We start from the raw sequence: 57,671 nt of genomic DNA, 5'->3' as shown, positions 1-57,671 counted from the left end.
GGCGAGGAGCGCGCCCCACTGTGCGGCGAGTGCGGCGGGGAATTCCTCGGGCCGGTACCAGCCGCGCAGGACGAGACAGCCGTCGGCGTCCGGGGCGGCGTGGAGCGTGAGAGCGTGTGGGGCGCAGAGCGGCGGGGCGTAGAGGAGGAGACCCTCTGCGGCGGGGGCGGCGTCGAGCTGCAGACGGACGCGGATGCTGTCACCGTCCGTGTCCGTGTCCGTGTCCGTGTGCGCGGCCGCGAGGAAAGCCGTGACCTGGGCGTCCTCGTCCAGGGCGGAGACGGGTACGGCGAAGGCGCCCGAGGGGGAGCTGACGTCCAGGACCGGATCCCGGTCGCCCAGCGTCCGCGCGAGTACGAGGGCGAGCGCTGCCGTCAGCAGCCGGGCCGGGTCGGGTCCGGTCGCCTCCCGTCCGGTTCCCCGCGGGGCCGGCAGCGTCATCGGGGCGAGCGCGACGAGGCCGTCGGCATCGGCCCGTACCGCCCCCTTGGGGACGAAGCCGTGTTCCTCGCCCCCGGAGTACGGGGGCATGCCCCGCAGGACCGTTCCGGCTGTCCGGTCGAGCTCCCGGCGCCCGACGTGGTCGGCGCGGGCGGCCACGACCAGGTCCCGTACCCCGTCCGCGTACTCCAGCACGGTCAACCGGAGCGGGGAGGCGGCGGAGGGGCTGATCCCGGTGCGGGTCTCGCGCTGTCGGCGCCGCGCGGCGAGCGGGCCGTCGGACGGTCCCGGGACCGGCTCGGCCCATACCCGCGGGGGCTCCTCGGCCGCCGGTCCGGCCGTGGCACCGTCCGCCGCGGACTCGCGCAGCCGGGCACGGCAGTCCGCCACGGTCAGGCCGGCGGGCAGCCGGTGCACCACCGCATGGCAGGGCGGCGTGGAGGACTCGGGGAGGGGGACCGGGGCTACGGACACAGGGTGACTCCAGACGGCACGGGTGGTTCGGGTGCCGGATGCCTCCGGCGGTGCGGGCGGGGCGGTGGTGCGGGGGCCTGGGGCAGTGGTCCGGCGACGGCTCGGGGTCAGCGGATGCTGTAGCCGCCGTCGACCGTGATGACGCTGCCCGTGGCGTGCCGCGCCTCGTCGGAGGCAAGCCATAGCGCGGCTGCGGCCACGCTCTCCGCCTCCACCAGCGCGTTCGTGGGCTGCTGGGTGAGGAACGCGTCCTCCTGCTCGGAGGGAGTGATGCCCAGGCTGCGCCCGATCTCGGCGAGCATCACGCCCTCGTTCGGCCCACCGTCCCGGATGGAGCCGGGACACACCGCGTTGACCCGGACCCGGTAGGGCGCGTAGTCGAGCGCGGCGGCCTTGGTCAGTCCGACCAGACCGTGCTTGGAGGCCACGTACCCCGCGAAGTTGCGGTAGCCGACGAGCCCGGCCGTGGAGGCGATGTTCACGATGCTGCCGCCGCGGTTGCGGACCATGGCCGCACCCACCGCCTTGGTCAGCCGCCAGGGCGCGGTGAGGTTGACCGCCAGCATCACGGCCCAGTCCTCTTCCGTGACCTCGTGGACGATCCGGCCCGACGGGCCGACGATCCCTGCGTTGTTGACGAGGACGTCGATGTCGCCGAACCGCCCGGTGGTCTCGGCCACCACCCGGTCCACGTCGGCCGGTTCGCGGACGTCCGCGGTCAGGACGAGGACGGAGGCGCCCGCCGCGCGGCAGAGCGCCGCCGTGTGGTCGAGCTGGCTGGGCGAGGCGAGCGGGTACGGCACCCCGGGGATGTCGGCCGCGATGTCGACCAGGGCCAGATCGGCCCCCTCGGCCGCGAAGGCCGTGGCACAGGCCCGGCCGACACCCCGGGCCGCGCCGGTCACGAGGACCTTCCTGCCCTCCAGGCGCCCGCTCATGCCGAAGGTTCCGGGGCGTCCGGCAGCCCGGCGATCAGGTCGAGCAGCGGTCGCCAGGCGTCGACCAGGTACATGTGCCCGCCCTCGATCTCCGTCATCCGGAACCGGCCCGTGGTGATCTCCCGCCACGCACCGGCCTGTTCGGCGGAGACCATCTCGTCGTCGGCGCCGCGCACCGCGACGACGGGAACGGACAGCGGTGGGGTGCTTTCGTCGTGCACATGGCCCTCGTGCATCGCCACGTCCGCCCGCAGCGGCGGCAGCAGCAGCTCGCGCAACTCGGGTTCGTCCAGAGCCGGATGGCGGTAGCCGGCGATCTGCTGGACGCCCTCGACGAACTCGTCGTCGGGCAGCCCGGTGATCCGGCCGCCGCGTGCCACGCCCGGGCGGGTGGAGCCGCTGGCGACGAGGGTCAGACCGAGGCCGGGCTCCCGCTCCAGCATGGTCCGGGCCGCCTCGTACGCGAGCACCGCGCCGAAGCTGTGGCCGAAGAGCACGACCCGCTCCGATCCGGCGACGGTGGCGAGGAGTTCGGGGACGATGACCTTGAGCAGGGCGTCCATGTCGGTGTGCTCGGGCTCGCCGAAGCGCTTCTCCCGGCCCGGGATCTCCACCGGCTCGATCCGGAGGTCCGTCCCGTGCGCGGTCCACGGCCTGAAGAAGCTCGGCCCCGCGCCGGCGGGCGGGAAGCACAGGATGGTGGTGCTCGGCATGTCTCTCCAGTTCCGGGCGGGGTTCGGGGCGGTGGTTCCGGGCGCTGGTTCCGGGGCAGTGCTTCCCGGACGGTGATTCCCGGTGGTGGTTCGGGCGGTCGGGCCGGCCTGTCGGCCCTCTGCCGGCATTCCTGCATGATCCGCCGGTCCGGCGGCCCCCTGAAGTCGGGAGACTCCCCGACTGGTACCACCCCTGTCCGGGCGGGCGAGGGATTCCCCCGACTCCTGGCACCGAGGGCCTTTTGCCACGATCGAGGACCCCGCGCCCTCCCTTCCCCTCCCCGCCCGACCCCAAGGAGACCCCCATGGCACGCCGACGCGGCATGCTGACCCCGGCCGAACTCAAGGCCCGCGTGGCCGCGGGCGAGATCGACACCGTCGTCCTGGCCTTCACCGACATGCAGGGCCGACTCCAGGGGAAGCGGTTCTCCGCCGAGTTCTTCCTCGACGACGTGCTCGCCCACGGGGCCGAGGGCTGCGACTACCTGCTCGCCGTCGATGTCGAGATGCGGACCGTCGAGGGCTACGCGAACTCCTCCTGGGAGCAGGGGTACGGGGACTTCCGGCTGCTGCCCGACCTCTCCACCCTGCGGCTGATCCCCTGGCAGCCCGGCACCGCCCTCGCGCTCGCCGATCTCGCCCTGCCCGACGGCCCGCCCGTCGCCGTCTCGCCCCGCCAGATCCTGAAGGCGCAGACCGACCGTCTCGCCGTGCGGGGGCTGCGGGCGATGGTCGGCACCGAGCTGGAGTTCGTGCTGTACCAGGACTCGTACGACGAGGCGTGGCAGCGCGGGTACCGGGGGCTGCGCCCGGCCACCGGCTACAACGTCGACTACTCCGTCCTCGGCACGTCCAGGACCGAGCCGCTGCTGCGCCGCGTCCGTACCGAGATGGCCGGGGCGGGCATGTACGTGGAGGCGTCCAAGGGCGAGTGCAACCTCGGCCAGCACGAGGTGACCTTCCGGTACGCCGACGCCCTGACCACCTGTGACAACCACACGCTCTACAAGACGGGCGCCAAGGAGATCGCCGCGCAGGAGGGGCACAGCATCACCTTCATGGCCAAGCCCGACGAGCGCGAGGGCAACTCGTGCCACATCCATATCTCGCTGCGCGGCGAGGACGGCGAACCCGTGTTCGCGGGTGACCGACCGTACGGGCTTTCGCGGATCGGCGAGATGTTCCTCGCGGGGCAGCTCGCCGCCGTTCGCGACCTCACCCTCCTCTTCGCGCCCACCGTCAACGCCTACAAGCGCTACCAGCCCGGCAGTTTCGCCCCCACCGCCGTGACCTGGGGCGTCGACAACCGGACCTGTGCCCTGCGGCTCGCCGGGCACGGCTCCTCGCTGCGGATCGAGCACCGTGTCCCGGGCGGCGACGTCAATCCGTACCTCGCCGTCGCTGGGCTCATCGCGGCAGGGCTTGACGGGATCGACCGCGGGCTCTCCCTGGACGAGCCCTTCCAGGGCAACGCCTACGCGTCCGACGCGCCCCGGGTGCCGGGCGCGCTGCGGGAGGCGCTCGCCCTGTGGGAGTCGGCGGAGCTGCCCGTGGCGGCTTTCGGCGAGCCGGTGGTGCGGCACTACGCACACATGGCCCGGACCGAGGTGGCCGCCTTCGACGCCGCCGTGACCGACTGGGAGCTGCGCCGAGGCTTCGAGCGGTTGTGAGCGCCCGGGGCCCGGCGCCGTCATCGGCGGACCACCCCTGGGACGCGGGCGTCAGATCGTGAACGCCCGTGCCGCCAGGGTGAGCGCCGACCAGTCGGCCGACCAGCTGACGGTGGCGGGCTTCTCGCCCAGCGCGGCGGCCGGCAGCCCCGGGGTCTCCGCGACCAGACGGAGCCTCAGCGGGGCGGTGCCCCGAACCGTGAGGGTGACCTCGACGCCGTCCGCCGGAGGGGCGACCTGGATCAGGCCCCACTTCCACGGGCCCGTGGCGGTCGGTCGGTTGGTGCCGCCCGGCACATGTACGCCCTCCACCCGGGCCTCGGTCACCGTCGTGCCCGTGGTGTCCGCGTACAGCATCAGACGTGAGGCGGCGCCGTCCTCGGTGCCGAGCCGCAGGCGTACGGTACGGGTGTCACCCGCGCGTTCCGTCGACAGGACCCGTGCCGTGGGCCGGGACACGCGCGCGGCCGGGGCGGTGCCGGTCCTCCACTCGGGCCGGACCAGGTTCGGGAAACCGTCCTCGAGGTGCGCGTGGTGCTCGTCGACCAGCCGGTCGGCCCAGGGGTGGGTGCCCAGGCCCGTGCTCGCCCAGAGGGCCCGGCCGGTGTCCGCGTCCAGTACGTAGAGCAGGCTCACCTGACTGGGGCGGCGGGCGTCGACGCCGTCCGCCGCGAGGCCGCCCACGATGAGCACGACGCCGAGGAGCAGCCCCGCGCAGGGCATGAGGAGACGCCGGCGCCGAGGGGCCCCGCCGGTTCGCGTCGGCTGTCCGTCCGTCCGTCCTTCCGCGGCCGGCGGCTCCTTCGAAAGCCGTCGCCCGCCGGGCAGCAGCGGTGCGGCCGGGAGCAGTGCGAGGACCACGACGACCAGCGGGACCGAGGCGAGCGCGAGGCCCACGGCGGAGAACAGCAGCGCGGCGACCGGCAGCATCAGCGCCGCCGCCGGGATGAGCGGCAGCGCGCACAGCGCGGGCGCCCCCGGGCTGTCCCCGGGCAGCCGCAGCGCCGCCGCCACCCCCGCCAGGCCCGTCAGGGCGGGCCACACGAAGAGGTACGAAGCGCCGGGCACGGCGACGGCGGTGACCAGGGCGAGCAGCGTGAACCAGACGAGCACCCCGAGCGCCGTCTCCACCGCCCCGCGGGCGCGGCGCCGGCCCCGCAGGGCCCACAGCGGCACCAGACAGGCGGCGAACAGGGCGAGACCAGCGGCGGCGGGCCCGCCCCGGTACGGGGCGCCCAGGCTGAAGCCCGCGTAGTGTGGCCGGACCAGGAGCATCGCCTCCCAGGCGGCGTAGCCGGTGCCCGCCGCGAGCAGCAGCGGCCCCGGCACGCCAGCCGTGACCGCCGCCACGGTCCGGAGCCGTACGGTGCCGCGGCGCCGGGCGAACGCGAGCAGGGCGGTCAGCCCGGCGGCGGCGAGCAGCGCGAGCGGCAGCACGAGCGCGGCCGGATAGCGGACGAGGAGGCCCGGCAGGGTGAACCAGGTGGCGTCGGAGCTCTCGCGGACCTGTCGCAGGTCGGCCGCCGCGAGCTTTCTCGTGGCGGCGAGGACGACCGACCCCATGTCCTGGAGGCTGCCCCGGTCCGCGCGGTCGGCCGAGTCCAGCGGGGTGTGGTAGGAGGCGGAGCCGTCCAGGACCGCGAAGTTGAGACCGGTGGCGCCGGCGTCGCGGAGCACGGTGAAGTCGCTGTCCTGCGGCAGGATCTCGTAGACGGCGGTGGCGAGTGAGGTCGCCACGGGGACGCGGTCCGTCAGGGCGGGCAGCAGCGCGCCCGCGTGCTTGCCCGTCTCGAACATCGCCACCGGGCCCGAGGTGCCCCGGGCCTCTAGGTTGAGGACGACGGTCCCGGCCGGGTCGCCGAGTCCGCCGCCCGCGGCGGTGAAGCCGCGGGCGCCCATGAGGCCGGGCTCCTCCGCGTCGGTGAGGAGGAAGCCGATGTCGTTGCGGGGGGCCCTTCCCGTGGTGAGGGCCCGCGCCACCTCGACGATCGTGGCGACGCCGATGCCGTCATCGGACGCGCCGGGGCTGACCTCGGCGGAGTCGTAGTGGGCCACGATCAGGACCCGGCCGGTCGGCGCGGTGCCCGGCAGGGAGGCGTACACGTTCTCCACGCGGGCCACCATGGCGGCCCCGTTGCCGGTGTCGGCGGAGACCGTGGACCGGACCTCCGGGCGCAGTCCCAGCGCGCTCAGCTCCGCGACGAGGTGGTCCCGTACCCGGTCGTGCTCCGTGCTGCCGACGGGGTGCGGGGCGGCGGAGATCTCCTCGACGGTGGCGGCGGCCCGCCCGGCGGAGAACGCCCCCGCGGGGGCGTCGGCCGGGGCGGGAGCGGGCACGGTGAGGACCCCGGCGAGGCCGGCCACGGCGACGAGCACGGCGAGGCCGGCGACGAGGAAGGACGCCCACCGGGCCCGCCACGGGGGCCGCCGTCGTACCGGGCCCGGCGCTGTCCGGCCCGCCCCGCCGCCGCCCGGTCCACCGGACTCCGGCTCGGCCGTGGCGGACGGGGAGGGCTCGGTGTGGTCGGGGGTCATGCTTTTCTCCCGTTCTGCCGTGTCGCGGCGGGCTTCTTTCGGGCGGCACCGGTGGGGGGCCCGGTCCCGGTCGCGAAGCGGCCCCGTAGGGCGACCACCGCGGCCACGGTCAGGGCGGCTCCGGAAAGCAGGAACGGGGCACGCAGCCCGAAGGCGCCGGCGACGACGCCGCCGACGAATCCGCCGACCGGGGAGAGACCGTTCACGATGAGCCGGTACGCGCCGTTGACCCGGCCGAACAGCAGCGGCGGGATGACCTCCTGGCGTACCGAGGTGGTGACCACCGTCGCCAACGACACACTCGCGCCGACCAGGGGCAGTCCGCCGCCCGCCAGCAGGGGGTGGGAGGCGAGACCGGCGATCAGGAAGGGGACCGGACACAGCCCGAAGGCCAGCTTGAGCGTGCCGCCACGGCCGAGTGCCGCGACACACCGGGGCGCGAGCAGCACCCCCGCGAGACCGCCCGCGCCGATGACCACGAGCGCCGTCCCGTACGCCCCGGGCGTGATGTGCAGGATCTTCACCGCGTACAGCACGGCGATGCCCATGACCGCGACGATGCAGAAGTTCAGCACGCCGACCAGCAAGCACATCGTGCGCAGGGTGCGGTGGCGCCACAGCCAGCGCGCGCCCTCGGCCGCGCCCCGCCACACCTCGCCGGGCCGGGCCGCCTCCGGTCGCTCCCGGGCGGAGGCGTGGGCGGGCCGTACGGTCATCACGAGCACGGCGGCGAGCGCGAAGGTGACGGCGTCGACGGCGAAGGGAAGCGCCGCCGTCAGCACGAACAGGGCAGTGCCGAGCGGGGCGCCGAGAAACTCGGTGGCGACGAGCTGGCCGCCCATGATCCGGCTGTTGGCGGTCTCCAGCGGGGCCGTGCCGGTCACCTCGGGGACGGCGGCCTGCGCCAGGTTCTCGGCGAGCGTCTCGATCGAGCTGAGGACGAAGGACACGCCCACCAGGACCGGGATGGAGGCGTGTCCGGTGAGCAGCAGCCCGACGAGGAGAGCCATCACCGCCGCCCGTGCCACGTCGCACAGCCACATCGTGCGCCACAGTGGCAGCAGATCGGAGAGGGCCCCCGAGAAAGGCCCGACGAGGACCCAGGGCACACGGGCGGCGACGGTGACGAGGGCGACCTCCAGCGGATCGTCTGTGAGGGTCGCCGCGAGGACAGCGAGCGCGGCCAGCCGGGAGCCGTCGCCGAGCCCCGAGACGAAGGTCGCCGCCCACAGGCGGCGGAAGCCGGGTGCGAATCGTCCGGAAGTCATCTCAGTCCCGCAACTGGGCGGTGACCTCGCCGGAGGACATCCGCTGGACCTGGAGCACGAGTTCGGCGACGCGGTCGGTGTCGACCCCCGCCTCGATGCCCTGGGCGCGCACCATCCGCGCGAGCGCGGCGATCGTGGGCGCCTGGATGAAGAAGTGCAGGGGCAACTCGACGCGGAACAGCTCGCGGACCTGGGAGACCACGAGCGTGGCCATCAGGGAGTGTCCGCCGAGGTCGAAGAAGTCGTCCTCGACACCGAGTTCGGCCTGCCCGAGAGTCTGCGCCCAGATGCCGGCGAGCACCGTCTCCAGCGGGCCGCTCGGCGAGACCCGGTCGGCCCGGCGTGAGGCAGCCTCGGCGGGGGCGGGGAGCCTGAGCAGATCGGTCTTGCCGTTGGCGTTGCGCGGGAGGTCGTCCAGGACCGTGAAAGAGGACGGCAGCATCGGCGTCGGCAGCCGGCCGGCGAGGTGGCGGCGCAGCGCCTCGGGCGCCGGGGCGTCCGCCGTACCGGGGACGAGGGTGAGGTAGGCGGCGAGTACGTGTCCGCCCTCGGGGCGCGGCCGGGCCGCGACGGCGGCTTGGTCGACGGCAGGGTGGGCGCGGAGCGCGGTCTCGACCTCGCCCGGTTCGACCCGATAGCCGCGGATCTTGACCTGACGGTCGATCCGGCCCAGGTAGTCGAGGGCGCCGTCACTCCGCCAGCGGGCGAGGTCGCCGGTGCGGTAGAGCCGCTCGCCGGCGCGGAACGGGTGCGGCACGTGGCTGGCGGCTGTCCGGCCGGGCATCCCGAGGTAGCCGCGGCTGATCTGGACGCCACCGATCAGGAGTTCGCCGGGGACGCCGGGTGGCTGGAGACGGCCGCGTTCGTCCAGGACGTACAGCTCCGCGCCGGTGACGGGGGCGCCGATCGGCACCGGGCCGGTCACGGGGAGCGTGACCCGCTGCACGGCGACGTCGAGGCTGGCCTCGGTCGGCCCGTAGCAGTTGTACAGTTCGACCCCGGGAACCAGTGTGAGGATTCTCGTGGCCAGGTCCGGGGGAAGTTCCTCGCCGCCGGACAGCAGGACGCGCAGGTCGGCGGCGGCCTCGGCGAAGCCGGGCCGGGCGAGCACGGGGTGCAGCAGCGAGGGGACGAAGTCGCAGGCGGTGACCCGGTGGCGGGCCAGGACATCGTGCACATAGGCCGGTTCGGTGTTGCGGCCCGGCAGGGCGAGCACGACCCGGGCCCCGGAGAACAGGGGGACGAGCAGCTCCCACAGGGCGGGGTCGGAGTTGATGGTGCTCTTGTGCAGGACGGTGTCGTCGGGGGTGAAGGCGAGCGCGTCGCACATGCCGCGCAACCGGTTGCCGAGGCCGTGGTGGGTGAGGACGACGCCCTTGGGGCGGCCCGTGGAGCCGGAGGTGTAGAGCATGTACGCGGCGCCCATGGGTGCGATCGGCACCTCGGGCCGGGTCGCGGGCTCGGCGTCCAGGGCGGTGCCGAGCGCGTTCAGGGCGACGACGTCGGGGCCGCCGTTGCCGGGCAGGGCGTGGAAACGCCCGGCACGTTCGGTATCGGTGAGGACGAACCGGGGCCGGCAGTCGTCGACCAGGCCCGCGAGCCGGTCCTCGGGGTGGTCGGGGTCGAGCGGGACACACACGCCGCCGGCCTTGAGGACGCCGAGGATCGCGGTGACCAGCTCCGTTCCCCGGTCCAGGTAGATGCCGATCCGGTCCTCCGTGGCGAGGCCGCTACGCCGCAGCCAGTGGGCGAGTCGGTTGGCGCGGGCGTCCAGCTCCGCGTAGCCGAGAGTCTCGCAGGCGGCGGGGTCGGCGCCCGCGGCGTCCACCACCAGGGCGGTGCGGTCCGGGGCCTCGTCGACGCGGTCGCTGAACCAGTCGGCGAGTGGCCGGCCCGGGTACGGGGCGGTGGCGCGGCCGCTGGTGCGGTGGAGCAGCTCTTCGCGGGTGGCGTCGGTCATCACGGGGACCGCGTGCAGGGGAAGCCCGGCGGGGGCCTCGGCGACGGTGTCGAGCACCTGGCGGACGGCCCCGGCGATCCGCTCGGCGGTGGACCGCTCGAACAGGTCGGTCGAGTAGATCAGCCAGCCCTCCAGGCCGCCGCCGTCGACGGGGGTGAACTCCAGGCTCAGATCGAGATCGGTGCCGGAGCGAGGCTGCTCGGGGACGACGACCTCCACTCCGGGCAGCCGCAGCGGTCCGAGTGGCACGTTCGTCAGCGTGAGCAGGGCGTTGACCAGGTTCGAGCGGCCGCCCTTCCGGTCGCCGTCGAGTTCCTGGACGACCTGCTCGAAGGGCAGGTCCTGGTGGGCGAAGCCCTCGAGGCACACGTCGCGGACCCGGCGCACCAGCTCCCGGAAGGTGCCGGCCCCGGCGAGGTCCACCCGCAGGGCGAGTGTGTTCACGAAGAAGCCGAACATGGTCTCGGTCTCCGGCAGTCCGCGACCGGCGACCGGGGTGCCGACGACGACGTCGTCCTCGCCGGACCATCGGTGCAGCACGTACGCGTACGCGGCGAGCAGCACCATGAAGAGCGTGGCCTGTTCCTCGCGGCCGACCCGGGTCAGCGCGGCTTCCAGCGGTGCGGGCAGGGGCAGCGGAACCGAGGAGCCGTCGAAGGTCCGCTGCGCCGGGGGGACCCGGTCGCCCGGGACACTCAGCACGGGCGCGCCCCGGAGCGCCTTGCGCCAGTACGCGCGCTGGGGCGCGGGCCCGTCACCGGCGAGCCACTCCCGCTGCCAGGCGGCGAAGTCCGCGTACTGCGCGCCGGGTCCGGACGGCAGCGCCGCGCCGGTTCCGTCCGTGACCAGGGCCGTGTAGGCGGCGGCGAGGTCTTTCACGAGCACACCGAGGGACCAGCCGTCGGCGACGATGTGGTGCAGGACGAGCCCGAGGGTCCAGGCCCCATCCGGAGTCTCGCCGGGGGTGCCCTCCGTCCGCCACAGCGCGGCCCGCAGCAGCAGGTCCTTCGCCAGGCCGAAGCGGGGCCGGACCAGCTCCTCCATGAGCCGGGGGAGTTCGTCCTCCCGTGCCGTCCCCGTCAGGAGCTCGATCGCGGCCCCGTCGGCGGGCCGGACGACCTGTGCGACCATGCCGAGGGCCGGGTCGGCCTCGAAGCCGGTGCGCAGCGCCTCATGGCGGCGCACCACCGCCCGCAGCGCCTCGGCCAGGGCCGTCTCGTCGAGCCGGCCGCGCAGCCGGACGACGACCGGCATGATGTAGGCCCGGGCGTCCGGGTCGAGTTCGTGGAGGAAGTAGATGCGTTCCTGGCCGGGGGAGGCCGGGAAGCGTCCGGCGCCGTCGGTGCGGGGCAGTATCGGAAGGGCGGTCTCGCCCCGCTGTTCCCGGCGCTGCGCGAGGTGGCGGGCGAGTTTCGCCCGCTGGGCAGGCGTCATGTCGTCGAGGACACGCCGCAGTTCGTCCCGGCGATTCATGGAGCCTCCGTCATCGGTCGTGGGTGGCGCAGTCGGGCGGAAGGCCCGGGGGGTGCCGAGGCCGGTGGGCTGTGCCGGGCTTGCGGGGCCGGTGGGGCGCCGGTCAGGCGGGCAGGCGGTCGAAGTCGACGATCAGCACGTCCCGGTACGCCGGCAGAGCGGGGTCGACGGCCCGCAGCGCGGTGACGTCGTGCAGCAGCCGCCGGTCGTCCACGAGTAGCTGGTCGCCGGGGCGGGAGAGCGTCGAGCGCAACAGCAACTCGTCGTCGTCGCTGTACAGAGAGCTCTCGCCGCCTTCCACGTTGTTCCGGCGCACGAGCAGCGAGGTCACGAAGGTGGAGCCGTCCCGGTGCCGGCCCTGCGGGGCGGGCTTGCCGACCTGGGCGGCACTGGTGACGATGCGGAAGGGGTGCAGCTTCACGTCCCAGGCGCCGATGCCCTCGGCGGCGGAGAAGATCTCGCCGAGCATCCGCACGACACCGTCGGTGATGGGGTTGGCGAGGAAGCCGTCGGTCAGCGGCTCGAAGTGCCGGTCGATCCCGCCGTTGAGCGGGTTGACCGCCGACTCCTGGCGGTAGGGGCCGTGCGCCAGCCGGGTCAGCCCGTCGGCATCGAGCCGGAAGTGCCCGTAGCGCCGGTTGCGGTAGGTGCCGCCGTCTTTCATGTACGTGTCGAGGACGAGGTCGTCCCAGTGGTCCGCGTATGCCGCCCATTCGGCGTCGCCGACGCCCAGCAGCCGCGACACGGTGTCCGCGCTCTGCAGGTGCCAGCCCTGCCCCGCCAGCTCCGCCGACGCGGTGGCCGCCGACGGATCGGGCGCTGCGGTCTTCTCCGACATGGTGTGCATATCCCCTCGCTGAGATGTGAGGCCGGCCCTCCGGACACCTGATGCTGACCAAGGGGGCCAGGGGGCGGTGAGTCGGGAGAACTCCCGATAGCTGCGGCCCGGTGGGCCCTGACACGATGACGCGGGCCCGCGGGCGGCGCTTTTCGGGACCGGCGGTGACCGGGACCGGCATCAGGACCGGCGGTGACCAGGACCGGCAGTGAGCCGGAACCGGCCGGTCACCGGCGGCGGCCGCGTACGCGTGGCCGTGCATCCCGCGTACACCGCTCTCCCCAGGAGGACTGACCGATGGCTGACGAACCGTGGGCGGGGCCCGCGTCACTGGGGCAGCACAGTCTGTGGCTGCGGAGCCGGCTGGCCCGTGAGGACTCGGCCCAGCACGTCACTGCGGTCTTCCGGCTCACCGGCGCGCTCGACGTGCCCGCCCTGACCGGGGCCCTCGACGCGGTCGTCGACCGGCACGAGTCCCTGCGGACCGTCTTCGAGCTGAGGGGCGACACCCTGACACAGGTCGTGCTGCCCCGGCTGACCCTCGACGTTCCCGTGCGTGAACTCGCCGTGGAGGCTATACCGGACGCCGTCCACGAACTGCTCCACCGTCCGTTCGACCTCGCCGAGGGGCCGCTGCTCCGCTTCCACCTGCTGCGCCTCGCGCCCCAGGAGCACCTCGCGGTCCTCGCTGTCCACCACATCGTCACCGACGCCACCTCCTCGGCCGTCCTCCTGGAGGAACTCACCTTCGGCTACGCGGCCAGGGTCGCCGGAGTCGAGCCGGAGTACGACGAACTCCCCATCCAGTACGCCGACTTCGCCGTCTGGCAGCGCGACCGGCTCAGCGGCGACCACCTGGAGTCCCTGACCGGCTACTGGGCAAAGCGGCTCGCGGGCGTGGTCCCGCTGCCGTTCACGCCCGCGACGGGACAAGTCCCGGACGGCGGACCTCGGGGCGCCGCACACCACTTCACGCTGCCTGCCGTCACTGCCCGCGCTCTGGAGAAGCTGGCGTACCATCGAGGAGCGACCGCCTTCATGGTGCTCCTCGCGGGGTACCAGGCGCTGCTCTCCCGCTGGTTCCGGCAGGACGACATCACCGTCGTCTCTCCCACCGAGGGCCGTGACCGGCCCGAACTGGAAAGGCTCGTCGGCTACTTCGTCAATCCGTTGCTGCTGCGCACCGACCTGTCCGGCGCCCCCGGCTTCTCCGCGCTCCTCGACCGGGTCCGGGCGGGCTGCCTGGACGACTTCGACCGGCGGGAGTTGCCGTTCGAGCGGGCCGTGGAGGAGCTGCGGCGGCACGGCGGGGCGGGCGCCGAACGCCTCGCGTCCGGCGCGATGTTCGTGCTCCAGTCGCCCCGTCCGGCGAGCTGGCGGGTCGCGGGGCTCACCATGGAGCTGCTGCCGTCGCCGGTGACGACCGCGAAGGCCGGTCTGGTGCTCGACGTCCGGCCGGTGGGCGGCGGGTACGAGGCGGTCCTGGAGTACGACACCGCGCTGTTCGGCCAGGCCGCCGCCGAGCGTTTCGCCCGCCACCTCGGCGAGCTGTACGCCCGGGCGGCGCGGCTGCCGGAGCTGCCGTTGCCGGAGCTGCTGGCGGCCGTCGCACCGGAGGACGAGCTTCCCGCGTTCCCCGAGACCCCGGTCCTCCCCGAGGCGGGCGCCGCCCCGCCGGAGGACGAGCTTCCCGCGCCGTTCGTCCCGCCCCGCACCCCGATCGAGCGGGAGGTGGCCCGGATCTGGGCCGAGCTGCTCGACGGGAGCGAGGAGGTCGGTGTCCACGACAACTTCTTCGACCTGGGCGGTCAGTCCCTCACCGCGGTCCGGCTCGCGGCGCGGCTGCGGGACGCCTTCCCCGTGGAGATCTCGGTACGGGACGATCTGTACCGCGACTTCACGGTGGCCGCCGTCTCCGCCACCGTCTACCGGCGGCTCGCCGGCCCCGGCACCCCCGAGGAGCCGCCGGGCACCGCCCCGTCCCCCGGACGTGTCCGCCACGAGGAGAACCTCCTCGCCGGGATGGCCGGAGCCGCAGAGACCGCCGGGGCCGCAGAGGCCGCCGGGGCCTCCTCCGCGCCGGAAGGAGGGGAGCTGCGGTTCCGGGCCTCCCTCGCGCAGGAGGGCCTGTGGGACTCGCTCTCCCCCGAGCGGACCGCCCCCCTGCTCACCGCCGGTGTCCGGCTGTACGGACCGCTCGACACCGAACGGCTGCGCGCCGCGTGGGACGCGCTCGCGGACCGGCACGAGACCCTCCGCAGCACCTACCGGATCGAGGACGGACACCTCACCCAGATCGTCGCCCCCTCCGTACGCCTGCCCCTGGACACCGCGGACGCCGAACCCCACGCGTACCCGGACATCGTCCGCGCGGAGGTCGACCGCCCCTTCGACCTGGCGTCGGCTCCGCCCGTACGGATGCGGCTGCTGCGCTTCGGCCCCGACGACCACGCGGTCCTCGTCGTCCTCCACCACATGGTCGGCGACGGGCGCACCCTGGAGATCCTCGTTCGCGACCTGTGGGCGCTCTACCTCGGCGAGGGCGACAGGCTGCCCGGACTCCCCACCCGATTCGCCGAGTTCGCCCGGCGCCACCGCGAGCTGGTCGCCGGGCCGCGGGGCGATGAGCTCACCGCGTACTGGACCGACCGGCTGGCCGGGGCCGAACCCGTCGTCCTGCCCTCCGACCGCGTCCCGGCAGACGCCCCCCGGCAGCTCGGCCGGGCCGTGGACATCGCCATGCCCGAGCCGGTCTTCGAAGCTCTGTCCCGGCTGACGGCCCGGCGCCGCACCACCCTCAACACCGTGGGTCTCGCCGCCTTCCAGCTGCTCCTCGCCCGCCGGTCCGGCCAGCGCGACATCTGTCTGCGCACCCCCGTCTCGTACCGCGACACCACCGACGTCCAGGACCTCGTGGCCGACTTCTCCAACGACGTCGTCATCCGCGTCGACCTGTCGGGGGATCCCACCTATGCCGGAGTCCTGGACCGGGTCGAGGAGGCCACCCGTGAGGGCTTCGCCCGGCACGAGCTGCCGCCCCACCTCCTGGAGCCCCACCTCCCGGACCCGGAGCTGCTCGGGCGCCTCTTCCGGGTGCAGTTCACGACCGAGGAGGAGGTGCGCGCCGGGCTCGAGGGCGGCGGGCTGCGCGTGGAGCCCCTCACTCCGCCCTTCCCGTACGCCTACCGGCCGCTGAGCGTCCGGCTGCGGCACGGCGGCACCCGCCCACACACCGTGTGGATCTGCCGCGACGACCTGTTCTCGCCCGATCGGATCGAGGAACTCGCCGCCGAGTTCCACGAGGTGATCGCGGCGATGGCCGCGGACCCCACCGCCCCAGCCCTCCGCTGAACCGCCCGGCACCCCCACCCGTCAGTGGTTCCCCCGACTGTTGCCGGACGCTGTGCCGGCGGGACCTTCGTTCCGACCGTGAGGCGCGTACAAGCCCTCGTATCGTCCACCGCCCTCCGAGGAGACCCATGAGTAAGATCGCCGTCCTCACCAACGACCTCCAGGCCGACCTGATCAACAAGAACCAGGAGCGCATCGACGCCGTCGACGCGGCGACGCCGGCCTTCTCGGGGTTCCTGAAGGCGATGCGCGAGCGCGGCCACCACGTCGTCCACCTGCAGCTGATCAACCTGCCGGACGACCCGATCGCCGAGCGCTACGACGGCTGGCTTCCGGTGCAGCAGGGCACCGAGGGCGCCGCGATCGTCCCGGCCTTCCTCGACGAGGGCGACATCGTCCTGGAGAAGAACAAGGACAGCGGCTTCTACGAGACCGACCTGCACGAGCGCCTCCAGGCCCTCGGCGTGGAGACCGTGATCATCACGGGCATGCAGAGCCAGATCTGCGTCCAGACCACCGCCGCCGACGCCTTCTTCCGCGGCTACAAGGTCTGGGTGCCGAGCGACTGCGTCGTCTCCGCCCGCGAGCAGGACAAGACCCGTGCCCTGGAGTGGATGGACGGCTACTGCGCCACCATCGCCACCTCCGAGGAGATCATCGCCCTCCTCGACTCCGACAAGGACCTGCCGCGCAAGGAGTTCCTCGTCCCCTGACGGCCCCGCGGCCTCGGCCGCGCTGCCGCACGGCAGCCCCGCACCGTACGTACGCACCGATTTTGGGAGCTTGGTTGAGCACCGGCACGGAATCCCTTCTGGATCAGCACATCGTCCTCGACCATGGGACCGGGGCCCGGCTCAGCCGGGAACTCGTCGAGTTCGTCGTGGGCGTCCTGGGCGACGTCTACATCGGCGAGATGGAGGACAGCGCGGTGCTGCCGATCTCGGTCGGCAGGATCGCCATGACCACTGACTCCTTTGTCGTCGACCCGCCGTTCTTCGGCAACGGCGACATCGGCAAGATCGCGGTCTGCGGCACCGTCAACGACCTCGCGGTCGTCGGTGCCCAGCCGCTCTACCTGACCCTGGCCATGATCCTGGAGACCGGGCTGCCCATCGCACAGCTCCACCGCGCCCTGGTCTCGATCCGCGACACCGCCCGCGAGGCCGGCGTGAAGATCGTCGCCGGCGACACCAAGGTCGTCGGTGAGGGCGAGGCCGACGGCATCTTCCTCAACACCACCGGCATCGGCGTCTTCCACGAGGAGCCGAAGCGGATGACCGACGTGGAGGTCGGCGACCGGATCATCCTGAGTGGCCCGATCGGCAACCACACCATCCACCTGCTCTCGGTCCGCGAGGGTCTCGGCTTCGAGCAGCGCGTGGTCAGCGACTGCGCCCCGCTCAACGGCATGATCGACAGCCTCCGCGACAAGGTCCCGGCCGGTGCGGTCCGCTCCATGCGGGACGTGACCCGCGGCGGCCTCTCCGCCGTCCTCCACGAGTACTCGTCGGCGCTCGGGCGGGCGGTGCGTATCGAGGAGAGCGCGCTGCCCATCGACCACGAGACGCGGATGGCCGCCGACATGCTCGGCATCGACCCCATCAACGCCGCCAACGAGGGCTGCCTCGCGCTGTTCGTGGCCCCGGACGCCGTCGACGCCGTGCTGGAGACCTTGCACGCGCACGAGTACGGGCGCCGGGCCGTGCTGATCGGCGAGATCACCGAGCGGGCCGAGAAGGCCGTCGAGATGGTCGGCACGGACGGCCGGATCAGCGAGATCGAGGAACTCAAGGGCGCGGAACTCCCGCGCCTTTGCTGAGAGGACGGGGAGCAGGGATGCGGTCGGAGAACTCCGCCAGGGAGATCGGCGGGCCCGTCGGGACCGGAGCGATCGGTGACACCCGCGTCGCCGGCGGCACGGGGCCGGGCCCGTCCGAGCGGTGGCTCATCAGGGTCGAGGGCGTCGTGCAGGGGGTCGGCTACCGCCCCTTCGTCCACACGCTCGCCCACGAGCTGGGACTCACCGGATGGGTGCTCAACGACTCCCTCGGTGTCCTCACCGAGGTGTACGGGACCCCCGAGCCTCTGACCGCCTTCGCCCGTGCCCTGCGGGACCGGGCGCCCCTGCTCGCCCGGGTGAACGAGGTACGGGTCGAGGAGACGTCCGCGGGCGCCGACGCGCCCGCGGACTTCACCATCCGGGAGAGCGTCCGGGGCGGCGACGCCCGGACGATCGTCCCCCCGGACTCGCACGTCTGCCCGGACTGCCTGGCCGAGGTGCGCGCCCCGGGCGACCGCCGCCACCGCTACCCGTTCGCCAACTGCACCCACTGCGGTCCCCGGTACTCGATCATCCGGGACCTGCCATACGACCGGGCGCAGACCACCATGACCTCCTTCGTCATGTGCGAGGAGTGCCGGCGTGAGTACGAGGACCTGGGCGACCGCCGGTACCACGCGCAGCCCAACGCCTGTCCGGCCTGCGGGCCCCAGGTCACCCTGTCCGGTCCTCCGGACGGGGTCCTCGCCGAGGCGGACGCGGCCATGACCGCGGCCGTCGAGGCGCTCGCCGCCGGCCGGATCGTCGCCGTCAAGAGCGTCGGCGGTTTTCACCTGGCCGTCGACGCCCGCGACGCCGGGGCCGTGGCCCGGCTGCGGCGCCGCAAGAAGCGCGACTCCAAGCCCTTCGCGGTGATGGCCGAGGATCTCGGCACGGTCGGCCGGATCGCCGCCCACGGCCCGGCCGAAGCCGAACTGCTCCAGTCCCCGGCCCGGCCGATCGTCCTGCTGCGCAAGGCGCCCGGCGCCCTGCCCGAGGCCGTCGCCCCGCGCAACCCGAACATCGGCGTCATGCTGCCCTCGGCGCCGCTGCACCACCTGCTGCTCGACCACCCCGCACTCGACGTCCTCGTGATGACCAGCGGCAACGTCTCCGGCTATCCGATCGTCCACCGCAACGAGGACGCGCTCGCCCAGCTCTTCGAGGTGGCCGACCTGGTTCTCCACCACGACCGGGACATCCACATACGGGTGGACGACTCCGTGGTCCGCTGCACCGACCACCCGGGCTTCGACGAGCCCGTCATCAGTTTCCTGCGCCGCTCGCGCGGCTACGCCCCGTACCCGGTGACGGTCGACACGCTCCCCGAGCCGGTTCTGGCCTACGGCGCCGAGCTGAAGACGACGATCGCCCTCGGCTCCGGCGACGAGGTGTACGTCAGCCAGCACATCGGTGACCTGAAGAACGACGAGACCTTCGCCTCGCACCGGCAGACCGCCGTCCACCTCGCCGAACTGTACGGCTTGAAACCCCGCTTCATCGCCTGCGACCTGCACCCCTCCTTCCGCTCGCACATCCTCGCCGAGGCGGAGGAGGGTGCCGAGGTGGTCGCGGTGCAGCACCACCACGCCCACATGGCCTCCTGCATGGCGGAGAACCGGATCGAGGGCACCACCCTCGGCGTCGTCTTCGACGGCGCCGGCTACGGCACCGACGGCACCATCTGGGGCGGCGAGTTCCTGCTCGGCGACTACACCGAGGTCCGCCGCACCGCCCGGCTGCGCCACATCCCGCTGCTCGGCGGCGACAAGGCCGTCCACGAACCGATCCGCACGGCCTACGCCCTGGCCCTCGACGCCTTCGGACACGAGGCGGACGCGGTCCTCGCCGCCTTCCCCGTCCTCGGTGAACTCACCGAGCAGGAACGGCACGTGTACGCCACGATGGCCCGCCGCGGCGTGAACGCGCCCCCGGCTTCCAGCATGGGCCGCCTCTTCGACGGCGTCGCCGCCCTCCTCGGCGTCTGCTCACGCGCGGAGTACGAGGCCCAGGGCCCCATCGAACTCGAAGGACTCCTCGGCCGCGACCTCGCTCTCGCGGAGCCGTACGCCTTCGCCTTCGCACCCGCCGCCGACTCCGCCCCCGGCGAGCACACCACCGAGATCAACTTCCGGCCGGTGATCCGGGCGATCGCCGCCGACCTCACCGCTGGGCTCGGCACCGCCGAGATCAGCCGCCGCTTCCACTCGGCCGTCGTCGGACTCGTCCGCGACCGGGGCACCGAGGAGTGCCGGGCCGCCGGCACCGACCGGGTCGTCCTCTCCGGGGGCGTCTTCCTCAACGAGTTCCTGCTCGTCAACTCGCTGCTCGAACTGCGCGCCGCCGGCCTGTCCGCACACGCCCACCGCCTGGTCCCCACCAACGACGGCGGCATCGCCCTGGGCCAGGTGATGGTCGCGGCCGCCCGCTCCGGCCGGTCCTCCGGGACGGTACCCGCGCAGCCCGCCGCGCACGAACGATGAAAGGAACGCCGATGGCCCCAGCTAAGATCACCCTCAGCGACGTTGTCCAGCTACTCGCGGAGCACGAGGAGACGGCCGCACGGACGCTGAGCCTCGTGCCGTCCGAGAACGCCATGTCCGGACTGGCCAAGCTGCCCATGCTCCTGGACCCGTACCACCGCTACTTCTTCAACGAGACCGACGACCCCGACCGCTGGCACTTCCGCGGCGCCCAGAGCCTGCGCGACATCGAGACCGACGTCGCCATCCCGCTCCTGGAACGCCTCGGCAGGGCCGACTACGTGTCCGTGCGCCCGCTCAGCGGCCTCAACGCGATGACCCTCGCCCTGGCCACCCTCGGCGGCGACCCCGGCTCCACCGTCGTCACCGTCGGCCCCGGTAACGGCGGCCACTACGCCACCCCCAGCGTCGCCCAGCGGCTCGGCCAGCGGGTCGAGTTCCTCCGCGGCCCCGACCCGCACTCGCTCGACCTCGACCACGCCGCCGAGCTGCTACGCCGGGTGCGGCCCGCACTCGTCTACGTCGACCAGTCCCACTGCCTCTTCCCCATCGACGTGGCCGCCCTGGTCCGCGTCGTCCGCGAGGCGTCCCCCGAGACCCTCGTACACGTCGACGCCAGCCACTGGATGGGCCTCGTCCTCGCCGGAGTCTTCCCCAACCCCCTGGACGCGGGCGCCGACAGTTTCGGCGGCTCCACCCACAAAACCTTCCCCGGCCCGCAGAAGGCGCTGATCCTCACCCGCGACGCCGACATCGAAAAGCGCATCCGGGAGACCCAGGACTACCTGGTCAGCAGCCACCACTTCGGCGCCACCCTCAGCCTCGGCATGGCCCTCCTGGAGTTCCAGGAGTTCGGCCCCGCCTACGCGCGGGCCGTCGTCGGGCACACCCGTTCCTTCGCCGGACTCCTCGCCGGGCGCGGCCTCACCGTCTGCGCCGCCGACCGCGGCTACACCGCCGGACACCAGCTCTGGCTCGACACCGAGCGGGACGGCATCGCCCCCGGCCTCGCCAGCGATCGGCTCTACGCCGCCGGACTCAAGGTCAACTTCATGGCCGGGCTGCCCGGCTTCACCGGCCAGGGCATGCGCATCGGCCTCAATGAAGCCGCGTACCAGGGCCTCACCGAGGAGGACCTGCCGGAGCTCGCCGACGTCTTCGCCGCCGCCGTCCGCGACGAACGGCCCGCCGCCGGCCTCGCCGACCGGGTCGCCGCCCTGCGGGGGGCCCGCACCCCGCTCGGTGCCGCGCTGCCCGAGGCCGCGGCCCTCCTCGATCGTTCCCTCGCCCTGGCCGGTCGCGCCCTGGGCGCCCACGCGTCCTGACCCACCCACGACGACCCCTGGGAGCACCCCCATGAGCCGCCCCGTCATCGGCATCGCCGCCTACCGGGACCGGGCCCGCTGGAACATCTGGGACACCGACGCCACCGTCGTCCAGCAGTCCTATGTGCGCGGGATCGCCGACAACGGTGGCCGCCCGGTGGTCCTGCCGCCGGACGACCTCGACGCCGACGTCCTGCACCGCCTCGACGGACTGCTCCTGACCGGCGGCGCGGACATCGACCCCGCCCACTACGGGCAGGAACCGCACCCCGCCTCCGACACCCCCCGCCCCGACCGGGACCACGGTGAACTCCTGCTGCTGCGCACCGCGCTCGACCTGGACCTGCCGGTCCTCGGCGTCTGCCGCGGCCTGCAGCTCCTCGCCCTCGTCCACGGGGGCACGCTCCATCAGCACCTGCCCGATGTCGTCGGGCACACCGGTCACTGCCCGCGCGAGGGCGAGTTCGGACGCCACGAGGTCCGCTTCACCGAGCGCAGCCGGGCCGCCGCCGTGTACGGACCGCGGGCCGTCACCAACTCCCATCACCACCAGGCCGTCGCCGACCCGGGCCTGCTGACCGTCACCGGCCGCAGCGACGACGGCGTCGTCGAGGCCGCCGAGGACCCCGCCAAGCGGTTCGTCCTCGGCGTGCAGTGGCACCCCGAGGTCTCGGGCGACGACGAGCTCTTCGCCGCCTTCGTCGCGGCCTGCGCCCGGCCCGCCGCCGTTACGGCCCCGGGCGCGGACCCGCTCCGGACCGTCGGAACCCTCGGATGACCACCCCGGGCCCGCCTCCGGCTCCGGCTCCGCGGGCACCCGGGCGCTCCCCGACCGCGCCATGCAACAGGGCGAGTCAGGGTGGACGTCCCACCCGGGACAGGAGCTGTTGTGCCCGCTGCCCGAGCTTCCGCTGTTCGCGGAGGTGTCCCCCGAGCCGTTCGCCGAGGCGGCCGTACCCCGCCCCGGCGGCACCCGCCGGCCCCTCCGGGTCCACCCGCCCGGCTCGAAGTTTCCCGCCCCGTCGGTGCCCGGCCCCGGACCGGCCCCTTTGGAAGTGAGACCGTGCAGACACAGACCGACCCCACCGGCCGGACCCTCGTCGACGTCCTCCGGGACCGTGCGCGGAGCACTCCGCACCGCACCGCGCTGAGGTTCCTGGAGGACGGCGAGGAGGAAAGCTCCGTCGACTACGCCGAGCTCGACCGGCGCGCCCGGGCGGTGGCCACCGCCCTGCTCGACCGGGGCATGCGCGGGGAACGCGTTCTGCTCCTCTTCCCGCCCGGCGCCGACTATGTGACCGGCTTCCTCGGCTGCCTGTACGCGGGGGCCGTCGCCGTCCCGCAGTACCTGCCCGCCGGGAAGCATGGCGCGGACGGCGTCCTGACGACCGCCCGGGACGCGGGCGCCACGCTCGTCCTCGGTGACGGGGCCGGGCTCGCCTCGCTGCGCGCCCAGTACCCCGCCTTCGCCGACGGCTCCCTCGACTGGCTCGCCGTCGAGGAGGCCCCGCGGGCCCCCGCCGAGGCCGACTGGGACGGTCCAGCCCCCGAGGACCTGGCCTTCCTCCAGTACACCTCCGGCTCGACCGGCACCCCCAAAGGCGTGATGGTCCGGCACGACAACCTCGTGCACAACTCCGCGGCCATCAGTCGCGCCCTGGGCACCCACGAGGGATCCGAGGGCGTCAGCTGGCTGCCGCCCTACCATGACATGGGCCTGATCGGCGGCATCCTCCAGCCGCTGTACGCGGGCTTCCCCTGCACCCTCATGGCCCCCATGGCTTTTCTGCGCCGGCCGCTGCGCTGGCTGGAGGCGATGAGCCGGCACCGCGCCACCGTCTCCGCCGCTCCCGACTTCGCCTACCTCGAATGCGTGCGGCGCAGCACCGAGGAGGAACGGGCCCTCCTTGACCTCTCGGCCTGGCAGCACGCCCTGTCCGGCGCGGAGCCGGTGCGGCCCGCCACCCTGGAGACCTTCGCCGGGGCATTCGCCCCGAGCGGCTTTCGGCCCTCCGCCTTCCACCCCTGCTACGGCATGGCGGAGACCACCCTCTTCGTCACCGGCGGAACGCCCTCCCGCGGAACGCCCCGCGTCCTCGAACTCGACCGCGACGCCCTTCAATCGGGTGAGGCACGGGAGACCCCCGGAGACTTCGGGGGCTCCACGGTCGCGCGTTCCACCGTCCGGCTCACCGGCTGCGGGACCCCGCAGAGCGAGGACCTCGTGGTCGTGGTCGACACCGCCGTCGGCGCGCCCTGCCCGCCCGGCCGGGTGGGCGAGCTCTGGGTCTCCGGCCCCACCGTCACCGCCGGGTACTGGCGGCAGCCCGAGCAGACCGAGCAGACCTTCCGGGCCCGCCTCGACACCCACCCCGGCCGGGAGTTCCTGCGCACCGGCGACCTCGGCTTCCTCCACGACGGTGAGCTCTTCGTCACCGGCCGGGTCAAGGACCTGATGATCGTCCGGGGCCGCAACCACTATCCGCAGGACCTGGAGGCCACAGCCGAGGCCGCTCACCCGCTGATCCGGCCGACCCGGTCCGCCGCCTTCTCCGTGGAGCGCGCCGGTGAGGAGCACGTCGTCCTGGTCCACGAGGTCGTCCGGGGCTTCGACGCCGACCGGACCCAGGAGGTCCTGGCGGCCGTGGCCCTCGCCGTCGGCACCGCCCACGGCGTGACCCCGCACGAGGTCGTCCTCGTCCGCCCCGGCGCCGTCCCCCGCACCACCAGTGGCAAGATCCGGCGCGGCGCCACCCGCGAGCTCTGGCTCACCGACGCCCTGGCTCCGGTCGCCCGCGGCGGCCGGAGCACCGGACCGGCCGCCCCCGCCGCCGAGGAGGAGTGGGGCGATCCCGCCGCCGTGGCCTCGATCGCCGCCGCACTCGACCTCCCGGCCGGCCGGCTGTCCCCTGACGTCCCGCTGGTCGCGCTCGGCCTGGACTCGTTGCGCGCGGTCCGGCTCGCAGAGACGCTTCACACCGCTCACGGCGTCACGGTGCCGCTCACCGACCTGCTGGACGAGGCCACCCCCAGGACGACCGCCGCCCTGGCCGCGGGAGGGCCCGGCACCACCGAGGCCACCCCGGCACCGACACCGCCCCCTGCGCCGACCCCGGCCGCGGACTCCTCCGGGGCACGGTCCGCCGACGGCCCGGCGGCCGTCACCCGCGGCCAGGAGTGGATGTGGCTCCTCGACCGTATGGGAGCGGGCGGCGCCTACCACATCGTCGGCGGGGTACGGATGAGCGGACCGGTCGACCCGGACCGTCTGAGGTCCGCCCTGACCGCGCTCGCCGACCGCCACGAGGCGCTCCGCACCGGTTTCGCGCCCGGCCCCGACGGCGTACCGCGCGCCACCGTACGGCCTCCGGCGGCGTTGCCGCTCCCGCTCCTCGACGTCACCGACGCCTCCGGTTTCGAAGAGCGTGGACGCCGCGCCGTGCGGGCCGTCGAGGAGCTCGGCCGGGAACCCTTCGACCTGGCCGAAGGGCCTCTGCTGCGCGCGGTCCTCGTCCACGCGGGACCGGATGACTGGTACCTCGGCATGGCCGTCCACCACATCGCCGTGGACGGCTGGTCGCTCGGCGTCCTCCAGCGCGAACTGGGCGAGCTGTACCTCGACCCGGACACCCCCGGACCGGCGACGGCCGGCCCGCTGCCCGCCGGGCCGGATCCGGACCCGGCCGCCGAGGCGTACTGGGCACGGGAGCTGGCCGGTGCGGGCGCCGTCACGCTCCCCGCCGATCTGCCGCTCCCCAGGCACCTGTGGAACGGCGCCGCGCTGCCCTTCGCCCTCGCCCCCGCCGCCGTGGCGCGGCTGCGGAACCTGGCCGCCGCGCACCGGGCCACGCCCTACATGGTGCTGCTCGCGGGCCTGACCGCCGTGCTCGCCCGGTGGACCGACCAACGGGACCTCGTCATCGGCACTCCCGCGGCCCGCCGCCACAGGCCCGGCACCGCCGACCGGGTGGGGCTCTTCGTCAACACCCTGCCGCTGCGCGTCGACGCGGCCGGCGACCCCGGTTTCGCGGAGCTCATCGCCCGTGCCCGCGCCGCCTGCCTCGCCGCCCACCCGCACCAGGACGTGCCCCTGGAGCGGATCGTGGAACTGGCCGGCGACACCGCCCCGGCCGGTCCGCGCGCCCCCCTCGTCCGGGTGTGCCTCGCGCTCCAGAACCTGCCGCTGGAGCCCTGGGAAGCCCATGGAGTCAGCGCAGAACCTTTCGAACTGCCTTCCCCGGGTGCCCAGTTCGAGCTGAGCCTCCACCTCACCGAGCGGCCGGACGGCAGCCTCGCCGGACATGCCCTGTACGCCGCCGACCTGTTCGCCGAGCGGACCGTACGGGACCTCCTCGACGCCTTCGCGGCCCTCGTCGACGCCGTACCGGACGCGCCCGACACGCCCCTGTCCCGGCTGCCGCTGCTGTCCCCCGCCGCCGAGGAACGGGCCCGTGCGGCAGGCGCGGAGCACGGGCGGTTCGTCGCCGACGCCTCCGGTCGCCCCGTGCCCGCCGGAGTCCCCGGCGAGCTGTGGACGGCCGGCCCCGACGCCCACCCCACGGGGACGCTCGCGCGGCGCACCGCCGACGGCTCGGTCACGGAGCTGGGGCCGACCGGGGAAGCGACCGAGATCGGCGGCCACCGGGTCCTTCCCGGCCATGTCGCCGCCCTTCTGGCGGCCCATCCGGCGGTCGCCTCGGCCTCCGTCGAGATCCTGACCGACGGCGGCCCGCGGCTGACCGCCCTCCTCGAACCCGCGGGCGGGGACCGGCCCGACCCTGGTGAGCTGCGTGCCTTCCTCTCGGCATGGTTGCCCGAGCGGTCCCTCCCTGCCGTCCTCGACTGGTCCGACGCCCGGACCGGGGCCGCCGCCGGGACGGTCCCGGACGGCGCGGGGGAGGGCTTCGTCCTGGAGGTCCTCGACGCCTTCGGCGAGGACCGGGAGTTCGTCGCCCCGCGCGACGAGACGGAACGCCGCCTCGCCGCCCTGTGGTGCGAGGTCATGGGCCTGCCCGAGGTGTCCGTCACCGACGACTTCTTCGAGCTGGGCGGCCACTCCCTGCAGGCCGCCCGGATCGCGGTCCGCATCCAGTCCGCGTTCGGCACGGAGGTACCTCTCGGCGAGCTGCTGCGGACCGGGCTGACGGTCGAGAAGCTCGCCGCCCGGCTGCGCGAGGACGCCGGTGCGGAGGCCGGCGTGGACACCGACACGGCCACCGACGAGGACGCCTTCCTGGAGACCGCACTCGACGAGCTGGAGCAGCTCTCCGACGAAGAGATCGCCGACCTGCTGCGCTGAGCGGCGGGGGCGGCACCCCGCTCATACCGCCCCCGCTCGTCCCGTACCGCTGCCACGCACCTGTAAGGAGCACCATCGTGTCCGTCCCGATATCGGCGCCCTCCTCGCTGCCCGGACTCTTCCGGGAGGTGGCCCGGCTCCACCCCGGCCGGACCGCCGTCGCGCAGGGCGAGCGCCGGCTGACCTACGCCGAGCTGGACCGTGAGTCGGACGGGCTGGCCCGGGTCCTGCGGCAGCGGGGCGTCGCCCCCGGCGATCTGGTCGGCATCGTCAACGAGCGGACCGCCGCCTTCCCGGTCGGCGTCCTCGCCGTCCTCAAGGCCGGCGGCACCTATGTGCCGCTCGACCCCGCCTATCCGACGGAGCGGCTGCTGCACATGGTGCGGGACGCCGCGGTCGGTCTGGTCGTCGGCGACGCGTCCGCGCTGCCCGAGCAGGTGGCCCGGGACCTGACCGCGGTCGGCCTCGGCGAACGCGCCCCCGCCGACGAGGACGAGGCGGCCCCCGGGCCGGAGGACGCCGCGTACGTCATCTACACCTCCGGCTCCACCGGCCTGCCGAAGGGCTGCGTCGTCACCCACGGCAACGTCCTGTCCCTGATCAGGGGCGCCCTGCCGCTGTTCGCATTCGGCCCGGACGACCGCTGGTCCCTCTTCCACTCCACCAGCTTCGACCTGTCCGTGTGGGAGATGTGGGGGGCGTGGGCCGGTGCCGCGACCGTGGTCATCGTGGACCAGGAGGCCGCCCAGGAGCCCGCCCGCCTCCTCAGGTTCCTCCAGGACGAGGCCGTCACCGTCCTCAACATGGTGCCCTCCGTCTTCCAGCACCTGGTGCACGCCCACGCCGACGCGGGCGCCCCCGAACTGCCCCTGCTGTACGTCGTCTTCGGCGGCGAGGCAGCACAGATCGACGTCGTCCGCGCCTTCGTCCGCGGACTCGGGGCGCCGCCCCGGATGGTCAACATGTACGGGATCACCGAGACCACCGTGCACGCCACCTTCAAGGAGTTCACCCCGGAGGAACTCGCGGGCACGGGGCCGGCCACGATCGGCACCGCCCTGCCCCACCTCCGCATCGACCTGCGTGACGACGACGGCAAGCTGGTCCCCGAGGGCGAGCCGGGCGAGATCTGGGTGTACGGGGCAGGGGTGGCACACGGCTATCTGAACCGTCCCGAGCTGACCGCCGCCCGCTTCACCGCCGCCGCCGGAGACCCGGCGGAGGAGACCGGCTACCGCTCGGGCGACCTGGCCCGGCTGCTGCCGGACGGCGAGATGGAGTATCTGGGTCGCAACGATCAGCAGGTGAAGCTGCGCGGCTTCCGGATCGAGCTCGGCGAGATCGAGAGCGTGCTGCGCGCCCACCCCGAGGTCCGGGAGGCGGCCGTCGTGGTGGAGGGCACCGACACCGACACCCGCCGGCTCCTCGCGCTGCTCGTCCCCGCCCGCCCCGGTACCAGGCTCGACCCGGCCGGGCTGCGCGCGCACGCCGCCACCCGGCTCACCACGTACATGGTTCCGCACCGCTTCGAGGTCGTCGGCGGCCTGCCGCTCACCCCCTCGGGCAAGCTCGACCGGCAGCTCCTGCAGAAGGCCGTCGACCAGCGGGCCGCCGCCCGCACCGGCCACCGCGCCTGACGCCGCCGGGGGAACGCGAAGGAACGCCGAAGGGCGGTCGGTCCCGTCCCAGCCGGTGTGATGCCGTTGGTCGATCCGGGGTCCGGGTCACTTCGCCCCGCCTCCCGCGGACGCATCGGCACCTGTGCCCTCCCAGAACGACGACGTCGGCCTTCCGGACCACAACCGGGTCCGGAAGGCCGACATCACGCCAGGCCCCGAATGCGCCATCGGCATCCCCGCCAGGAGGACGGGGCCGCCCTTCTCGTCGCTCCCCCGCGGGGCCACCCGTCAGCTCGCCGGGGCCTCGAAGACCAGCCTGATCTCGGTGTTGGCGTATCCGGCCCGCTCGAAGGCCGCGGCCATCGGCGTGTTCGTGGTGTCCGTCGTCGCCGTGATCAGCTCCGCCCCGTCAGCGGCGTGCAGCCGGGTGATCTCGCCGAGCACCTCGTCGATGTAGCCGCGCCCGCGCATCGCGGGCACCACGCCGAGGTAGCCGACGTTGCGGTTGTACGGCGTCGCCGACGGGATGGCCATGCCGGCCAGCTCGCCCTCCGGCGTGTACGCCAGACGCCACCACTCCCGCTTGCCGGGGCAGCTCAGGTAGAACTCCAGGTCCTCGCGGGCCTGCCGGTCCGCGCCGAGCACCGGCAGTTCGCGCAGGGTCGCGATGTCGAGGCTGCCGACGGCGATCTGCTTGAAGGCCTCGAGGAACGCCTCGTCGTCGCTGTCGGGGCGGAATTCGAGCCGGGTGGCGGGTGCCGGGAGGCCCGCCCCGGGGGTCCACTCGTACCGCAGCCGCTCGACCTCCTCGGTCAGCCCGGCGCGACGGGCCGCCTCGCTCCGCCAGGCCACCGCCGCCGCCACCTCGGGCCGCTCGCGCCAGCCGTTCTCCAGCGAGATGTTGTACTGCGGGCGTCCCTTGGCGCCGGCCCGCTCGAACGCCGTGTGCCCGGCGGCGAGCAGCTCCGCGGCGAGCCCGGCCCGGTCCTCGACGGAGCCGAGGACGTGCAGGCAGTCCAGAGCGACCGGGTGCTCGCTGTCGGACTTGCCCCACCACAGGGCGCGCGCGACGATCCGCCCCTCATCGTTCTCGGCGATCCAGGTCCACTCCGGGCGGAAGTGCCGCTCGGAGTACTCCTGGCGGAACCGCTCGCCCGTGATCCAGCTGACCGGCTCGTCCACGAGGAAACCGGCGACCGTGCCGGCCTCGGCCTCCGCGACCGTCCGGATACGCATGCTGCCTCCAGCGGTAGGTCGTTCAGTGGTGGCCGGGGGCCACGTACAGATCGGACATGGCGACGAGGATGCGCCGGTCGCCGCGGAACGGCTCCCGGGCGTGCGTCGCCAGGAAATTGTCGACGACCATCACGTCGTCGCGCTGCCACGGGAAGCTCACGGCAGCCTCCTCGTACAGTCCGCGGATCAGGACCATCACCTCGTCCTCGATCTCCTCGCCGTCGCCGTAGTAGGCATTGCGCGGCAGGCCCTCCAGGCCGTACTCGCCGATGAGGACCTCGGCGACCTCGGCGGGCAGATTGGAGGTGTGGAAGAGGTGGGCGTGGTTGAACCAGACGGTCTCGCCGGTGCGCGGGTGCTCGGCGAGCGCCTGCCGTCGCGACACGGTCCGCAGACCGTCGTTCCCGGTCCACTCGAAGGCGGTGCGGGACTGCTCGCAGTACGCCTCTACCACGGCCCGGTCACCGGTCTGGAAGACCTCCTGCCACGGGATGTCCAGGTCGGGCCCGTAATTGCGGATGTATCGCACGCCGTGCCGCTGGAACCGCTCCCGGACCTCGGCGGGGATCTTCGGGAAGACGCGGCGCTCACTGGCCACCGGGGTCGCACCACCCGTGGCGGAGGGCCGGTCGCCGTAGAAGTACAGGCGGCTCGGCCAGTTGTGCGCGTAGCTCATCTCGTGGTGGAAGAGGGGATCCACTGCTCCTCGCTGAGCTCCGTGGAGGTGAAGACCTTGTCGGCGACCTCGTTGCGCGGCGCCGCCCGCTCCAGATAGCCCAGCAGCTCGGGGGAGAAGGCCCTCGCCGCCCGCCCGAAGGCGTCCGGGTCCGGCACGTCGAAGCCGCGGAAGAGCAGCACTCCGCAGCGGTCGAGGGCGGTGAGCAGCAGCTCCCGGTGAGCGTCGATCCAGGGGCCGAGCGGGGTCCCCGGCTCCGCCGCCGTCAGCTTGAGCAGAAACGGCTCGTCGTCGAGCGGCTCGGTGCGCGCCCCCGGGAAGTCCGTCAGTTCGCTGGTCGTCACTTCTCCCCCTCCGCCGTCCGTCCCGCGAGGTCGCCGACCGGGTCCGCCATCGCGGCGAGGATTCGGCGCGGCCCCTCGAAGGGCTCACGGGCATGTGCGGTGATCATGTTCTCGACCAGGAGGACGTCACCGGACTCCCAGTCGAAAACCGGTCGTCGCGGCGTCGAGGACGGACCGGATCTCGTCGAGCGTCTCCGGCTCGATCGGCGTGCCGTCCCCGTAGTACGTGTTGTACGGCAGGTCCTCCGGCTCCACCGCCGCCAGCAGCCCCTCGCTGACCTCCTCCGGCAGCGAGGAGACGTGGAAGAAGTGCGCGTGGTTGAACCAGGTGCGTTCCCCGGTCACCGGGTGCCGGTGCACGGCCGGGCGCACCTGGTGGGTGCGCAGCTGCTCCTCGTCCACCCACTCGGCGGTGATCCCGGCGCGGGCGCAGTACGCCTCCACCTCCGCCGGGTCCTCGGTCTGGAACGCCTCCTGCCACGACAGGCTGATGCCCGGCAGGTAGTTGCGGACGTACCGCACCCCGAGCCGCTCGAACTTTTCGACCGTCTCCGGCCGCAGCCCGGCCAGCACCCGGCGCGAGTCGGCGAGCGGCGTGCGGCCGCCCTTCGTGGCCGCGCGCTCGCAGAAGAAGACGATCCGCAGCGGCCAGTTTTCCGTGTACGACTGCTCGTTGTGGAGCAGGATGTGCTGGTCCGCCGGGTATTCCGTCGACGTGTACACGCCCTCGGAGACCTCACTGCGCGGCGAGGACCGCTCCCCGTAGTCCAGGACCCGGGAGGAGACGGCGTCCAGCATTCCGCGGAAGCCCTTGTCATCGGTGACGTCGAACCCCCGGAAGAGCACGGCGCCGGCCTCGTGGGCGAGCCGGTCCACGGTTTCCCGGTGGCCGGCCAGCCAGGCGGCGAGATCGGTGCCGGGGGCCCCGGCCCGGACCAGGGCCGGCAGGCTGCCGGCCCGCCAGTCTGTGCGGATCTCGACGGCCGCGTCGGCCGCCGGGGGCGGGTCGGTGGGTACTGCTGTGCCGGTCGGTGCCGCTGCGTCGTTCATCGATGTTTCTTCCTGGAAGACGGTGTGCCGCGGTGAGGAGGAGGCCACGGCGGAGACCAGCCGCACGAGGTGCGCGACCGGTCCCGCGTGGTCGTCCGAGAGGTAGAAGTGGCCGCCGGGGAAGGGGAGCGGGAAGAAGCCGCGCCCCGCGACGTCCCGCCAGGCGAAGGCACCCTCCTCCGAGCAGTGCGGATCCTCCGTGCCCCACATCACCGTGAGCGGCGCCTCGACCGGTTCGAGCGAACTCGGTTCGTACCGTTCGATGAGCCGGTAGTCGCTGCGCAGCGGGCCGAGGATCAGGTCCCGCAGCTCGGCATGGTCGAGCACCTTATCCGGGATGCCGCCGAGCCGGCGGATGTGCGCGAGGAAGGTGGTGTCGTCGGCGAGGTGGTAAGAGGTGACCCGCGGCAGGGTGGGGGACTGGCGCCCCGACACGACGAGGTGGGCCGGGGGCGCCCCCGTCCGCTGGAGGCGCAGCGCCACCTCGTGGGCGACCGAGGCGCCCATGCTGTGGCCGAACAGCACCAGCGGCAGGTCCCGCAGCGGTTCGACGGCCTCGGTGACGGCGTCGGCCAGCGCGTCCATGGCGGTCACACAGGGCTCGTCGTCGCGGCTCTCCCGCCCCGGGTAGTGCACGGCCACATGGTCGACGTAGGCGGGCAGCAGCGTGGACCAGGGACGGAAGTAGCCCGGCCAGCCGCCGGCGTGCGGCAGGCAGATCAGCCGGACGGCGACCGGCCCGCCGGGCCGGAACCGCCGCAGCCACGGCTCGGCGGGGCCGGACGGCGTCGGCGTGCCGGTGGCGGCCCGGTGCGAGGCGCCACCCGGGGGGACGCGTGAGGCGTCGCGCAGGAAGGTGCGCCGGGAGACGTCAGTCACGGCGGCGGTCGATCCTCGGGATCGGGGCCGCCTCGGACGGCGCGGCCCCCGCCTGCACCTGCTTCGCGGCCACGAGCTCCGCAAGCGACGCCAGATCCGGCGCGTTGAAGAACTGGCCGATCTGCACCCGTACCCCGAACTCGGCGCGGATGCGGGAGATGGCCCGCAGCGCGAGCAGCGAGTGCCCGCCGAGCGCGAAGAACGAGTCGTGACGGCCGAGCCGCTCCACGCCGAGGAGCTCGGCGCACAGCTCGGCGAGTCGCTCCTCCAGCGGCGTCCGCGGCGCCTCGTACGGGGTGCCGCTGTCGCGCCCCTCCGGCTCCGGCAGGGCCGCCGTGTCCACCTTGCCGTGAGCGTTCAGCGGCCACCGGGCCAGGACCGGCAGATGCGCGGGGATCATCGCCTCCGGCAGCAGCCCGCCGAGCAGCTCGCGCAGCTCCGGGTCGAGACCCTCGGGCGCCTCCTCGGTGCCTGTGGTCACATACCCGATGAGCTGTGCCTGCCCGGTGTCGTCGACGCGGACGCGGACGAGGGCGTCGGTGACGGCGGGGTGGCGGCGCAGCGCGCTCTCCACCTCGCCGGCCTCGACACGATGGCCGCGGACCTTCACCTGGGTGTCGCCGCGTCCCAGGAACTCCAGGGAGCCGTCGGTCAGGCACCGTACCCGGTCGCCCGTCGCGTACAGCCGCTCGCCCGGGGCGAAGGGGTGCGGGACGAACCGCTCGGCGGTCAGCGCGGGCGACCCGAGGTAGCCGCGGGCCAGCTGCACGCCGCCGATGAACAACTCGCCGGGCACTCCGGGGGGCTGCGGCCGCCCGTCGGCGTCGAGCACGAGCAGCTCGGTGCCGGGCACCGGACGCCCGATGGGGACGTCGGCGGGCACGGGCCGCCGAACCTGCCCGGCGGTCACGTCGATGACGGCCTCGGTCGGCCCGTACTGGTTGAACAGCCGCGCCGCCGGATAGCGGTCGAGGAACCGCCCGGCCAGCTCCGCGGACAGTTTCTCGCCACCGCTGAGGAAGAGCCGTACACCCGGATGGGTGCCGGTCCCGGCTCCGGCCGCGTCCGCCGAGGCGATGAACTCGCGCAGCATCGACGGAACGAAGTGGCAGACCGTGACCCCGTGCCGGTCGATCAGCTCGTGGAGGTAGTCCGCGTCACGGTGGCCGCCGGGGCGGGCCTGCACCACGGCCGCACCGCACACGACGGGCAGCAGCAGCTCCCACAGCGAGACGTCGAAGCCGATCGGCGCCTTCTGCGCCACGCGGTCGGCGGCGCCGATCCCGTACGCCTCCCGCATCCCGGCGAGACGGTTCAGCAGACCGCCGTGGGTGAGCACGACGCCCTTCGGGCGCCCGGTCGAGCCGGAGGTGAACAGCAGGGCGGCGGCCCGCCTGGACGCGAAGGGCCCGTTCTCGAGGCGGTGGTCCGGCTGCCCGGTGACCCCGCCCGCGGGGACCGCGACCGTCTCCCGGGCCGGGAAGAGCTTGTCGAGCCCCGGCCCGGTCAGCACGGTCCGCGGCGCGCCGTCGCCGACGAGCTGCTCCAGGCGCGCGGCCGGGTACTCGGGGTCGAGCGGCAGGTGTACGGCACCGGCCTTCAGGACGCCGAGCACGGCGGCGACGAGATCGGCGCCCCGCTCCAGGCAGACGCCCACCCGGTCCTCGGGTCCGACGCCCAGTCCGGCGAGGAGGTGCGCCACCCGGGTTGGCCCGGCCGTCGAGCTCCGCGTATGTGAGGGTCTCCCCGGCGACGGCCCCGGCCGCGTCCCCGCCCCCGTCCGCAATCACGGCGGTGGCGTCGGGAGTACGGTCGGTCTGCGCCTCGAACCAGGCCACGACGTCGGCGTGTTCCGTCTCCACGGCGCGCTCCGAGGCGAGCGTGCTCACGGCCTGCTCGTACTCCTCCCGGGGCATCACAGGCAGTTCCCGCACCATCCCGCCGGGGGTCTCGGCCGCCGCGGTCAGGACAGAGGTGAGGGCGGCGGCCAGCCGGTCGGCCGTGTCCCGGTCGAAGAGCTCGGTGGAGTACTCCAGCCGGCCGTCGAGCCCGCCGTCCTCCTCGGGCGCGAGCTGGACGGAGAGGTCGCAGCGGACGGTGCCGACCAGCGACGGCAGCAGCTCGGCCTCCAGGCCGGGCACGGAGAACGCCAGTGGCGGTGTGTTGTGCAGGACCAGCCAGTGCCGGGCGAGGGTGGTCTGGCCGGACACGTCCCGCTCGGCGGGTACTTCAGCCACGATCCGCTCGAAGGACACGTCCTGGTGCGCGTACGCGTCCACGCACACGTCCCGGGTGCGCCGCAGCAGCGCCCGGAAGTCGTCATCGGGCTTCAGGCCCACCCTCAGCGGCAGGGTGTTGACGAAGAAGCCGACGGTGGACTCGAGTTCGGCTCGGCGGCGGCCGGCGACCGGGGTGCCGACAACCACGTCGTTCTCACCCGACCAGCGGCCGAGGACGACCGACCAGCCGGCGACGAGTGCCATGAAGAGGGTCGCCTGCGCCTCGTCGGTGAGGGCGCGCAGCCCCTTCACGACGGACGCGGGAAGCCGCAGCGGCACGGTGCCACCGGCGTAGCTGCGCTGCGCGGGCCGCGGCCGGTCGGCCGCCACGTCGACCATGGGGACACCGTCCAGCGTCTCCCGCCAGTACTGGAGCTGCTTGTCGAGCAGGCCCTGCTCCAGGGTGCCGCGCTGCCAGGCGGCGAAGTCCGCGTACTGCAGCGCCAGCGGGGGCAGGCCGGCCGTACGGCCCTGGGACAGTGCGGCGTAGGCCTCCCCCAGCTCCGCCATCAGCAGGCCCATGGACCAGCCGTCGACGACGATGTGGTGGACCGACAGCACCAGCGTCCACTCGGGCTCCGGGGCGTCGGAGACCTTCAGCAGCACCGCGCGCAGCAGCGGCGGCCGGGACAGGTCGAAGCCCTCGGAGGCGAGTTCGGTCACCGTCCGGTGCAGCTCGTCATGGGTCACCTCGCGAACCGGTACGCGCACGGCGACCTCGTCGGAGCCGAGGATCCGCTGCTCCGGCTCGCCGGTCTCGGGCGACTCCCCGATCGCCGTACGCAGCACCTCGTGGCGCTCCACGAGCAGGGCGAAGCAGTGCTCCAGGATATCGGGGTCGAGGCTGCCCCGCAGGCGCAGGGCGCCCGTGCCGACGTACATCGGCGAACCGGGCTGCAGCCGGTCCACCAGGAACAGGCGTTCCTGGCCGAAGGAAAGGGGGGCGCGGTCCGGGGCGCCGGTGCGCGGCCCGATGCGGTCGGCGGCCTGCCCGACACCGGAGTCGTCGAGCATCTGGTCCAGGAGCCGACGCTGCTCGGCCGAGAGCGAGAACTGCATCGAAGGTCTCTCCTCGATCGTGAACGGTCAGGCGGAAGGAGTCGGTTCCATGGCCCGGCGCACGCTCAGGGGCCGCATGTCGGTCCAGACGGCGTCGATGTGCGCCAGGCACGCCTCGCGCGTGCCCGAGGTGCCCTCGGCGGTCCAACCGGGCGGGAGTCCGGCGTCGGCACGCCAGATCGAGTACTGCAACTCTTCGTTGATGACCACGAGATGGGTCGTCTCCGACCCCGGATCAGCAAGCACGGTGTGGACCTCCAGCAGGTTGTGACGACCGGTCCAACCTGTCCGCTGCGGCGGCGGCTGTATTGTCGGGACTTCCCCTGACGAGCTCACACGGTGCCGGTGGTACCGGGGGCTGCGACGGTGCCGGGGGCGCCGACGTTCAGGGGCCGCTGGCCGTAGCCCGTCTCCGCCGCCTCGGTTGCGGGCCGGGGGCGGGGCAACCGCAGCTGGAGCCGCTTCAACCAGCGGTCCGTGCCGTCGTAGCTCGGGCGGAACGGGGCCCGCCCGTGGACGGCGAGGTCGTTGTCGATCAGCAGGATGTCGCCGGGTTCGATCCCGACGGTGACACTGCTCTTCTCCAGGGCCTCGCCGAGCGCCCTGTACGCCTCGTGGAAGTCCGGGTCGTCGGTGAGGAAGCGCGAGTACGCGGGGTCGTAGCGGACGCACGGTCCGTCCTCCGCGTCCCACACGGTGCGCACCCCGCCCTGCCCGGTCCCGCAGTCCCGCCCCTTCCAGGTGGCGGGGTAGGAGTCGTCCGGCAGGATTACGACCTCGGGGCGGCGTAGGATGTCCAGCCGCTCCTCGGACAGGCCGGTGTCACGGATCGAGGAGACCCGGCTGCCCACCCCGTCGGGGTTGCGGACGCAGTACAGCATCAGCGCCTGCGCCCGCTCCGGGTGGAAGGAGTCCTCCGTGTGCCACTCCAGGGTGGTGAGGCTGCTCGCCCCGACCTGCTTGTCCTCGGATCCGGGCGTCGGCACGATGTCGTGCACGAGCCGGCCCTCCTGCTGTCCGGCCCACGCGAACGGCTCACCGAGCGCGAAGGCGACGACGGTCAGGGCGAGATCGAGCGTGCGGGTCCGCTCGGTCTGCGGCAGGCCCCAGCGGACCGGCGTCGGCTCCATGCCGTCGAACTCCGCGAGGAGACCGGGGATGGTGCTGACCCCGGTGCGGCGGTCGGGCTGCCGGAGGTGCGGGCGCAGCGCGGCGAGCACGTCCTCGGGGACGTGGGGCCGCATGGGCTTCAGGAAGTCATCGGCGACGACGCCGGCCCGGCCCAGGTCGCGGGCGGACTCGAAGAGAAGGCGCGCGATCTCCCGGCGCTCGGAGACGGTCACAGGAGGGGCCACGCTGAGCACTCCTCGGCGGTGGGGGCGGCGGGTGGGCGGGACCCTCGGCGGTCCACCCGTCCAATGTGGTCAACCGCGGTGCTCCTGTGGTGTCGGGAATCCTCCTGACAGCCGTCCCGGCCACGTCAGGTGAATGCCAGCGGCACCGGCCGGGGCCGCGGACCCGGGTGATACTCGGCCCATGACTCATGACATCCCGAAGATCCCGGACACCCCCGCCTGCGCGGGGGCTCTGGAGGTCGCCCGCGCGTATTGCTCCCCGGCGCTGCTGAACCACTCGGTCCGCGCCTACGTCTGGGCCGCGGCCTACGGCTCCGAGCACGGCATCGGCTTCGACCCCGAACTGATGTGGGTGGCCGCGATGTTCCACGACATCGGCCTGGTGAGCGAGTTCGACAACCGCACGGTGGGCTTCGACCACGCGAGCGGGCACGTGGCGTGGGTGTACGGCGCCGGGGCCGGCTGGCCGGTGCCGCGGCGCGAGCGCCTGGTGGAGGCGGTCGTCGCGCACATGCTGGACGAGGTCGACGTGGCCGCCGACCCGGAGGGCTTCCTTCTCGAGCGGTCGACCAGCATGGACATATCCGGGCGGCACACGGACGACTTCCCGACGGAGTTCAAGGCGGAGGTGCTGAAGCGCTGGCCGCGGCTCGGGATCGCGGGGGAGTTCCTCGACTGCTTCCGCGAGCAGGCCCTGCACAAGCCGGACAGTTCGCCCGTGGCCTCCCTGCGGAACGGCATCGCGGACCGCATCCTGGGCAACGCCCTGGACCGCTAGGGCGTGTCTCTTTGGTGGGCTCATCAGTTGATCGGATGTGCCTGTCCGATCAGTGATCACTGATGTGATGTGGGACCGGATCGAGCCGCTGATGCCGGCCGATCCGGTTCGCGGACGGGGGTGGGCCGACCACCGCCGCACGCTCGGGGCCATCGCGTGGAAGTACCGCACCAACTCCCCCTGGCGGGACCTGCCCGACGAGCTGGGCTCGTTCCAGACCGCCCACAAGCGGCTGATCAGGTGGGCCGTCGACGGCACCTGGGAGAAGATCCTCACCGCCGTCCTCGCGGCAGCGGACGCCGTCGACGACATCGGCTGGACCGTGTCGGTGGACTCCACCGCCGTCCGGGCCCACCAGCACGCCGCCAGCACTCAAAAAGGGTCCGAAGGCCGCGACGAGCCGGCCGACCACGCACTCGGGTGCTCCCGCGGCGGGCTGAGCACCAAGATCCGCCTCGCCGCGGACAGCCACGCGCGGCGCCCTTGGCTCTGGCCGTCACAGCCGGCCAGGCCGGCGACGCGCCCGCCTTCGAGACGGTCATGGCCCGCATCCGGGTGCCGAGAACCGGCCCCGGCCGGCCCCGGACCCGCCCCATCACGGTCCTGGCCGACCGCGCCTACTCATCCCGCGCGATCCACGGCCACCTGCGCCGCCGACAGATCCGCGCGGTCATCCCGCAGCCTTCGGACCAGACCGGCCACCGTCTGCGACGGGGCAGCCACACTCCGGCCGAGCGAGCGCCCCTGTTCCTCCTCACCCGATCCCACGCGACCAGCAGGAACGCGGGATCGGCAGCGAGATCGAACAGGTCATCGAACCGCCGATCACGATCGTCGGTCGCCCAACAGTGCAGTTTGGTCTGCATCTCCAGTACCCGGCGCTCGGCCTTGGGCAGCGCGAACTCCAGCGCGTCGGTATTCACCGGCGGCCTCCCGGCATTGCAGCATCCTCCCTGCCGACTTGCTGGCCCCCTTCGCCGTGCACGGAGCTTTCCTCGCTCGGACTACTGCGGGGCCTCCGTCCCCCCTGCGGCCCTCAGCCGGCAACGGGCCAGCCCTCCTCGCCGGACCGGCTGTCCGGAGGGGAAGGGCGACCGCAGGCGGTTCCCACGTTCACCATGTGCAGATCGGCCAGGCCGGCGTCCCGCTACTACCCCGGCAGCATCACCACGCCTACGCCGCAGACCTTCAGCGTGGCCTCCCCACCGGCAGTTGGAGACCGGCTTCGGAATTGACCGCCCCTGCCGAAGCGAACGGTCACGCACTGCACCCCGGGCCCATTTCCGCCAATTGGAGCCCGGTGACAAGACTTACGGGGCTTTACACGGATTCCTTTTCGTACGCCTTCTGGCCTTGCTTGCCGGACCCGAGGCGTCTAGGGCCTGTCTCTTTGGTCAGCGTCGGCTCCAGATGAGGATGCCCGCGAGGTGGAGTGCGGCCTGGTAGGCGATCGCGAGCTTGTCGGTTCGTGTGGCCAGGCCGCGCCACTGCTTGAGGCGGTTGATGCACCGCTCGACACTGTTGCGCTGCTTGTATGCCTCGCTGTCGAAGCCGGGCGGACGGCCACCGAGTCGGCCTCGCCGTAGACGGTGGCCGACTTGGTCGGACGGCTGCGGGATGACAGCACGGATGCCCCGGCGCCGCAGGTGGGCGCGGATGGCGCGTGAGGAGTACGCGCGGTCGGCCAGGACGGCCAGGGGCCGGGTCCTGGGCCTTCCCGGGCCGGGACGAGGTACGCGGATGCGGGACATCACGTCTCGAAGGCGGGTGCGTCACCTGCTTGGCCTGCGGTGTGAAGGCCAGGGGTCGTGCGTGGCCGTCTGCGGCCAGGTGGACCTTGGTGCTCAGCCCGCCGCGCGAGCGTCCCAGCCCGTGATCGGCGGGCTCTCCCGGGCGCGTCGCCCCCTTTTGCGTGCTCCGGCAGCGTGCTGGTGGGCCCGCACGACCGTGGAGTCCACCGACACCGTCCAGTCGAGGTCGTCATCGGCGTCCGCTGCCGCCAGGACAGCGGCGAGGATCATCTCCCAGGTGCCGTCGACGGCCCATCTGATCAGCCGTTTGTGAGCGGTCTGGAATGAGCCGAGCTCGTCGGGAAGGTCTCGCCAGGGCGAGTTGGTGCGGTACTTCCACGCGATGGCCTCGAGCGTTCGGCGGTGATCGGCCCAACGCCGCCCGCGGACCGGATCGGCCGGCATCAGCGGCTCGATCCGGTCCCACATCGCATCGGTGATCACTAATCGGACAGACACATCCGATCAACTGACCAATCCATCAAAGAGACACGCTCTAGCAGTTCCGCGCCGTCCTGGCGTTGTCAGAACTGCTTCCCATCCTCACCGGCGTTCCCCGGCCCGGACTGCCCTCAGCTTCTACCCGGCCGTTGCGACGGCCCGGCGGTAGAGGTCTCACACCTCCACTCGGTCACATAGCGCCTCGTGGCGCACCCAGCCGTTCTTCCGTTCCAGCGGAGCGATCAGCCCTCGCATGTAGGCAAGCGCCGTCTCCCGCGGCTCAGTCCTGTTGAACCGATGCACGAACCGCTCCTGCAACCGGTCCAACTCACCCGCCCACAGCCTGACATCAGCAAGGTCCCCACCCATAACCACATCAACGAACGACCTGGCCGACAGTCACGGCATAGACCGTTGCAGTACTAGGGGCTTGTCACCCGGCCGAGGCTGCGTGACACGCCACCAGCCAGGCCCCGGTCCCGTCCCCGGTTCTGGGGACGGGACGCACGGCTTCCTCAGAGGAACCGGCGTACGGGCACCACCGAGCGCTCCTTGAGCCGGTGCGACCAGGGACGGGCGGCCCAGGTCCCCGGGGCGATGCTCTCGCTCACCGCCCGGTCCTGGTCGAAGTGTGCGTCGAGGACGGCGACCAGCTCCTCGTCGAGGACGGCGAGCATGACCTCCTCGTCGTGGTCGAGGGAGCGCCGGTTGAGGTTGCCGGAGCCGATCACCGACAGCGTGCCGTCCATGGTGAGCACCTTGGCGTGCATCATCGTCGGCCCGTATTCCCAGATGTGTACGCCGGCGTCGAGCAGGCCCGCGTAAAGGCGCCGGCCTGCCTGCCGGCACACCGCCTTGTCGGTGTGCCGGCCCGGTACCAGGAGCTCCACCTCGACGCCTCGGCGCGCGGTGGCCCCGAGCAGTCCGGCGAATTCGTCGTTGGGCGCGAAGTAGGCGGTGGTGAGCCTGACGCGTTCCTCGGCGGATTCGAGCACCACCCGCAGCAGGGTCCGTATGTCCTGCCAGCCGATGCCGGCCGAGCCCCGCACCACCTGCACCGCCGAGCGGCCGGCGGACGACTGGTCCATGAACCGGTCACGCTCGTCGAAGAGCCGGTCGTGGCATTCGGCCCAGTTCTGGGAGAAGGCGGCGGCGAGGCCGTCCACGGCGGGTCCCCGTACCCGGAAGTGGGTCTCGCGCCACTCCCCCGTGTGCCGGGCGTCGCCGGTCCATTCCTGGGCGATGCCGACGCCGCCGGTGAAGGCGGTGGTCTCGTCGACGACGAGGACCTTGCGGTGGCAGCGGTGGTTCTGTTTGAAGGGGGACAGCCGCAGCGGCGCCCGGAACCAGGCCACGTCCACCCCGGCGGCGGTCATCCGGGCGAGGCAGGCCCGCTCGATGAGCCGGCTGCCGAAGCCGTCGAGCAGCAGCCTGACCCTGACGCCCGCGGCGGCCCGTTCGGCGAGGGCCTCCGCGAAGTCCCGGGCGATGTGCCCGCGCCAGTACACGAACGTCACGAGATCGATGGTCCGGCGGGCGGCGCGGATGGCCCCGAGCATGGCCGGGAAGATCTCGTCCCCGTTGCGCAGGGGGAGGATCTGGTTGTGGTCCGTCATGGGGGCGCCGAGGAGACGCTCCAGACGGCGGCGGATGCGCCGGGCGCGGTCCTGGGCGGCCCGGGGGCCGGACCGCGCGCCGGGCAGGGGCGCTGCCGGGAGCGACTCCCCGGTTCTGACCATGGTGATTGTTCTCCGTCCCGGGGTTCTGCCCGCGTCTGCCTACAGCGGAGTCACGTACGCGCCCGAGATGCCGCCGTCGACCAGGAAGTCGGTGGCGTTGACGAACGAGGAGTCGTCGCTCGCGAGGAAGGCGACGGCCGCCGCGATCTCGTCCGCCTCGGCGAAGCGGCCCACCGGGATGTGGACGAGCCGCCGCGCGGCCCGCTCCGGGTCCTTGGCGAACAGCTCCTTGAGCAGCGGGGTGTTGACGGGGCCGGGGCAGAGGGCGTTGACGCGGATGCCCTCGCGGGCGAACTGGACGCCGAGCTCGCGGGACATCGCGAGGACGCCGCCCTTGGAGGCGGTGTACGAGATCTGGCTGGTCGCCGCGCCCATGCGGGCCACGAACGAGGCGGTATTGATGATGGAGCCCCTGCCCTGGCGCCGCATGTAGGGCAGGGCGGCCTTGCAGCACAGGTAGACGGAGGTGAGGTTGACCTCCTGGACCCGCTTCCACGCCTCCAGGCCGGTGGTGAGGATGGAGTCGTCCTCGGGCGGCGAGATGCCCGCGTTGTTGAAGGCTATGTCGACGGAGCCGTAGGTCTCGAAGCCGGTGCGGAAGAGCGCCTCGACCTCTTCCGGGTCGGTGACGTCGACCTTGACGAAGGTGCCGCCGACGGCCTCGGCGGCCGCCTCCCCGGCCCGCTCGTCGATGTCGCCGCAGACGACGTGGGCGCCCTCGGCGGCGAGGCGGCGGGCGGTGGCGAGGCCGATGCCGCTGCCGGCACCAGTGATGACGGCGGTGCGGCCGACGAGTCGACGCATGGGGCTCCTCGTTTTCGTGGTCGTCGGAAGAGGGGGAAGAGGGCGACGGCGGAGGGCGCCCTTGGTGATCTTCCGGTGACCCTAGCCGCGGGGACGCCGACCGGACACGGAGGGGAATCATGGACTACCGGGGGACTTGGGAGACCACGCCCGTCGGGAGTTCACGCTCGCACGCGGGCACGTCTGTCGTCCGCTTAGGTGGTGGTGCGGCACGTGTGGTGCCAGTTAGGCTGCTGGTAGTGCTGTTGTGTTGCGTTTTTGTGATTCTCGGCCGGCGTGCCACTCTCCGATCCCTGGGGAATTCCTGCCCCGTCGGGGAGGGCCACGGTGATGGGTGGTGGCTCCGGGCCCGGGTGGCGTGTCGGCCACGGCTACGCCGCTTCCTGGCCCTCGGGGTCCTTGCGTGCGAGGGCGTGCTTGAGCTGGGAGTGGGCATCGAGCCGTTCGGGTCCTGCGACGTCGTTCCAGGAGGCGTGTGTGGTGATCGCGGTGGTGAGGTCGCGTTCCCGCTCGCGCAGCGCGGCGACCTCGTTCTGCTCCTGCTCCGTCCAGCCTGGTGAGCGTGCGGCGCAGATCGTGGGTCCTGACCTTGTGGTACAGCCACCGCACGTACCCGCCGCTGACGGTGGCGGCGGTGGCGTGGGCGGGCAGGGACTGCATGGAGGGGACGCAGGCGAGGGCGGCGGTCGGTGGCTACGTCCGGTACGGCGGAGCGGGGCGCGCACATCGTGGATCCGCGTACGGGCAGGCCGGCGGTGACCGGCCTGGTCTCGGTGAGGGTGGTGGGCCCCTGCTGGCCTGGGTGGACTGCTGGGGGAGCGCGGCGTTCGCGATGGGATCGCGGGCCTGGCCGGCGGGGCTGGAGTCACTGCCCGGCGTGGAGGCGCTGCTGATCCCGGGGGGGGCGACGAGGTGCGGTGCACCGGGGGCTGGCGGCGCGGCCCGGCTGAGACGACAGAACCGACGTCGCCTATTTTTTTCACTTTTGTCCCGGAGGGCAATCCAAATTCTGTTCTGAGGCGTATCCCAAGTGCTGCAAGTTTCAGGAGGAAAGCCATGGCAATCTTCAGCAACCTCATGCCCGCCAGGCACCGCGACCACGGGAACGACACGTCCAACAACGACGACCGCAGCGGCAACGGCGGGCGTCACGGACATGGTGACCGTGAGGGCCGCGGCGACCACGGCGGCCGTCACGGGCACGGTGACCACCACGACAACAACCGGTACTGACCCCGCACGAAGGCTGAGCGGACCGGAGAACCAAGAACCCGGCCCGCTTCGCCGTCGATCCATGTCGATCCACGAGGAACACTGCCATGGCGTACGGCCTTCGGCGTCTGCTGACGGTGGGTGAGGCGTCGGACGCCGTGGTCGCGGCCCCGCCGCCGGTGGCGCCGCGCGAGGTGTTCCGGCGGTTTTGGCCGTACACCCGCGGGGGCCGCGGCTGGTTCGTTCCCGTGGTCCTCTTCAGCCTGATCGGCCCCGCCATCGACGCCGGGGAGATATGGCTTTTCAAGATCGTGGTGGACGACGTGCTCGTCCCCCGTGACCTCGGGCCACTGCTGTGGCTCGCTCCGGCCTACCTGGGCCTCGTCGTCGGCTCCGGCGTTCTCGGCTTCGCCGACGACGTGACGTCCACCTGGGTCAGCGAACGCTTCCTGCTCACCCTCCGCTCCGCCGTCTTCGGGCACGTCCAGGGGCTGTCGCTCGGATTCTTCGAACGCCGGCGGCTGGGGGACGTGCTCTCCCGGGTGACGGGCGACGTCGACTCGGTCGAGACGTTCCTGCTCTCGGGCGTGGCGGACGCCCTCTACTACGTGATCCAGCTGGGCGTCTTCCTCGGCCTGCTGTTCTACCTGCAGTGGGACCTGACCCTCCTGGCCCTGGCCATCGTGCCGATGTTCTGGGGTGCGGCCCGGCACTTCTCGCGGCTGATCAAGAAGGCGTCCCGGGAACGCAGGCGGCGCAGCGGTTCGATCAGCGCGATCGCCGAGGAGACGCTGGGCAACGTGGCCCTGGTGCAGGCGTACAACCGGCAGGAATGGGAGCAGCGCCGGTTCGGTGCGCAGAACCTCGGCCGGTTCCACGCGGTGATGGCCTCGGCGCGGATCCACGCCGTCTACCGACCCGTCGTGGAGATGATCGAGGTGTCGGGCGGCCTGGCGGTCATGGGCCTGGGCACCTGGAAGCTCGCCCAGGGGCAGCTCACACTGGGCGGGCTGCTGGTCTTCCTCGCGCTGATCGGCAAGCTCTACAGCCCGGTCCGGGGCCTCTCGCGCCTCGGCACCGTCTTCTACGCCGCCTCCGCTTCCGCCGAACGGATCATCGAACTGCTGGACCAGCGGCCGCAGGTCGTCGAGGCCGCGGGCGCCCGGCCGGTCGGCCGCGCGCGGGGCGACGTGGAGTTCGACGGCGTCGGCTTCCGCTATCCCGGCACCTCGTCCTGGGCCCTGTCCGATGTGTCCTTGCAGGTCGCGGCCGGGCAGACGCTGGCGCTGGTCGGGGCGAGCGGCGCGGGCAAGTCGACGGTGGCCAAGCTGCAGTTGCGCTTCTACGACCCCGACCGGGGAGCGGTCCGCCTCGACGGGACCGACCTGCGCGACCTGCGTCTGTCCGACGTGCGGGAGAACGTCGCGGTGGTCCTGCAGGAGACGCTCGTCTTCCAGGGCACCGTAGGGGACAACATCGCCTACGGCCGGCCGGAGGCGACGCAGGCGCAGATCGTCGCGGCGGCGCGCGCGGCGGACGCGCACGACTTCATCGAACATCTGCCCCAGGGCTACGACACGATGGTCGGCCAGCGGGGCCGGACGCTCTCCGGCGGACAGTGCCAGCGCCTGGCGATCGCCCGCGCGATGAACAGGGACGCGCCGGTGCTCCTCCTGGACGAACCGACCAGCGGGCTGGACGTCCGGTCGGGGCGGCGGATCATGGACCCGCTGCGGCGGCTCATGGCCGGGCGGACGACCATCGTGATCTCCCACAACCTGCTGACCGTCCGCGACGCCACGCACATCGCGGTGCTCGACCGCGGCCGGGTCGTCGAGTACGGCACCCACGACGACCTGCTGCGGCAGGGCGGGTCGTACGCCCGGCTCCACCGGCTGAACGCCGCGAGCGGGTCCGCGGCCATGCGGCCGGTGCCGTCGTGAGCGCCTGCGCCCCGCGGCGGCCCGCCGCCCTCGCACCGGGCGCGGAACCGGCTCCGGGCTACGAGGTGCTGGCGCATCTGACGCGCACGGGCTGGCTGGACGTCTACGACGCCTGGAGCGAGGAACGGGCCTGCCGGTGCGTGATCAAGACCGTGCGGCCCGACCGCCGGGACGACAAGCGGCTGCGCGAGCGGCTGCTGCGGGAGGGCGGGTGGTTGCGGGAGTTCACCCATCCGCATCTGACCCGGGCCTACGAGACCTTCGAGTCGCCCGAACCGCTCGTCGTGCTGGAGACGCTGACCGGTGAGACCCTGTCCCACCTCGTGCACCGGTTGCGGCGCCGGCCGGGCGCCGCCGACGTGGCGCTGCTCGGGGTGCAGCTGTGCTCCGCGATCCACTACCTGCACGGCCGGGGCCTGCTGCACCTGGACGTCAAGCCGTCCAACGTGGTGGTGGACTGCGCTCACGCGAAGGTGCTGGACCTGAGTGTCGCGCGGCCCCCCGGGCCCGCGCCCGCCGGGGTGGGCACGCGGGGCTACCTCGCTCCGGAGCAGGCCCGGGGAGGGCCGCTGACGGCCGCGGCCGACGTGTGGGGCATCGGCATCACCTTGTTCGAGGTCGCGTGCGGTGACGTGCCGTTCGCCCGCGACGACGACCACGCGAGGGCCGCGAGCGCCGAGAACGGCGAGAACGGCGACGGGCCGGGTACGGGGCACGAGCGGCGTGAGCGGCGTGAGGGGGCCTGCGAGAGCACCGGCAGCACCGGCGAGTGGTATCCGCAGCTGGAGCGGAGCGCCCCGCCGATCGGCTCCCGGCGGCGCCTGCCGTCCGCTGTCGCCGGCGCCGTCGACGCCTGCCTGCGGGCCGATCCCTCGTCCCGGCCCGCCGTCGACGAACTGGCCGCCGCTCTGCGCTCGGCACTGCCCGCCCCGCCCTGCTGAGGCCTGCTGAGGCCGTGGCGGGGCGGCGCCGGGCCTTTTAGTCCACCGGCGTCACGACGCGGCCGACCTGCAGCCGGGACGTGGCGATGACGGTGCCGTCGGAGGAGGTCAGGCGGGCACCGGAGACCGCCGCGGTGTCGACGGCGGCCGACGCACCCCAGTCGCCGCGACCGTCCCGCACGGCGAAGTCACCGACCCGGACGGTCGTGCCGTCCGCGTGCTCCAGGAGACAGATGACCCTGCCGCTGTACCGGGTGCCCCGGCCGTCGAGATCGACGGAGACGAACAGCCAGCCGGAGGTACCGGGATGGGCGTACACCTCGCCGACGGGCTGCCCGCGGTCCGCGGCCGAGGTCAGGTCTCCGACCAGCATCGGCTCGCTCACGGAGGCGGCGGGGGGCGATGCGGTGACCTCCTGCACGGCGGTGCTGATCCCCCAGCCGGCGAGCCCGCAGGCGACCGCCGCGGCGGCCCCGATCGACGCGAGCCGCAGCCGGGCCCGGTGGCCGCGGCCGCGCCGGCCGGTGGGCAGGCGGCCGGACGCGCGCGCGGGCGGGCGCGGCTCCTGTGCCGCGGCGTCCCGGATCAGCGCGCGCCCCACCCGGGTCTCGAAGCCCAGGGGCGGCTCGCGGTCCGGCAGCAGCCCGATCAGCCCGTCGCCGACCAATGTCAGGTGCTCGACGTACTCCCGGCAGTCCGCGCACCGGTCCAGATGGGCGAACGCCTCGGCCCGCTCGCGGCCGGAGAGCACGCCCAGGGCCAGCTCTGCGCCGTGTTCCCGCAGCTTCTCGCAATTCGCGTCACTGGACATGGTCGCCTCGGTTCGGAGACCCGAGTGTGGTCCGCAGCTTTGCCATCGCCGCCCGGATCCGTGTCTTGGCGGTGCCCAGCGGGATCTGCTCCAGGTCGGCGATCTGCTGGGCCGTCATTCCGTAGATGCCCGCCATCACCAGGGCACGGGCCTGCCCCCGTGGCAGCCGTGCCACGGCGGCCCGCAGCTGGGAGGAGGCCTCGTCGGCCAGCGCCCACCGCTCGGGGGTCTCGGTGACGGCGCCGACCAGCGCGTCGAGATCTTCGGGTGCCACCGGCTCCGTCCGCCGCGCGCGGACGGCGTCGACGGCGAGGTTGTGCGCGATGGTCGTCAGCCAGGTCGTGACCGAGCCGCGGCGCGAGTCGTAGATCTGCGCATGACGCCATGCGCGTTCGAATGTCTGCTGTGCGATGTCCTCGGCGATCTGCCGGTCGCCGATGACCGTCATGGCGACGCCGAAAACCCTGTGCTGGAACCTCCGTACGAAGGCGACGGCGAGTTCCGGGTCGCCGGTGGCCAGCCCGGACAACAAAGCCTCGTCCGGGAGGCGGCCCACGGGGAACCGGAAACCCGACACACCTCTGTATACGGCCGGCCGCCGCCCGGAGATTGCTCGCCGGCGGCGGAAGATCACATTCCCATTGTCCGCCGCATGCTCCGGGCCCGCACGCGGGTCAGCGCCCGTTCTGCGCCAGCCGCAGCAGATGGTCCGCCGGCGCCTGCCCGCCGTCCGGGTTCCGGCTGATCAGCATCAGGGTGTCCTCACCCGCGATGGTGCCCAGGATGTCGTGCAGCTCGCTGCCTGTGCCGCCTGACCGAAGTCATGCAACAACACCCACGCGAGCACGCCGGACCGGATCCGGCAGCGCCGGCGCTCACGACGGCCCGCACGTCCGATGGTCCGCAGCTCGCCCCTCCGGGGGGCGCCGGACGCCGGCCTCGGCGGGATCCCGCGGGCGGACTGCCTCTTCCCGCGATGGCGACTCGTGAAAGAGGCACCCCGGGCTCCTGCACCCGGTCAACGCCCACCTCCCGCAGCGCGTTCATGTCCAGGATCGGGACTGTAAAACGTTCGGTGTAACTCCCGATCATGGAAGATGCATCGATGACCAGCAACAACATGACCGAGGCTGAACCCGTCGCGCCGTCTGAGGCGGTGCCGGCGAAGTCTGTGGACGATCGGCTGATTGACGAGTTGGTGGGCCGGGCTCAGGCCGAAGGCCTCCAGCTGACCGGCGAGGGCGGGCTGCTGCAGCAGCTGACCAAGCGGCTCCTGGAGTCCGCTCTGGAGGGTGAGATCACCGACCACCTCGGCTATGACAAGCACGATCCGGCCGGGAAGAACGGCGGCAACTCGCGTAACGGCACCCGCGCCAAGACCGTCCTTACCGACGTCGGCCCTGTCGGGATAGCCGTGCCCCGCGACCGGGAAGGCAGCTTCGAGCCGAGGATCGTCAAGAAGCGGCAGAAGCGTCTGTCCGGCGTGGACGAGATGGTCATCTCGCTCGCGGCGAAGGGCCTGACGACCGGCGAGGTCCAGGCCCACCTGGCCGAGGTCTATGGAGCCGAGGTGTCCCGCCAGACGATCTCCACGATCACCGACAAGGTCCTCGACGGCATGGCCGAATGGCAGAACCGGCCCCTCGACGCCGTCTATCCCGTGATCTTCATTGACGCCATCCACGTGAAGATCCGTGACGGCGCGGTAGCCAACAGGCCCATTCACGTGGCCCTGGCGGTCACTGTCGAGGGCCGGCGGGACATCCTGGGCTGTGGGCCGGCGACGGCGGCGAGGGCGCCAAGCACTGGATGCACATCCTCACCGAGATCAAGAACCGCGGTGTCAACGACGTCCTGATGCTGGTCTGCGACGGACTCAAGGGCCTGCCCGACGCGGTCGAGACCGTCTGGCCCCGCACCACGGTCCAGACCTGCGTGGTCCACCTGCTGCGGAACTCCTTTCGTTATGCCGCCCGCCAGGACTGGGACAAGATCGCGCGTGTCCTCAAGCCCGTCTACACCGCGGCAACCGAGGAGGCCGCACTTGATCGGTTCGCCGAGTTCGCCGACGCCTGGGGCAAGAAATACCCGGCGATCGTGCGGCTCTGGGAGAACGCATGGGAGGAGTTCACGCCGTTCCTCCGCTTCGACACCGAGATCCGCCGCATCGTCTGCACCACGAATGCGATCGAGTCCGTCAACGCCAGGATCCGGCGGGCAGTCAAGGCCCGCGGGCACTTCCCCAACGAGCAGGCCGCGTTGAAGTGCGTCTACATGGCCATCATGTCCCTGGACCCCACCGGCAAGGGACAAGCCCGCTGGACCATGCGCTGGAAGACCGCACTCAATGCCTTCGACATCACCTTCGACGGCCGCCTCTCTGCAGCCCGCCAGTAACTCCAACAACCCAGTTACACCGCTCGTTTGACAGACCCCCCCGGGAGCCGCATTCTCAGGGCCCCCCGGCGCCGAACCGCGCGGTCTGGTCCCTGCTGATTCTGATCTTGGCGCTCGTCATCCTGCTCGTCTTCGTCGGGCTCGCCTACCTGACCTGGCGGCACCCGTCCTTGGGCGCTCCCCTGGGAACGGCGCTCGCAGGCGTGACCCTGGTCGTGACGCTTGCCCTCGCCTTGTCCCGCCGATAGCGCGATGGCCGGGTCGCCCCGATCGGGTTCGACGTCCGGCGGTGGGCGGAAGACGAGCGGAAAGACGTACATCTTCGTCACTCGCAAACACCACATGTAGTGGTGGGACCGTAGGCACTGCCCCCCTGTGGGAGGCGTTCAACGTCTCCCACAGGGCGTCTCCTCGCTTCGACTGACGGGGGAAGACAGCTGTCTTACCTGGCATCTCCAGCAGTCGCCGGCCACTCAGCCGCTGCGACACGCGTATCTGCCTCGGTCCATGAGGCAATCCCCACATCTAGTGGTTGGATGGCTACACCAGCCCACAAGTTGTGAGCCCTCCCCCTGAAACAACTCCCAACTGCCCTATGCTTAGTGCTGCTTCACCACACGGGCCCCCCGAAGCGCCTTGTCCGCTCAGGGACAAGGGCCCTTCCCCAAGGGCTTTTTTGGGGCTATGTGGGGTGAGGCACCGATGGGCCAGCACGAGCACTGCATCTGTTACGAACATGTCCTGGCCTTGCGCCAGGCGTTCGTGGACTGGGCACCTGTGATCGTCGTTGCCATCGACGTACTGCGGTCTTTCTGGTCATGACCAGAAAGCCGGATAACCCCGCCGCAAGGTCGTGCTCAGCAGTGAGCCCGGCCGCGAGTTGGACGGCCGGGCCCGGTGACTGCAGTACTCCCCGCGAGGGGTCCGTTGCCGGTTGCCCCCGGCGTCGGGCCCCTCGTGGCCTTCTCCGGGACGGCGTGCCCATTGGCCACTTGTGTTGCGGTGAGTCCTCCGCATCGTACCCCCGGGTCTAGAGCCTGGGCTATTAGACGCCCGTCTAGATCCCGTGGCCGGGCCGGTGTTAGGGCCGTTCCTCTCCGGCGCGCCCGCCAATGTCCAGGGTTCGGCGCGGGGTCGTGAGTCTCCCCCCGGTACGGACGCCCCGGCTTGGCCGTCACAGTCCCGGTGTGACGGCACCTGCCTCAGCTGCGGGCACCGCCCGGGCGCGGTGCCACGTGCCCTCGACCAAGGCTGGCGCTCGGCTTCCGATCTGAGGGCTCGACGGCTTGTCCGGCGTCTGCCGTCCGGCTGCCGGGCCGCTGTCCGGTGATCGGCTCCCCGGCCCGCGGCTGGCTCGTGGTCCTGCCCCTTGCTGCTCGCCGCTCGCGCCGGCCCGGTGCGTGGCCAGCGTGCTACTCAGGTACCGCACTACCCGGGCCAGGACGACGCCGCCCGCGCCCTGGCCGTCCGCGCCGCGCTGGACGCGGCGAGCGCATGGTGGCTGTGGCGTAGCTGTCGTGGTTACTTAATGATCTTGGTTGTGGCTTGGTGTTGCTCAGTTGTGCTGGGCGGTGGGTCTGCTCTGTGGGTGAGGTCTACGCGGGGTCGGGTGTCCGGGGCCGGTGGATTGGTGGGTTGAGCTGGTTGTTCGGTGTTGCGCAGTGAGCTGGGTGCGGCGGCGGTTTTTGCGCAGGGTGGTTGGCGCGCCTATAGGTACGAGGACGTGTCGGCCGGTCTGCTGAGGTCAGGGCGGTACGGGTTTGTGGGTTGGTTCAGCGGGTTGCCAGGCGTTGCCAGAGCAGGTCGTGGTCGGCGGGTGCGAGGCGGGGCAGGTGGAGGCGGTCGGCGAGGTCGTGGAGGAAGGCGGTCTGCTGGGTGCGGGTCAGGGGGTGCGGGGGCAGGCGGTCGAGGGCTGTGGCGAGGGTGAGGGTCTCGGGGTAGGTGATCAGGCTGCGGCAGGTCAGGGCGGGGGAGGCCGGGCCTGAGGCGAGGTGGGGGTTGGCGGTGCGGAGCCGGTGGAGGCGGGTGTGCCAGCGCTGGTGGAGGTGTTGGTGGTGGTCGTACCAGCGGGTGGTGATCGTCGATGCCCAGCTCAGGGAGGCCGCTGTCGGTGAGCGGCGGGTGGTACGGCGGGCATGGGTGAGTTCGGGCAGTGAGCGGATGTCGAGGGGGGTGCGCTGTCTGGGGTCGCTTGAGGCTTGCTGGTGGCGGGTGCAGATGAGAGCCCGGGGCAGGTCGGGTGCCGGGTGGATCCATGCGGCGACGGCTTGATGCGGGGCGCGGTGAGCGGTGCAGGCGGTGCACGCAGGCAGCGGCTGCACCGCGGGCTGGACAGGCTGCCAGCGGGCGATTGCCGTGCCGGCTGTGCCGATGGCGGCGGGCGGGGGCCGGCGGGGCAGTGCGCGGGCGAGGTGTGCGGGCGGGATGCGGGTGAAGTCGGACAGGCGGCGGGCGGCTTCGTTGCTGAGGTGGATGTCGGTGGCGGGCGGGCCCGTTGGGGTGCCGGTGGCGGTGATGTGCAGGCCGTCCAGGAGTTGGGTGGCACTGAGGTGGTAGGCGGCTGCGAGGCGGGTGAGGTAGGAGGCGGTGGCCTCGCGGGGCAGCGGCCTCACGTGCAGGGCGCCGGGCGGGGTGGGCCACATGCTGCCGACTGGTAGAGCGGGGCGCGGTGGGGCGGTCACCGGTCGGCGGGCCGGGCGCGGCGTTTGGGGGTGCGGGGCCGGTAGTGCTCTTCGGCGAGGTGGTCGAGTGCGATGGTGCCCAGCAGTGGTTTGGTGATGCGTTCTTGGCCGTCCAGGATGGCTTCGATGGCGGCCTGGCGGATCAGGCGGGCCAGGCTGCCGATCCGTCCGGCGGTCCGTTCGTGCAGGTAGGGCGCCAGCCTGGGCAGGGTGCCCGGCCGGTGCGAGGTGAGGTCGAGGGCAGCTTCCAGGGCGGCGATCAGTTCGCGGAACGGTTCGCGTTCGCCGGCGCGGGCGGGCAGCGCCCCGCAGTCGATCAGGGAGGCCCGCCCGGCCAGTTGTGCCCCGCGCACCCCGGAGAATACGGCGCTGGCGGTGACGTCGATGCCGGCGTAAACGAACGTCGCGGGGACGCGTTCGGTGAGGTCTTTGAGCCAGTCGGCGGCCTCGGCGCCGGTGGAGGTGCGCGGGTTGAGGCGGTGGATTTCGTCGATCAGCACGAGCTTGACCCTGGCCGCGGTGTAGGTGTGGCAGACAGCGCCTGTGATCTGTGCGGTGGTCATGCGGGTGGTGACGGGGATGCCGAGTGTGAAGTGTCTTCTTGGTGCCAGGGGCCGCACGTCGCTTCTCTGCCACCACCGGATTCCTTGACCATGTGCCCTGACCTGGTGAGATCCTAGTTCGGCCTACTGGCGTCTAGTGGCACCAGTTGCTGGCAGATAGTGGCACCAGCCAGAACAGATTTGCGGCACTTCCCCAGACGACTTCGCTTGTTAGGACGCGCGTTTCCAGGGGTGGGGTCAGGGCGTACTCCATCAACTGACGATCACGGTGAGGGCCCGCTTGATGGTGAGGGCTGGGCGTGTTTGTCGAGCTATGCGGTGTGTGTAGGGGCAGCGGCCGTGTTGGGGGAGACGTGGCTGCGAGCGGTGTGCTGTGCGGCGGTTCAGGGCGTGGTCGGCCGGGACATCGGATGCCCGTTCCTTATCGATCGGCACGGCAGGCAGCACCATCGTGGCGAGTCCGCCGCAGGCCGGCCCGTGTGTGCATTTGGGTATGGCGCTACTTGCCCCTGAGGTCATCGATCCGACGCTGTTCCCACCAGTCTTGGATCATGTCGAGGCGCTTGACGGACGGTTCGATACGGCTCAGGGCTCGGTCCAGGTTGAGGAACGGCACCATCAGGCCGGTGAGTGACGAGGTCTTGGACTTCAACCCCTCTGCCTGCCTCGTCCAGGAGGCCAGGTGTTTGGCTGTGTCGCTGAGGCCGGTCAGCATACGCGCCATGTCGTCATCCGCGGGGCCACGGCCGTTTCACCGGAGCTTTTGGAGCCGAGGAGTTGTTGGGCGGTAGCGACGGCTGTGGAGACAGCCTGGACTCGCTTCGCAGCGTGGTCGTGGAACCGGCGGGCCATCGATGTGAGATCGATGTCGACGCCTTCGGCCAGGCGGCCCCGAAGCTGGTGTGGCGTCACGATGGGGGCGGGGTCCGATGAAGCCATGACCCAGGCGATCGGTTTGTGTCGGCTGAGGAGTTCGTCCGCCAACACCCGGTAGGCCAGTACGAGGTCTGCGATCAGGTCGGGTTCCAGGGTGTCGCGGTGGTAGGCCGCGTTGCGGTATTCGTGCAGCCGGTCGAGTACGTCGCGTTCGTGGTCCGTCAGCACGCCCCGCTGCCTCAGGAACTTGGTCTTCTGGTCCAGATGGTTGTCCATCTTTGCCCGTCGGTCCGGGCCTACATGCTGGTCGATCAGCTGACTCAGCTGTCCGTCGAGCTGCCCGCCGCTGTCACGGAACTTCCACATCTCTTCGATGGTGCTGTCGGGGATTTGGAAGGCCAGTTGGGCGTTGACCTCACGGCCGATGATCACCTCGACTAGATGGTCCAGGAGGAGGGCAAGGCGATCGTGTGCTTGGTCGCCTGCCTCGGCACATCGCCGGATCTCGGCTATTTCGACCGCGAGCCAGTTCCACTGTTCGGAGTCCTGCGAGGCCGGGCGGTCCCAATCGGAAGCGAAAGGCTGCATGAGAGGCATGACTGCACCCTTTCATCCTCCCTCCGGGCGACCACCAGGTGAGATAGACAGCCACTGAGGCGACCCACCGCCCAAGGGCGATCGGTGCGGCGCCACCCGAGGCCCGCACCAGTGACCTTCGCGCTTACTGGTCCGCTCGGATTCCCACGCTGTGGTTGCTCAGCGCCCAGCCGCGACCGTGAGGAACGGGGCGTAGGAGGCGCTTGACGCTGCGGTCATTGGGGAAGTCCAGTGGCGCCGAGGAAACGCTGTTGGTTGCCGCAGATGTGCCGGGCGGCTTGTTCGGGTGTCAGCGCCCAGCAGGTGGCGAGGCGGGCGACGACGTCGGAGGTCTGCCGGTCGAGCGGGGTGCCTGTTGTGACGGGCGAACGGGCCATCGGTCTCAAGGAGGACACGGTCGGGCGGCAAAATCCCACGGAGTGGGGCCTGAGGCCGGGCCGCGGCCGCCGCAACAGGCGCCGGCCAGCGTTGCCCACTACAACGGCGACGGGCACCACTTCAGCCGGGCGGCCCTCGGACGCCGTCCCGTGACCTCGGTTTCGAACCGAGGTCGCGGCATGGAGTGAGCCTCTGCCCCGTCGAGGTCTGAAGAGGTTAGGCGAACCCATACTTCCTGGCGGCCCGCTCGGCCCGAACCCGCGGTCCCTTCATCTGCATTTGAGCGAACTGCTCGCTGACTCCGTAGGTGTTGGCCACACGCTCGTTGTCCCAGCCGCGGTAGGCCATGCGCTGTGCTGCGATGAGCGGAACCAGTAGTTCGCCGGCCATGAAGGTGGCCTGCTTCTCTTGCACGGGGTCGAACTGGCGATTGTGGTCCTCGCCGAGCACCACACCGTCGAAGGAGTGCTCCAGCAGGTGGTGCCCGAGCTCGTGGGCGATGTTGGAGCGACGCCTGACGAGCTTGTGGGACTCGTTCTCCACTATCACTCGCGCACTGCCGAGAGGCACCAGAGCGGCAGACCAGGACGAGGAGCTCTGCACGGTGAAGTGGCTGAGAGCCTCGTCTCGCAACTCGAACCTCAGCAGACCCTCGAGGGTGTACACCTTGATTCCGTGCTCCTCGGCGAGGGCGTAGGGATCGAGGGGGTCGAGGGGACCCAAACTCAGCCCGGCGCGTTCCTCCTGCGCGACCTCACGCATCAGCGCCTGCGTCCAGCGCAACTCAGTGGCTCCGGGATTCACGCTCGGCGCGGAACCGCCGGGCCGCGGCGCTGATCACCTCTTCGAGGTACGCAACGTCGTCGCCGCTGAGATCGCTGCGCGCCCGCAGTAGGGGAACGAGTGACGCCACCAGCTCAGGCTCTTCCCGGACGGATCCGTCACGGGTTGTTACGTAGAAGGTCTCCGCTGGCATGCGCAGCCACGTCGTCATGGCTGCGAATGCGGTGACGTCCGGCTTCAGCCCGTTGGCCATACGGGAGATGGTCGAGGCGCTCACCCCGAGGTCCTTGGCGAGCTGTCGCCATGACAGCCCCTTTTCGATGCGTGCCGCATCCAGCGCCCCATGCAGGGCCTGCACGTCCACGGTCGGACTCTCACTCATGCCTGTCCCCGATTTTCGTCACTGCTCGACTTTTCGATCACCCCTGGTACAGTGTAACTGCTCGACATTTCGAGCAGTGATGCACTTTCGCGTCACCGTGTGCGCGACAGGAGGAACGCCATGACGCAGGACCGCGGGCCCAAGCCCGTCACGATCATCGTCAACACCCGCTCCCACACCTGGGAGACCAAGGAGATCACCTACGAGCAGGCCGTCGCCCTGGCCTACCCCGGCCAGCAGCCGAACGAGCAGGACACCTACACAGTTCAGTACAGCCGCGGCCGCGACGGACACGGATCGGGCAGCCTCACGGCCGGCCACAGCGTCCGGGTGAAGGAGGGGATGATCTTCGATGTCTACCGTACTTCTCGCTCGTGACCCGGACCTGTCCCGCCTCCTCGACGATGGCTACGACGTCGTCCTCCACGCCGGCCACATCATCGTCCGGCACATCCCCTATGCCACCGAGAACCGCACCGTCGACCACGGTTTCCTCGCCTACCCCATGACCGTCAGCGGAGACCACCTGGTCTCCGGCACTGATCACCGCATCTGGTTCGGCGGCTCCACTCCCTGCGATGAGCACGGCCGCCGTCTAACCCTCGTCAATCCGGAGACCCGGGTAATCGCCGAGGGCATGCAGGCGAACTTCATGCTCTCGGCCAAACCCGGTCCCGATGGCTACCCCGACGAGTACACGAAGATCACCGCGTACGCCAGGATCATCGCCGCCCAGGCGCAAGCCCTCGACTTCACGGCCACTCCCACCCCCGGCGCGGCGTGGCAGGAGATCGTCGACGACAGTCCCTTCGCCTACCGTGACACCGCCACCTCCCGCGCCGGTATCGCGGCCGTCAACCGCCGCTTCCGAGGCCACCGCATTGTGATCGTCGGCCTCGGCGGCAGCGGAACCTACATCCTCGACCAGATCGCCAAGACCGAGGTCGACTCGATCCTCCTCATCGACGGCGACACCTTCGACAACCACAACGCCTTCCGCGCCCCCGGCGCCCCCACTCTCGACACCCTGCGCGAACGCCCCAACAAGGCCGCCCACTTTGCCTTGGTCTACTCCAACATGCACCGAGGGGTATCCGCGTGTGCGCAGTACCTCGACGAGGACAACCTCGACCTCCTCGAAAGCGCGACATTCGTGTTCCTCGCCTCCGACGACGCCGCAAGCAAACCGGTGATCATCGACTGGCTCGAAGCCCACGAAGTACCGTTCATCGACGTCGGCATGGGCATCGAAGAGATCGACGGCCGCCTGAGCGGACTCCTGCGCGTCACCACCAGCCTCCCGGGCCGCCGAGACACAGCCCGTCACCGCATCCCCCAGCCGGCGCCCGAAGGCGACGCCTACGCACGCAACATCCAGACCGCCGACTTGAACGCACTCAACGCCGTCCTGGCCGTGATCCGCTGGAAACGCTCCATCGGCGTCTACGCCGACGCCACCGACGAGAGCCAC

The 57,671-nt window shown here is 72.2% G+C and carries 41 protein-coding genes and 8 pseudogenes (1 of these 49 running past the window's edge); 18 read left to right on the top strand and 31 right to left on the bottom strand.

What is annotated here, in order from left to right:
- The 3 genes from D9753_RS00530 to D9753_RS00520 all read right to left on the bottom strand — a co-directional run.
- On the bottom strand, positions 1–915 hold the start of the coding sequence (locus D9753_RS00530) for a non-ribosomal peptide synthetase (protein ID WP_240467964.1). Its footprint begins 1,953 nt before the window's first position; only the first 915 of its 2,868 coding nucleotides appear in the window; it begins with the start codon at positions 913–915; its stop codon lies off the left edge, out of view.
- A gap of 107 nt (positions 916–1,022) precedes the next feature.
- A complete protein-coding gene (locus tag D9753_RS00525; RefSeq protein ID WP_121785242.1) occupies positions 1,023–1,853 on the bottom strand; it encodes an SDR family oxidoreductase in 831 nt (276 codons plus the stop codon).
- A complete protein-coding gene (locus tag D9753_RS00520) occupies positions 1,850–2,566 on the bottom strand; it encodes a thioesterase II family protein (RefSeq protein ID WP_121785241.1) in 717 nt (238 codons plus the stop codon). The genes D9753_RS00525 and D9753_RS00520 overlap by 4 nt, the downstream gene beginning before the upstream one ends.
- Positions 2,567–2,871: 305 nt before the next feature.
- Here D9753_RS00520 and D9753_RS00515 point away from each other — a divergent pair, with 305 nt between their 5' ends.
- On the top strand, positions 2,872–4,236 hold the full coding sequence (locus D9753_RS00515; RefSeq protein WP_121785240.1) for a glutamine synthetase family protein: 1,365 nt from the start codon (positions 2,872–2,874) through the stop codon (positions 4,234–4,236).
- Between the two features lie 51 nt (positions 4,237–4,287).
- Here D9753_RS00515 and D9753_RS00510 read toward each other — a convergent pair whose 3' ends face one another.
- From D9753_RS00510 to D9753_RS00495, 4 genes are all read right to left on the bottom strand, one after another.
- Positions 4,288–6,771 (bottom strand): M28 family peptidase, encoded by a 2,484-nt coding sequence (locus D9753_RS00510; protein WP_121785239.1) that lies wholly within the window; start codon positions 6,769–6,771, stop codon positions 4,288–4,290.
- Positions 6,768–8,039 carry an MFS transporter gene (locus tag D9753_RS00505; RefSeq protein ID WP_121785238.1) on the bottom strand — a complete coding sequence of 424 codons (1,272 nt, stop codon included), beginning with the start codon at positions 8,037–8,039 and terminating at the stop codon, positions 6,768–6,770. Before D9753_RS00505 ends, D9753_RS00510 begins: the two co-directional genes overlap by 4 nt.
- Position 8,040: 1 nt before the next feature.
- Entirely contained in the window at positions 8,041–11,472 is a 3,432-nt protein-coding gene (locus tag D9753_RS00500; protein WP_121785237.1) for a non-ribosomal peptide synthetase, read from the bottom strand.
- Between the two features lie 103 nt (positions 11,473–11,575).
- Positions 11,576–12,310, bottom strand: coding sequence for a 2OG-Fe dioxygenase family protein (locus D9753_RS00495; RefSeq protein WP_121790802.1), 735 nt, complete (start codon positions 12,308–12,310; stop codon positions 11,576–11,578).
- A gap of 297 nt (positions 12,311–12,607) precedes the next feature.
- On the opposite strand from D9753_RS00495, the gene D9753_RS00490 reads away from it, so the two are divergent.
- The 8 genes from D9753_RS00490 (at position 12,608) to D9753_RS00455 (ending at position 28,224) form a co-directional block, all read left to right on the top strand.
- Positions 12,608–15,661, top strand: coding sequence for a condensation domain-containing protein (locus D9753_RS00490; protein ID WP_121785236.1), 3,054 nt, complete (start codon positions 12,608–12,610; stop codon positions 15,659–15,661).
- 128 nt (positions 15,662–15,789) lie between these two features.
- Positions 15,790–16,374 carry a cysteine hydrolase family protein gene (locus D9753_RS00485; RefSeq protein WP_121785235.1) on the top strand — a complete coding sequence of 195 codons (585 nt, stop codon included), beginning with the start codon at positions 15,790–15,792 and terminating at the stop codon, positions 16,372–16,374.
- A gap of 74 nt (positions 16,375–16,448) precedes the next feature.
- Entirely contained in the window at positions 16,449–17,480 is a 1,032-nt protein-coding gene (gene hypE / locus D9753_RS00480; protein ID WP_240467963.1) for a hydrogenase expression/formation protein HypE, read from the top strand.
- A gap of 17 nt (positions 17,481–17,497) precedes the next feature.
- Positions 17,498–19,963: a carbamoyltransferase HypF gene (gene hypF, locus D9753_RS00475; RefSeq protein ID WP_121785234.1), complete on the top strand. Its 2,466-nt coding sequence runs from the start codon at positions 17,498–17,500 to the stop codon at positions 19,961–19,963.
- Between the two features lie 11 nt (positions 19,964–19,974).
- Entirely contained in the window at positions 19,975–21,288 is a 1,314-nt protein-coding gene (locus D9753_RS00470; RefSeq protein ID WP_163010564.1) for a PLP-dependent aminotransferase family protein, read from the top strand.
- Between the two features lie 31 nt (positions 21,289–21,319).
- Positions 21,320–22,066 (top strand): gamma-glutamyl-gamma-aminobutyrate hydrolase family protein, encoded by a 747-nt coding sequence (locus D9753_RS00465; RefSeq protein WP_121785232.1) that lies wholly within the window; start codon positions 21,320–21,322, stop codon positions 22,064–22,066.
- A 285-nt stretch (positions 22,067–22,351) separates the two neighbouring features.
- Positions 22,352–26,587: a condensation domain-containing protein gene (locus D9753_RS00460; protein WP_121785231.1), complete on the top strand. Its 4,236-nt coding sequence runs from the start codon at positions 22,352–22,354 to the stop codon at positions 26,585–26,587.
- Between the two features lie 77 nt (positions 26,588–26,664).
- Positions 26,665–28,224 carry an amino acid adenylation domain-containing protein gene (locus tag D9753_RS00455; RefSeq protein WP_163010563.1) on the top strand — a complete coding sequence of 520 codons (1,560 nt, stop codon included), beginning with the start codon at positions 26,665–26,667 and terminating at the stop codon, positions 28,222–28,224.
- Positions 28,225–28,494: 270 nt separating this feature from the next.
- Here D9753_RS00455 and D9753_RS00450 read toward each other — a convergent pair whose 3' ends face one another.
- The 9 genes and pseudogenes from D9753_RS00450 to D9753_RS00410 all read right to left on the bottom strand — a co-directional run bounded on the left by D9753_RS00450 (position 28,495) and on the right by D9753_RS00410 (position 37,084).
- Complete coding sequence (locus D9753_RS00450) at positions 28,495–29,442, bottom strand: GNAT family N-acetyltransferase (RefSeq protein ID WP_121785229.1); 948 nt, start codon at positions 29,440–29,442, stop codon at positions 28,495–28,497.
- A gap of 22 nt (positions 29,443–29,464) precedes the next feature.
- Entirely contained in the window at positions 29,465–30,142 is a 678-nt protein-coding gene (locus D9753_RS00445) for a TauD/TfdA family dioxygenase (RefSeq protein ID WP_163010562.1), read from the bottom strand.
- Positions 30,115–30,462, bottom strand: a complete 348-nt coding sequence (locus D9753_RS38590) for a TauD/TfdA family dioxygenase (RefSeq protein WP_121785227.1) — start codon at positions 30,460–30,462, stop codon at positions 30,115–30,117. The genes D9753_RS00445 and D9753_RS38590 overlap by 28 nt, the downstream gene beginning before the upstream one ends.
- Positions 30,459–30,569 carry a hypothetical protein gene (locus D9753_RS38585; RefSeq protein ID WP_276209410.1) on the bottom strand — a complete coding sequence of 37 codons (111 nt, stop codon included), beginning with the start codon at positions 30,567–30,569 and terminating at the stop codon, positions 30,459–30,461. The genes D9753_RS38590 and D9753_RS38585 overlap by 4 nt, the downstream gene beginning before the upstream one ends.
- Before the next feature lie 19 nt (positions 30,570–30,588).
- Positions 30,589–32,391: a thioesterase domain-containing protein gene (locus tag D9753_RS36885; RefSeq protein ID WP_205614015.1), complete on the bottom strand. Its 1,803-nt coding sequence runs from the start codon at positions 32,389–32,391 to the stop codon at positions 30,589–30,591.
- Positions 32,384–34,048: a non-ribosomal peptide synthetase gene (locus tag D9753_RS00425; protein WP_240467962.1), complete on the bottom strand. Its 1,665-nt coding sequence runs from the start codon at positions 34,046–34,048 to the stop codon at positions 32,384–32,386. The genes D9753_RS36885 and D9753_RS00425 overlap by 8 nt, the downstream gene beginning before the upstream one ends.
- 247 nt (positions 34,049–34,295) lie before the next feature.
- Positions 34,296–35,684 (bottom strand): annotated as a pseudogene (locus D9753_RS37400) (condensation domain-containing protein); the annotation flags it as partial.
- Between the two features lie 72 nt (positions 35,685–35,756).
- Positions 35,757–35,975 (bottom strand): MbtH family protein, encoded by a 219-nt coding sequence (locus D9753_RS00415; protein ID WP_121785225.1) that lies wholly within the window; start codon positions 35,973–35,975, stop codon positions 35,757–35,759.
- Positions 35,976–36,061: 86 nt separating this feature from the next.
- Entirely contained in the window at positions 36,062–37,084 is a 1,023-nt protein-coding gene (locus D9753_RS00410) for a TauD/TfdA family dioxygenase (RefSeq protein ID WP_163010560.1), read from the bottom strand.
- Positions 37,085–37,265: 181 nt separating this feature from the next.
- On the opposite strand from D9753_RS00410, the gene D9753_RS00405 reads away from it, so the two are divergent.
- On the top strand, positions 37,266–37,862 hold the full coding sequence (locus tag D9753_RS00405; RefSeq protein ID WP_121785223.1) for an HD domain-containing protein: 597 nt from the start codon (positions 37,266–37,268) through the stop codon (positions 37,860–37,862).
- 37 nt (positions 37,863–37,899) lie between these two features.
- Positions 37,900–38,579, top strand: a pseudogene (locus tag D9753_RS00400) (IS5 family transposase); the annotation flags it as partial.
- On the opposite strand, the gene D9753_RS00395 reads toward D9753_RS00400, so the two are convergent.
- The 5 genes and pseudogenes from D9753_RS00395 to D9753_RS00375 all read right to left on the bottom strand — a co-directional run bounded on the left by D9753_RS00395 (position 38,480) and on the right by D9753_RS00375 (position 42,636).
- Complete coding sequence (locus tag D9753_RS00395) at positions 38,480–38,785, bottom strand: hypothetical protein (RefSeq protein ID WP_338058019.1); 306 nt, start codon at positions 38,783–38,785, stop codon at positions 38,480–38,482. The pseudogene D9753_RS00400 and the gene D9753_RS00395 sit on opposite strands and share 100 nt — an antisense overlap.
- 471 nt (positions 38,786–39,256) lie before the next feature.
- Positions 39,257–40,111 (bottom strand): annotated as a pseudogene (locus tag D9753_RS00390) (IS5 family transposase).
- Positions 40,112–40,294: 183 nt separating this feature from the next.
- Positions 40,295–40,462, bottom strand: a pseudogene (locus D9753_RS00385) (IS701 family transposase); the annotation flags it as partial.
- A gap of 146 nt (positions 40,463–40,608) precedes the next feature.
- Positions 40,609–41,832 (bottom strand): phospholipase D-like domain-containing protein, encoded by a 1,224-nt coding sequence (locus D9753_RS00380; RefSeq protein WP_121785222.1) that lies wholly within the window; start codon positions 41,830–41,832, stop codon positions 40,609–40,611.
- A gap of 39 nt (positions 41,833–41,871) precedes the next feature.
- Positions 41,872–42,636, bottom strand: a complete 765-nt coding sequence (locus tag D9753_RS00375; RefSeq protein WP_121785221.1) for a 3-oxoacyl-ACP reductase — start codon at positions 42,634–42,636, stop codon at positions 41,872–41,874.
- 686 nt (positions 42,637–43,322) lie between these two features.
- On the opposite strand from D9753_RS00375, the pseudogene D9753_RS00365 reads away from it, so the two are divergent.
- The 4 genes and pseudogenes from D9753_RS00365 to D9753_RS37390 all read left to right on the top strand — a co-directional run.
- Positions 43,323–43,566, top strand: a pseudogene (locus tag D9753_RS00365) (FAD:protein FMN transferase); the annotation flags it as partial.
- A 126-nt stretch (positions 43,567–43,692) separates the two neighbouring features.
- Positions 43,693–43,869: a hypothetical protein gene (locus D9753_RS36235; protein ID WP_163010559.1), complete on the top strand. Its 177-nt coding sequence runs from the start codon at positions 43,693–43,695 to the stop codon at positions 43,867–43,869.
- A gap of 86 nt (positions 43,870–43,955) precedes the next feature.
- Positions 43,956–45,791 carry an ABC transporter ATP-binding protein gene (locus D9753_RS37395; protein ID WP_121785220.1) on the top strand — a complete coding sequence of 612 codons (1,836 nt, stop codon included), beginning with the start codon at positions 43,956–43,958 and terminating at the stop codon, positions 45,789–45,791.
- Complete coding sequence (locus tag D9753_RS37390) at positions 45,788–46,732, top strand: serine/threonine-protein kinase (protein WP_121785219.1); 945 nt, start codon at positions 45,788–45,790, stop codon at positions 46,730–46,732. The genes D9753_RS37395 and D9753_RS37390 overlap by 4 nt, the downstream gene beginning before the upstream one ends.
- A 37-nt stretch (positions 46,733–46,769) precedes the next feature.
- Here D9753_RS37390 and D9753_RS00350 read toward each other — a convergent pair whose 3' ends face one another.
- The 3 genes and pseudogenes from D9753_RS00350 to D9753_RS37385 all read right to left on the bottom strand — a co-directional run.
- Complete coding sequence (locus D9753_RS00350) at positions 46,770–47,543, bottom strand: zf-HC2 domain-containing protein (protein WP_121785218.1); 774 nt, start codon at positions 47,541–47,543, stop codon at positions 46,770–46,772.
- Positions 47,533–48,120: an RNA polymerase sigma factor gene (locus D9753_RS00345; RefSeq protein ID WP_121785217.1), complete on the bottom strand. Its 588-nt coding sequence runs from the start codon at positions 48,118–48,120 to the stop codon at positions 47,533–47,535. The genes D9753_RS00350 and D9753_RS00345 overlap by 11 nt, the downstream gene beginning before the upstream one ends.
- A 97-nt stretch (positions 48,121–48,217) precedes the next feature.
- Positions 48,218–48,343: pseudogene (locus D9753_RS37385) on the bottom strand (arginine repressor); the annotation flags it as partial.
- Positions 48,344–48,663: 320 nt separating this feature from the next.
- Between D9753_RS37385 and D9753_RS00335 the strand changes: the two are divergent.
- Positions 48,664–49,940 (top strand): annotated as a pseudogene (locus D9753_RS00335) (IS256 family transposase).
- Positions 49,941–51,712: 1,772 nt separating this feature from the next.
- On the opposite strand, the gene D9753_RS00330 reads toward D9753_RS00335, so the two are convergent.
- The 7 genes and pseudogenes from D9753_RS00330 to D9753_RS00305 all read right to left on the bottom strand — a co-directional run bounded on the left by D9753_RS00330 (position 51,713) and on the right by D9753_RS00305 (position 56,182).
- The gene (locus D9753_RS00330) at positions 51,713–52,582 is read right to left on the bottom strand and encodes a TniQ family protein (protein WP_121785216.1); all 870 of its coding nucleotides are present in this window, start codon (positions 52,580–52,582) and stop codon (positions 51,713–51,715) included.
- A 35-nt stretch (positions 52,583–52,617) separates the two neighbouring features.
- Positions 52,618–53,208, bottom strand: a pseudogene (locus D9753_RS00325) (ATP/GTP-binding protein); the annotation flags it as partial.
- Between the two features lie 475 nt (positions 53,209–53,683).
- Positions 53,684–53,908 carry a hypothetical protein gene (locus D9753_RS00320; protein WP_121785215.1) on the bottom strand — a complete coding sequence of 75 codons (225 nt, stop codon included), beginning with the start codon at positions 53,906–53,908 and terminating at the stop codon, positions 53,684–53,686.
- Complete coding sequence (locus D9753_RS00315; RefSeq protein WP_121785214.1) at positions 53,893–54,657, bottom strand: hypothetical protein; 765 nt, start codon at positions 54,655–54,657, stop codon at positions 53,893–53,895. The genes D9753_RS00320 and D9753_RS00315 overlap by 16 nt, the downstream gene beginning before the upstream one ends.
- Positions 54,658–54,872: 215 nt before the next feature.
- A complete protein-coding gene (locus D9753_RS36230) occupies positions 54,873–55,034 on the bottom strand; it encodes a hypothetical protein (RefSeq protein WP_163010558.1) in 162 nt (53 codons plus the stop codon).
- A gap of 217 nt (positions 55,035–55,251) precedes the next feature.
- Positions 55,252–55,818 carry an ImmA/IrrE family metallo-endopeptidase gene (locus tag D9753_RS00310; RefSeq protein WP_205614014.1) on the bottom strand — a complete coding sequence of 189 codons (567 nt, stop codon included), beginning with the start codon at positions 55,816–55,818 and terminating at the stop codon, positions 55,252–55,254.
- Position 55,819: 1 nt separating this feature from the next.
- The gene (locus D9753_RS00305) at positions 55,820–56,182 is read right to left on the bottom strand and encodes a helix-turn-helix domain-containing protein (protein ID WP_240467961.1); all 363 of its coding nucleotides are present in this window, start codon (positions 56,180–56,182) and stop codon (positions 55,820–55,822) included.
- 138 nt (positions 56,183–56,320) lie between these two features.
- On the opposite strand from D9753_RS00305, the gene D9753_RS00300 reads away from it, so the two are divergent.
- Both D9753_RS00300 and D9753_RS00295 read left to right on the top strand, forming a co-directional pair.
- Positions 56,321–56,578 (top strand): multiubiquitin domain-containing protein, encoded by a 258-nt coding sequence (locus tag D9753_RS00300; RefSeq protein ID WP_121785212.1) that lies wholly within the window; start codon positions 56,321–56,323, stop codon positions 56,576–56,578.
- The coding region (locus D9753_RS00295; RefSeq protein ID WP_163010557.1) for a ThiF family adenylyltransferase at positions 56,553–57,671 on the top strand (1,119 nt) is incomplete at its 3' end. The genes D9753_RS00300 and D9753_RS00295, both read left to right, overlap by 26 nt.

Origin of the sequence: Streptomyces dangxiongensis, assembly GCF_003675325.1 — a bacterium.
Taxonomy (GTDB): domain Bacteria; phylum Actinomycetota; class Actinomycetes; order Streptomycetales; family Streptomycetaceae; genus Streptomyces; species Streptomyces dangxiongensis.
This window is presented reverse-complemented; position numbering and strand designations above follow the sequence as displayed.

Excerpts from the sequence above, each read along its gene's own strand:
- D9753_RS00525 (WP_121785242.1), bottom strand. The coding sequence starts at position 1,853 with ATGAGCGGGCGCCTGGAGGGCAGGAAGGTCCTCGTGACCGGCGCGGCC.
- D9753_RS00520 (WP_121785241.1), bottom strand. The coding sequence starts at position 2,566 with ATGCCGAGCACCACCATCCTGTGCTTCCCGCCCGCCGGCGCGGGGCCG.
- D9753_RS00515 (WP_121785240.1), top strand. The coding sequence starts at position 2,872 with ATGGCACGCCGACGCGGCATGCTGACCCCGGCCGAACTCAAGGCCCGC.
- D9753_RS00510 (WP_121785239.1), bottom strand. The coding sequence starts at position 6,771 with ATGACCCCCGACCACACCGAGCCCTCCCCGTCCGCCACGGCCGAGCCG.
- D9753_RS00505 (WP_121785238.1), bottom strand. The coding sequence starts at position 8,039 with ATGACTTCCGGACGATTCGCACCCGGCTTCCGCCGCCTGTGGGCGGCG.
- D9753_RS00500 (WP_121785237.1), bottom strand. The coding sequence starts at position 11,472 with ATGAATCGCCGGGACGAACTGCGGCGTGTCCTCGACGACATGACGCCT.
- D9753_RS00495 (WP_121790802.1), bottom strand. The coding sequence starts at position 12,310 with ATGTCGGAGAAGACCGCAGCGCCCGATCCGTCGGCGGCCACCGCGTCG.
- D9753_RS00490 (WP_121785236.1), top strand. The coding sequence starts at position 12,608 with ATGGCTGACGAACCGTGGGCGGGGCCCGCGTCACTGGGGCAGCACAGT.
- D9753_RS00485 (WP_121785235.1), top strand. The coding sequence starts at position 15,790 with ATGAGTAAGATCGCCGTCCTCACCAACGACCTCCAGGCCGACCTGATC.
- hypF (WP_121785234.1), top strand. The coding sequence starts at position 17,498 with ATGCGGTCGGAGAACTCCGCCAGGGAGATCGGCGGGCCCGTCGGGACC.
- D9753_RS00470 (WP_163010564.1), top strand. The coding sequence starts at position 19,975 with ATGGCCCCAGCTAAGATCACCCTCAGCGACGTTGTCCAGCTACTCGCG.
- D9753_RS00465 (WP_121785232.1), top strand. The coding sequence starts at position 21,320 with ATGAGCCGCCCCGTCATCGGCATCGCCGCCTACCGGGACCGGGCCCGC.
- D9753_RS00450 (WP_121785229.1), bottom strand. The coding sequence starts at position 29,442 with ATGCGTATCCGGACGGTCGCGGAGGCCGAGGCCGGCACGGTCGCCGGT.
- D9753_RS38585 (WP_276209410.1), bottom strand. The coding sequence starts at position 30,569 with ATGATCACCGCACATGCCCGTGAGCCCTTCGAGGGGCCGCGCCGAATC.
- D9753_RS00405 (WP_121785223.1), top strand. The coding sequence starts at position 37,266 with ATGACTCATGACATCCCGAAGATCCCGGACACCCCCGCCTGCGCGGGG.
- D9753_RS00380 (WP_121785222.1), bottom strand. The coding sequence starts at position 41,832 with ATGGTCAGAACCGGGGAGTCGCTCCCGGCAGCGCCCCTGCCCGGCGCG.
- D9753_RS00375 (WP_121785221.1), bottom strand. The coding sequence starts at position 42,636 with ATGCGTCGACTCGTCGGCCGCACCGCCGTCATCACTGGTGCCGGCAGC.
- D9753_RS36235 (WP_163010559.1), top strand. The coding sequence starts at position 43,693 with ATGGCAATCTTCAGCAACCTCATGCCCGCCAGGCACCGCGACCACGGG.
- D9753_RS37395 (WP_121785220.1), top strand. The coding sequence starts at position 43,956 with ATGGCGTACGGCCTTCGGCGTCTGCTGACGGTGGGTGAGGCGTCGGAC.
- D9753_RS00350 (WP_121785218.1), bottom strand. The coding sequence starts at position 47,543 with ATGTCCAGTGACGCGAATTGCGAGAAGCTGCGGGAACACGGCGCAGAG.
- D9753_RS00330 (WP_121785216.1), bottom strand. The coding sequence starts at position 52,582 with ATGTGGCCCACCCCGCCCGGCGCCCTGCACGTGAGGCCGCTGCCCCGC.
- D9753_RS00320 (WP_121785215.1), bottom strand. The coding sequence starts at position 53,908 with ATGGCGCGTATGCTGACCGGCCTCAGCGACACAGCCAAACACCTGGCC.
- D9753_RS00315 (WP_121785214.1), bottom strand. The coding sequence starts at position 54,657 with ATGCCTCTCATGCAGCCTTTCGCTTCCGATTGGGACCGCCCGGCCTCG.
- D9753_RS36230 (WP_163010558.1), bottom strand. The coding sequence starts at position 55,034 with ATGGCCCGTTCGCCCGTCACAACAGGCACCCCGCTCGACCGGCAGACC.
- D9753_RS00300 (WP_121785212.1), top strand. The coding sequence starts at position 56,321 with ATGACGCAGGACCGCGGGCCCAAGCCCGTCACGATCATCGTCAACACC.